Below are 54,747 nucleotides of genomic sequence, written 5' to 3' on the forward strand. Positions count from 1 at the left end.
CGCTTTTTGCGCAAGCCCGATGAGCACGCCCATGTTGTCGAAAAGATCCACCATGGTGAGCGTGAAAATGATGGAAAAGAGCCCGTGGGAGAGGGCGCCCGGAAGATCCATCTGCATGAAAAGGCCGGAGGGAAAGAGCGCGCCCGTGCCCTGCGAAAACGTGGCGGCCGAGGGCGCGGGCGTCACCCCGAGCACCATGCCCGCGACGGTCACGGCGAGGATGCCGATGATCATGGCGCCGGTGACGCGCAGGGCCATGAGCGCCCCGATGAGGAAGATGCCGGCCACGGCCAGCAGGGTGGCGGGCTGCCCGAGGTCGCCCAGGGTCACGAAGGTGGAGGGCGAGGCCACCACCATGCCGCAATTCTTCATGCCGATGAAGGCGATGAAGGCGCCGATGCCCACCACGATGGCGTATTTCAGATCCATGGGCACGGCGTCGATGATCATCTGCCGAAGCCGTGTTACCGTGAGCAACAGGAAGATGACGCCCGAGATGAACACCGCGCCGAGGCCCGTCTGCCAGGTGTAGCCAGCGGGGCCGCACACATAGTAGGCGAAGAAGGCCGAGATGCCGAGGCCCGGCGCCACGGCCACGGGAAAACCGGCCCACAGCCCCATGGCGAGCGTGGCGAGCACCGTCACCCAGACCACGGCCGGCGCGGTCTCGGCCACGGGCATGCCGGCGTCGGCCAGCATGCCGGGCACCACGAAGAGTATGTAGCACATGGCCATGTAGGTGGTGAGCCCGGCCAGGCATTCCGTTTTCACGGTGGTGCCGTTTTCGCTGAGGTGGAACAGGCGTTCGAGCAGCTGCATGAGGGGCCTCCGTCAGTCCTGGCGCCGCGCCTGGCGCTCGGGGGTGTCGCCCGCGGGCTCGCGCAGGCGCTGGGAGCGGGCGGACTGGGCCGCCCGGGCGCTCATGGCATCAAAAAAGGCGCAGCCCCGCCGGCCGCTCTCCTTGACGTGATAGAGGGCGCTGTCCGCGTCGCCGTAGAGGCTGTCGGGAAAGCCCTGGCGGGAGAAGGCCACGCCCACGCTGATGGAGAGCGCGGGCACCCTGTCCTCGGGCCGGCCCAGGGTCTCGTTGATGGCCGCGATCTTGTCGGCGATGACGCGCTCGATGCCCGGGGCGCGGTCCGGGATGATGACCGCGAATTCGTCGCCGCCCAGCCGGATGCAGAAGTCATCGGCGCGGAAGGCCGTGCGCAAAAGCCCTGCCACCCGCCTGAGGGCCGCGTCGCCCGTTTCGTGGCCGTGGAGGTCGTTGACTTCCTTGAAGCGGTCCACGTCGATGAGGATCAGGCCCACCGGATGGTCCTCGCCGTTGAACAGGCCGCGCAGGCCGTCGAAGGCGCTCCTGTTGAGCAGGTCGGTGAGCGGGTCGTGCTCGGCCTTGTGGCGCAGCATCCTGTCCTGCTGCTGCTGGAGGGCGAACATCTCGTTATAGGTGCCGGCCAGCTCGCGGAACTCGCGCGCCCCGGCTGGCGCCAGCGGCCGGCCCTCCCTGATGCAGCGGTCAAAGAGCCGGAGCGGCCGGATGACGAGCAGGATGACCATGGCGAACGTGAGCACCCCGAGCAGCCCGAGCCCCACGAGGGAGAGGCGCTGGCGCGCCAGCACCATGCCGAGCTCGGCGGTGCTCTTCTCCTGCGCCTCATGGGCCCTGGCGAGCACCTCCTCCTGGAAGTGCGTGACCGCGTTGAAGATCTCCTGCTTGGCCTCGCGGTAGTTGCGGTCATAGACCAGTTCGCGCGCGTGGCGCACCTTGTCCGCCGGGGAGAGGTGGCGGTCGTTGGCGTTCAGGCGCGCCTCGCGCACCTTGGCCGGAAATTCGGAGAGGTCGAGGTGCGCGCCTTCGGCGGCGAGGCGGATGGCGTAGATCTCGCGGAAGGTGAGGGCGTTGGAGAGGTCGACGCCGGTGTGGATGCAGTTGTGGTCGCCCGCGCGCACATGCTCGCCGGCGAGCTTTTCCAGCGCCTTTTCGCGGCTCTGGGTGGAATCGAGCTCTTCAAAATAGCGGTCGGCATAGTCCTTGTCGAGGGTCTGGACGAAGAGGCGCACCTGCTCGGTGAGGTAGTCCGAGCCGCGGCGCACGCGCTGGCCCGCGTTTTCCCAGGAGATGTAGTTCTCCATGGCGTCGGTGCTCGCCCGGTACTCCTCGGCCACGTGCATGGTGGTGTGGATGAGGAAGACGAAGAACAGCAGCGTCAGGACAAGGATGACGCTGCTGACGAACACGAGCCTGAGGCCGCTGTCGTGCGCGTTGCCCCCCGCCGGGGCATGGGTGTCGGTGCCTTGGCTCATGTGGGCTCCTTATCCGAGAAAGCCGCGCACTCCCGTAAAGATGACCTGGGCCGCGATGGCCGCGAGCAAAAGCCCGGTGAGCTTGGCGAGCACCGCGATGCCCGTGGCGCGGAGCACCCGGCCCAGCAATGTCGCCATGCGCAAGAGCAGGAACATGCCGAACGCGGCCAGCAGCAGCGAAAACACGCCGAGGGTGAGCTCGTGCGAGCTTCTGGCCGAGGCGCCCATGACCATGACCGCGCCGATGGAGGCGGGCCCCATGCCCAGCGGGATGGCGAGCGGCACCACGCTGATGTCGCCCTCGGTGTGCACGTGGTCGGTCTCGCCGTCGTCGCGCATGAGGGCGATGGCCGTGAGCATGAGCAACACGCCCGAGCCGATGCGGAAGGCGTCCAGCGTGAAGCCGAAGAGCTCGAACAGGCTGGAGCCGAAGAGGTAGAGCACCACGCCGATGACGAAGATGGCCGTGGAGGTCTTGAGGGCGGTCACGTGCTTCTTGCGCGCGTCGTAGTCGCGCGTGTGGCCGAGAAAGGCGCTGAGCACCGCTGGCGGCGTCATGAGCGCGTAGAGCTTGATGCTGGTTCCCACCACATCGCTGATAAGGCCGTCCATGCCGTGTGTGTCCTTTGTGCTTGGGCTTCGTTCTGCTTTTGCGGTGGCGGTGCGCCTGTGCTGCACGGGAACGCCGAAATCATCCGTCAAAAACAGCCTTTTAGGTTCCGGCTACGTCAGAAAATAATTTCCTCGGTCGAGTACTTGAGTACACTCCCTTCGGAAATTATTTTCTTCCTTGCCGGAACCTAAAAATCTTATTTTTTAGGATCCTTCCGGCAACAGCACCCGTCTTCCGCTTCGCTCCAGACGGATTTGAGGAAGACCTGCCCTGCTTTCTATATCATAACCTTGCGCTTTTCCAGAATGGAGCCTCTTTACTGCCGAAGAAAGCCCTGGATGCCCGTGAAGATCACCTGCGCCGCGATGGCCGAGAGCAACAGCGCGGTCAGTTTCGCCATGACCGCGATGCCCGTGCGGCCGATGAGCCGCTGCACCGGGTCGGCGAGGCAGAGCAGCGCCGCCATCCAGATCGAGGCCAAGAGCAGGCAGAAGGTATCGACGAGCAAATCATGCGGCCCAGTGGCCTGGGCGCCCAGCACCATGACCGTGCCGATGGCCGAGGGTCCCATGCCCAGCGGGATGGCCAGGGGCACCACGCTGATGTCCGCGCCGCGCTGCACGGGCGGGGCGGTGTCGTCGTCGTTCATCAGGGAAATGGCCGTGAGAAAGAGCAAAAGCCCCACGCCGATGCGGAAGGCGTCCAGCGTGAAGCCGAACAGCCCGAACAGGTTGGAGCCGAAGACCAGCAGCACCTCGCCCACTATGAAGATGGCGAGCGAGGCCTTGCAGGCCGTGAGGTATTTCTCGCGCTTGGTGTGGCCGCGCATGTGCGAAATGAAGGCGCTGAGCACGGCGGGCGGCGTCATGAGCGCATAGAGCTTGATGGCGAGGCCCACGAGCCGGCCGACGGTGAGTTCTTCCATCATTTCTCCCTGCCGGGCGCGGCGGCGATGCGTTCGGTCCAGCCCGGCGCGCCTGCGGTGTGCAGGCCGTATTTTTTCGCCTTGCGCACCACCGAGGACTGGCTGATGCCCAGGCGCCGCGCGGCCTTGTAGGTGCTCCCCGTCTCGGCGAGCGCGGAGGAGAGCATGTCCCGCTCGAGGCGCTCCACCGCGGAAGTCATGGATTCGCGGGGCGCCGCCGGCTCGGGCAGTTCCTCGGCGGCCTCGCGCATGTAGGAGGGCAGGTCGCCGGGCAAAATGTTCTGCCGCTCGCAGAGCGTGAGCAGGGACTGGATGACGCTCTGGAGCTCGCGCACATTGCCGGGCCAGCCATAGGCGAGGAAGATCTGCTCCGTGCGCGGGTCAAGCCTCTTGGTGGTGCCGGTCTCCTGGCCGATCTTGCGCAAAAAGTGCCAGGCGAGCAGGAGGATGTCGTCCCGCCGTTCGCGCAGGGGCGGCATCTCCACGCAGAGCACGCGCAGCCGGTAGAAAAGATCCTCGCGGAAGCGCCCTTCGGCCACCATGCGGTCCAGCGGCTTGTTGGTGGCCGCGATGAGGCGCGCGTCGGCCGTGATGGGCTGGGTGCCGCCCACGCGGTAGATGGGCTGGCCGTCCAGCACATGCAGGAGCTTGGCCTGCATGGGCAGCGAGAGCTCGCCGATCTCGTCGAGGAGCAGGGTGCCCCCCTGGGCCAGCTCCAGCATGCCGCGCTTGCCGCCGCGCGCCGCGCCCGTGAAGGCGCCCCCTTCGTAGCCGAATATCTCCGATTCCATGAGCGCCGGCGGGATGGCGCCGCAGTTGACGGCCACGAAGGGCTTGTCCGCGCGGGCGCTCATGTCGTGGATGAGCTTCGCCGCCAAGGACTTGCCCGTGCCCGTCTCGCCGAGGATGAGCGTCACGGCCTCGGCCTGCGCGGCCTTGGCGATGTCCTGCCGCACGCGCTGGACGAGCAGGCTCTGGCCGAGCAGCCCGTTCGCGGTCTCGCCCTCGAGCCCCTGGGCGCGCAGGCGATAGGCCAGCGCCTCGACCTCAAGGTTGGAGAGCTTGGTCTGGAGGTTTTCGAGCTCCGTGATGTCGCGGATGGCCGCGATGACCCGCCAGACCTTGCCGTCCGCGTCAAAGATGGGCGTGCTCGTGTTGAGGCAGCGCTTGCCGTTGGAATAGTCGTCGAAGAGCGTCACCGTATGCCGCGTTTCCAGCGCGCGCAGGGTGACGCAGGTCTTGAAGCGGCCCTCGCGCAGGGGTTCGCTCACATGGCGTCCCACCACCTCGCAGGCCCGGATGCCGGCGATGCGCTCCATGGCGCGGTTGATGCGCCGGGTCACGCCCTGGCCGTCGATGACCCAGATGCCGTCATGGATGGATTCCAGCACATTGTCGAGCTCGCGCAAGGAGTGGCTGGCCGCCTGCTCGAGGCCCCCGGGGGGCAGCTCCTGCACGGTGAAGCAGCGCAAGGGCGCATAGGTGACCGCCCCCCCGTCCCCGGCGTCCGCATGGGCGCCCTCTGCGCCGGCCCCCTCGCTGCCCGCTTCGTCCGCCGCGCTCGCCTCCCACCAGTGGAGAAGGTAGGTGGAGCCGCCGCCGTGCCGGAACAGGAGGCGCCCGCGCTCTTTTGCGTCCGCGCGGGCATCGCCATGGCCGTCGAAGCCCTCGAGGGCGCCCTGGCCGAGCCAGGTGGCGAGGGCTTCGGCCGGCGGCGCGCCTGCCGCTTCCGTCGCGCCCGTGAGCTTCGCGCCGCCGATGCCCAAAAGCGCGCGCAGGCCGGCATTGGCGTAGAGCAGGCGCCAGCCCGGGGCGCAGACCCCCCCCGGCAACTGGTCCAGAACGGCGTGGAGGCGGGCCTCAAGAGCGGCGTTGGCTGTCATGGCAGGTTCAGGCGCGGGGGCGCGGGGCCGTCCCCTCTGGCGGGCTCAGCGGCCAAGGGCCGCGGCCTCGTCCACGATCCAGATCAGGTCGCCGATGCGCGGGCGCACGCGCTGGGCGGGCAGCACCGGCTCGGTGAGCAGGTTGAGCGCGTCCGCGAGGGCCGCGTGCTTTTCCGCGCCGGCCACGAGGAACATGCAGAGCCGCGCGTTGTTGATGACCGGCAGCGTCAGGGTGATGCGGTCGGCCTTGCGCTCCGGCACGTACACATCGGCCACGAGGCGCCGCTTTTCCTCCGGCTTTTTCACGCCCAGAAGCGGCGAGCCGGGGAAGATGGAGGCCGTGTGCCCGTCCGCGCCCATGCCGAGCAGGATGAAGTCAAAGCGCGGCAGCTGCCCCTCCGCAAGGCCGAAATCCTCGCGGATCTGCGCCTCGTAGCGGCTCGCCGCCTCCACCGGGTCGGCCTCTCCGCGCATGCGGTAGAAGTGGGTCGCCGGCACGTGGCCCAGAAGCTCGCGCCGGGCCATGCCGTAATTGCTTTCGGGGTGGTCGGGGCCCACGCAACGCTCGTCCACCCAGAAAAAGACCATCTTGTCCCAGGGCAGGCGGTCGGCCCAGTCGCTCTTGGCGAGCAGCTGGAAGAGCGCAACCGGCGTCTGGCCGCCGGAAAGGGCGATGCGAAAGACGCCGCGCTCGCTCACGGCCTCCTCGCAGGCCGCGGCGAAGATGTGGGCGGCGCGCTCCGCCATGGCTTCGGGCGTTTTGTGGATATGGAGCGAAAGATGGATGGAACGGCTGCGGCCCGGCATTGGCGGCTCCTTGCGTTTGGCCGCCCCGAAAAGGGGGCGGCGCAGGGAGTATGCCACAGACCACGCCGGGAGAAAAGCCATTTTTGCCCGGGCCGCGGGGCCGCGCCCGCTCGACATTTTTGCCGAAGCGCCTACCATGAGGTCATCCGAAGCCATCTTTCGGAAGAGTTCCTGCCGACCCTGGAGCTCGATTGTATTGGCGATGTTCCGGCCACGCCGGCCCCGCATGCGGTGATATTTCGCCCGCGCGGGTTCGTCGCTTCTCAACTGTCACGGCAGGAACGGAAAATGCTCCCTCCTCCACTCCTTCTCCCACTCCCGAGTCAAGGCGTCCGTGCGGCATGGGCGCGGCGTTTCGCGTGCCCGGCTGAGGGCAACGCCGAGGCGTCCCAGGAGAAGACCGCAGACCTCTTCAACGGCCCGCGGGCGGTGAAGAATGTGGTCTTTGCGACCGAGCAGAACATCACGGTTGACGGAGCAGCCAATAACCACTTCACATGGACGGGGCAGGGCTCGAGTACGCTGGTCGGCACCAATGGCGACGGTGTGACCGTGACGGTGACCATTGGCGAGGTCAAGGCCGGCGGCACGGTATCCATGAAGGCGACCAGAACCATCTATGATGCGGCTGACGCCTACATTGACGGCGGCCGGGGCTTTGACATCCTCCTTGCCAACAAGGGCACAGGGAGCCTGGGCATCCTTCCTGTGGACAAGGTACAGCGGGTGGAAATGCTCATCCGCTCCGAACGCGAGGACGATGTCAAGAACCTGGGCATCAACCAGCTGGCTTCGCTGGAGATGTACGGCATTATCCTCGGGGGAACCGAAGGGGCGTGGACGGTAGGGCTGAACGGCAACTGGGCGTGGAGTGAGGCCAAGGGCGCCTGGGTCTACAGTAACGACGAGGGTTCGCTCCTGAGCCTGGAAGTGGCGGGGGGCGTTAAGGTGGCTCTCGTGACCCCCGCGTCCCAGATGGAAGTGGAAACCGTTGCCCTTGCCGATGACGCTTCCACCCAGGCCTACCTTGGGGAAGAGGCAATCAACGACAGTCCCCTTGATGCGGACGGTTCCGGCGCCTCAAAAAAAAAACGGCGGCTCCCTTCGGGGCGCCGTCCGCATATCCCCATGCGCATCCTCTTCATCAGCAACTATTTCCCCGGCGATCTCGGGCCGCTGGCGCGCGAGCTTGCGGCCGCGCCGGAAAACAAGGTGCTCTTCGCCTCCACCGGCAGCGCAAGGATTTCGCGCTCCCGGGCGTCAGGCGCGTGCGCCTGAAAAACGCCCCACTTTTCGGCGACGCGGCCCCGGAAGTGCCCGGCCTGTGGGAGGAGACCGTCAGGCGCGGTTCCTGGGGGCTGCGCTCCCTCACCTCCCTGCGCGATTCCTGGGGCGTGCCGGACATCATCTTCGCCACGCTGGCCGGGGGCGCGGCCCTGTTCGCGCCGCAGGCCTTTCCCGGCGCCTTTCTCGCGGGCTATGCGGAAACCGGGCTCAAAAATTTCGCACTCCTGCCCGTGAAGCGCGCCAGGCCTGGGCCATCCTGCAAAGCACGCTCCTTTTGCAGGCCGACCTCTGCTTCGCCATGGGCGAGCGGCAGCGGCGCCTCTTCCCGGGCCCCCTGCGGGAGTCCCTGCGGCTCACCGAGCCCTGTGTGGATACGGAGCTTTTTTCACGCGCGGCCGCGCGGCCGTGGTTTGAAGGTGATTCGACCGATGCCCCCCTGCTCACCCTCGACGCCACCGGCCTCGACGGCGCGGCGCTGGCCGTCTTGCTGCGCCTCGCGCACGCCGTGCTGCGGGCGCTCCCCGCGTGCCATGCGGTCATGCTGACGGAAAACAGCCGCCTTCGGAAGGCGCTGGAAGCCGCGGCCAACACCTGGGCGGACGGCTGCCGCCCGCGCTTTGCGGCGCACGCTTCGCTGCCCTTTGGGCGCTATCGGGATCTTCTGGCAGCGTCCTCGCTCGTGGTCTGCCCGGGGCAGGGCGACGCGGCCGAGCGGGCCATGCTGGAGGCCCTGAGCTGCGAGGCCCTGCTCATGGCGCGGCCGGAAGCGGCAAATTTTTTGCGCCCCGGCGTCAACATGCTGGAATTTCCGGCCAACGATGCCCCGGCCGCCGTGCTGGCGGCGCTCGAGGCGCGCCCGCGCGACGGCGAGCCCGCGCCGCAGGCCCGCATGGCGCGGCGCAATGTGCTCGCGCACTTCAGCGAGGCCGTGGTGGTGCCCCGGCATCTCGCCGGGGTCATGCGGGCCTATGCCGTGTGGAAGAAAGAGCGCGGCGCCTGACGGGCACTTCAGCGCGCCGCGTCGGCTCCTCTCCCGTTATTCCTGAAAAATCGGCAGTTTGCAGAAGCCCACGGGGTGATCGTGCCCCGGGATCTCGCATTTTTGCGTCAAATCGGCCGCGTCGGCCACATGCAGCACTTCCGCGCTCGAAAGCCCCATGGTGCGCCACACCGGCCGGCAGGTGAGGGGGATGCCGGCAAGCACGGCCTGCCCCTCCGGGCTTTGCGCGTCGAGCTCGATGCTCCAGCGGTGGCTGAAGGCCGCGCCGGGATAGACCGGCTCCGCCGCGTTGAGGTGCCGCGTGAGCACGGGCTCGCCGTGGGCGCCGTAGATGGTGGTGTCGAGGTCCATGTTGTTCACTTGGATGCCGCCCTGGTTCTGCCCGCGCATGAGCACCATGAGCAGCAGGGTCTCCCCGTCGGAGAGCAGGCCGGCCTCGGCCTCGCAGCCCTGGATGGGCAGGATGCTCTCCATGCGCTTCAGCGTGGCCTCGTTCTTGGCAAGGACGATATCCGCTGTGGCCTTTTGCCGCGTGACGAGGGCCGCGCGCAGGGTGGCGGCCACCTCGGCCGCATTCACGAGGTGGCGCACCCTCCAGCCGTCCGGCCCGCGCCGAAGCTCGAATTCCAGCGGAAAGGCCACTTCGAGCTGGGGGTGCGTGATCTCCGTCCTGATGCGCGCGGTGTCGCCCTTCGTCTCCGTAAGCGTGAGCCCGGCCGGGAGCTGCGCGAGAAAATCCGGCGGGAAGAGCGCCAGCGGCTGCCGCAGCTTCGCCGCGGCGTCCGGCTCCTCCCCCTTGGCGGGGCCGGCGTCCTTCTCGCGCAGGCGGCGCAAGAGGGCGGTCTGCAACTGCTGGCTCAGCACATGTTCCTGGTCCGGGCCGGCCTTGTAAAAGGGAAAGGCCCCGGCCACGGCGCGCGAAAGCTCGGCGAACAGCGTGCGAAAGTCCACCCGCTTGGCGAGCTCTTCCGTATTGGGAGGCGTGAGCGCCGCCTTGAGCTGTTCCACGGCGTATTCGCTGGTCTGCCGGTATTGCCAGGTGCGCCAGCCGAAATAGCCGCCCGCGCCAAGGGCGCCGGCAAGCAGCAGCACGGCGAGCAGGGTGACGAGCTTGTGCGCGCGGGCCTTGGCCGCAAGGCCTGAGAGGAATGCGGGCATCATGCCCCTCCTTCGTCCCTCCCGCCCGGGGCGCAGGAGGTGAGCGGTTTGCGCCCGCACTCCAGCACCGGCTCCGGCGCGGAAAGGCGCTCATCCATGCCGCGCCCGAAACGGGCGCCGAGGCGCAGGGCCAGCGGGGTGACGCCGCCCGCGGGCCCGAGCGTACAGCGGAACACCGTCCACGCCCCCACCGGGAGCGCCGTGACGAGGCGGCTGCCGGAGGCGAGGGGGCTTGCCGCGCGCCACGTGTTCAGCGGCCCGGCGAGCGTGCCCAGGCTCGCCGTATTGGCGGGCGCGGGCGCGCCCTCCATGCGTCGCAGGGCCCCACGCACCTCCCACCATGTGGTGACATGGCCGGGGAGGCGCGTGTGGGCCACGCGCGCGCAGAGGCCGGCGAGGGAGTGGCGGTTCCAGAAAGTGACGGCAAAGCCGCGCCGGGCCACCCGCCGCGCCTCGGCAAGGGCGGCGGCGAGGCGCCGGGGCTCCCGCAGGTGGAGGAGCACCCAGTCGTACGCGTCGTCCTCCACGGGCAGGCCGTCGTCCCTGCCGGCCATGACCGTGGCCGCCGGGCAGCGTGTTTGCGCGCGCGCCCGGGAGGCCGGGTCGGCCTCCACCGCGTCCACCTCGAAGCCGCAGCCCCAGAGAAAGGGCAGCACCGCGCCCGTGCCGCAATTCACGTCCAGCAGGGCCGCGTCCCGGCGCGGCCACGCGGCGAGGGCGCGCTCCAGGAGGCGCAACTGCGCCGCCAGCACGAAGCGGGCCGTCGCCACGTCGCCGGGGCGGGGCGGGGCTGCGCCGGGAGAGCCTGAAGATCGGGCCATGTGGGGCGCGTGAGGGTCGTCCATGTCCTTCCCCGCTTGCGGCTGCGGAGCTCTTCCGCCCCGCGGGTCAATCATACATGGGCAGGAGCTGAAACACAAAGAGCGTATGGCACACGGCCACGAGGATGCCGTAACAGAGCAGCAGCGGCGTGAGCAGCGGGCCGCCCGGCGCCGTGTACCCGCCCGGGCTGAAGCGGCGCCGGCACGCGCGCAGCAGGAGCGCCGGCACGATGACCGACCACACCGAGGCCGCGAGCCCGGCCCAGCCGATGGCCGCGAGAAAGCCGTCCGGCCACAGGAGGCCGCAGGCCATGGGCGGCACGAAGGTCACGAGCAGGGTCTTGGTGCGGCCGAGGCGGCTGTCGTCAAAATTGCAGAGGTCTGCCATGTAGTCGAAGAGCCCAAGGCCCGCGCCGAGGAAGGATGTCGCCACGGCGAGCAGCGAAAAGGCCTCCAGGAGGCTGAGCACGAGGCCGCTTTTGAGGTTGTGGCCGGCGGCGGCGAGCAGGTCGCCCACATTGCCGCCCTGCATGATGACCGCCTTGAAGCCCTCGCGCGGGATGATGCCGTCCGACGCGGTGATCCACGCGAAATAACAGGCGAGCGCGATGATGGTGCCGTAGCGGAGGCAGGCGTTGATGCCGCGCCCGTCCTTGCCGAGATATTTGACGAGGCTCGGCACCGAGGCGTGGAAGCAGAAGGAGGTGAGATAGGTGGAGAGCGCGCCCCAGATGAAGATGGCCTCCCCGCCCGCGCCCCCGGCGTCCAGCAGCACGTCGAGCCTGAGGTGCCGGAACATGCCGCTCATGGAAAAAAGCAGCGCGAAGACCATGCCGCCCATGAGCACGATGGAGAAGCGGTCCACCGCGCGGGAGCTCCACCAGATGCAGGCCGCCAGCAGGAGCGAGAAAATGAGGCTCGTGAGCAGGCGCGGGGGCTCGCTCCCCAGCACGGGCGTGAGCGCGTGCTGCACCACCGAGCCGCCGCCGCTCACATAGGCGTAGACGAGGATATAGAGCACAAAGGCCACGGAAAGCCCGTTGACCGCGCTCCACGCGGGGCCCAGCAGCTCGCGCACGAGGGTGTGGAAGCTGTCGCCCGGCTGGAAGTGCAGGTTGACCTCAAGCAGGGCCTGGCTCGAGCGGAACATGAAAAACCAGGAGCCGAAAAGCACCACCATGGACCACGAGTACCACATGCCCGCGGAGATCATGGGCAGCCCGAGCATGCCCGCGCCGATGGCCGTGCCGGCGACCACCATGGTGCCGCCGAAAAGGGGGGAGAGTCGCAACGCCATGCCCGCTCCGTTCAGCAAGGGGGAGAGCACGTGGACGCCTGCCGGGCTCTCTCCAATGCCCGCATAGTGGCAGAGTGGGGCGGTGTTGGCAAGCCGGGCGCGCGCAAGGCGAGGGGCCGGAGTGGCCCCGCGGGCACGGCCGGGGGAAGCGTCAGTCGTTGCGCGCCGCGGGCTCTCCGGCCAGTTCCAGCACGAGCGCCAGGGCCTCCTCAAGGCTTTCGCCGCCCGTGAGGCGCAGGTGCGGGGCCAGCGGCAGCTCGGCCTTGACCTCGCCTCCGGCCATATGGCGCACATTGCCGGCGTAGAGGCCCTTGGGGTCGCGCCCGCGGCGCACAGCCTCCGGCACGTCCAGGAATATCTCCACATAGCCGGGCAGGTTGGCGCGGTTCCAGGCGTGGAGCTCGTGGAAGAGCGAGATGGTGGCCACGATGACAGTCGCCCCCTGTCGCGCCAGCAGGCCGGCCAGCCGCGCATAGCTCAGGGCCAGGCGCCGGCGGCTCTCCGCGTCGAAGCCCTGGCGGCTGGCGCCCAGGGCTTCGCGCAGTTCGTCGCCGTCCAGCAGGAGCGATCCCGGGAGCGCCTGCTGGAGCGCCCGGGCCAGGGTGGTCTTGCCGGCGCCGGAAAGGCCGGTAATCCAGAACACGCGGCCATTTTTCCGGGAAGTTTGCATTTCAGTCCTTGCGGCGCGCGATCCAGGCGCGCGTGGTGTAAGGAATGTGGAGGGTATCGGTGCCCAGCGAGCGCAGATGGGCGGCCAGCTTGTCCACGATGGGGCCGAACGCTTCGCCCGCCTGGCGCTGGAGCGTGGCGTGCGAGCGCCAGGCCTCGATGGCATCGTCGACGCTCTGCGTCCGCACGGTGGCGCCTTCCACCCTCACCAGGTCCTCAAAAAGCCCGGAGGCGGTGATGACCGCCGACTGGTCCTCGCGCCGGGTGCCGTAGCCATAGCCCGGGATGCTCTCACGGATGATGGCCTCGATGGCTTTTTGCACCGGGTCGTCGAGGTCCCTGTGGTTCCAGAGGCAGGCGAAATACCCGCCCGGCTTGAGCAGGCGGTGGCTTTCGCTAAGCGCGGCCTGCCGGTCGCAGACATTGAACGAGGAGCCGAAGGTCACGAAATCATAAACGCCGCCCGGGCGCCCCGTGGCCTCGCCGGTGCCCTTGCTCCAGTGGACGGCGGCGAGGCCGGCCGTGCGTTTCATGCCGTTGGCGCGCATGGCGTCATTGGGCTCCACCGCGTCCACCTCGCAGCCAAAGGCCGCCAGCGGCAGGGTGAGGTGGGCCACGCCGGCGCCGATGTCGCACACCCTGTCGCCCGGCTTGAGGCAGGCGATGCGGAACAGCGCCGTGAGCGCGGCAGGGGAATAATCGGGGCGTTTCAGGTACGCATCCGCCAGTGCCGTGTAATCCCATTCAACCGTCATGGCTTCTCCCGTGTTCCGGCGCCTCCGCCGAAACAGGGAGAACGCCGCTAGTGTTGCGGTTTTCTTGCGATCCAGGCGCGGGTCAGGTATTCGGCCCTGATGACAGGCACATTTGCCGTCCGCTCCCGGATGTGGTCAATAAATTGCCCGAAGCGTTCCTCGCCCGCCTGCACGCGCACGTCATTGACGGATTCCCACAGGCCGATATAGCGCTCCGGGCTCTGGTCCTCCGTGTGCCGCCCTTCGAGATAGAGAACGTCCTCAAACTCGCTGCGTTCCTTGAGGCGTTCCGTCAGCGTGGCGCAGAATTCCGAGCGTCCGGAAGAGACGCGCCTGAGCCCGGGCACAAGGGTGTGGAGGTAGTCTTCTATCTCCACGAGCAGCGGGTTGGATTCATAGCGGCGCGTGTTCCACAGGGCCATGAACAGGCCGCCGGGCTTCAGGATGCGGTGAAACTCCCTGACGGCGAGGTCAAAATCCGGCCAGTGGAAGGACGAGGCCATGCAGGCCATGTCCGCCGATGCCGCTTCAAGGCCCGTATGTTCCGCGCTGCCCTTGCGCCATGTGATGTCGAGGTTCCCGTTGGCCTTCTCCCCCTGTTCGCGCATGGCGTCATTGGGCTCGACCGCTATGACAGTGAGCCCCCGCTCCGCCAGATGACGCGAGCAAATGCCCGTGCCGGCGCCTGCATCAACGCAAACGCTCTCTCTCTCTCTCTCTCTCTCTCTCTCTCTCTCTCTCTGGCCAAGCCCGACAAAGGCATCCAGCACAAAGGGCGAATAGCCCGGCCGGTACAGGGCGTAATTGGCAGCGAGGCTGGTAAAGTCACCGTGTTTCATGGCTGTCTCTTTCCTTCTCTTCAGGCGTGTTGAACTTCGTCCCGCCAGTCATGCGACCAGGCGCCCCGTGCGAGCGCCTCTTCATAGGTCTTGAGGTCGGTGCCGCTGTCGGCCTCGCACCAGCGGCCCGCCACGGGCACGGCCTCGATGGCGATATTTTGCGCGAGCAGAAGGCGCAGCAGGCCCGTCATGTCCAGCTTGTCCACCGCTTCGGCGCCAAGGGCGGCGCAGGCTGCCTCCAGGCGCTCCCAGCCGGCGCGCGAGAAGGAGAGCAGGCCCATGTACTGGCCGTGGATCTCGTCGAGGCAGGCCGCCCTGCCGCCGATCTCGCGCAAGATGCCCCCCTCCTGCCGGAAGGTCTCGGCATCCGAGAGCACGTCTTCAAAGCGCAGCTTCCAGAGGGCCTCCCATTCCGTATCGTAGGTGATGGCCATGTCTTCCGTTGCGGTGAGCAGCCGCCGCACATGGTCGGGGTGGTAGACGATGTCGGAATAGGAGACGACGAGCCGCTTGCCGCCCTTGGCAAAGAATCCGCGCGCGAAGGGTGCCGCGCACAGCAGGGAGGCGACCATGTTGGTCTTGGCCCAGCGCGGATTCTCCGCCGTGGCGAAGTCGCCCGCAAGGCACTGGGCGGCATAGCCGCGCACCACGAGGATGCGCCGGATGCCGGCGCCGCGCAGGGCATCGAGCTGCCAGTGGAGGAGGGGGCGGCCGGCGAGCTCCACAAGGCACTTGGGCCGCTCGGCCGTGAGCTCCAGCATCCGCGAGCCGCGGCCCGCGGCGAGGATGACAGCCGCCGTGTCGTCGTTCATGGTTCTCGTTCTCCCGCTGTCTTGCCGGAGCCTTGGCCCAGGCATGCGCGTAGAAGCGCCGTGTCCAGGGGCGCGGGCTGCGCTTCGCGTTCGGGGTGCCACATGACGGCAGCGACGCGGCCGTCCGCGCTGGTGAAGGCCTCCACCGTGCCGTCCGGGGCCAGCGCGAGAGCCTCGAGGCCCGGGGCCAGCCCCTCCGGGGAGATGGCCCGGGCATGGAAGGAATTGACCTCATGGCGCGGGCTCCCGGCCACGGGGCGCGAGAGCTCCACCGCATGGCGCACCGCCACATGCCCGTCGCACGATGTGAGGCGGCCGCCCATGAGCAGGTTGATGACCTGCGCGCCCCGGCACACGCCGAAAACCGGCAGCCCGGCCTCTTGCGACCAGGCGAAGAGCGCGGCCTCCGTGGCGTCGCGCTCCGGCACGAGGCCCCAGTCCTCCCCGCCCGAAAAGAGGAGCCCGGTGAGGCCGGCGCCCGCGGCAAAGCCCGTGATTTCCGAGCCCACATTGGGCAGATAGAAGACCGGCTCCTGCGGAAACACCTGGCGGAGAAAGCGGGGCCAGTCCCGCGCAAGGGCGTCGCGTTCCTCCACGGCGCCCCCGGAATAGGTGTGGCGCATGACGCGCATGGTGATGCCGAGCATCAGCGCGCCTCCAGAATGGCCGCCGCCGGCTTGATATAGAGCGTCTCCGCCGCCTGCGCCATGTCGAACAGCCTTTCGCCCGTGCCGATGGCCGCCGGCAGGCCGTATTCCGCGCAGCGGATGGCCATATGCGAATTGGCGCCGCCGAAGCGCGTCACGAGGCCCGCGATATTGCGGGTGAAGATCCAGTCAAAGCCCGGGTCGGCATTTTCGATGCAGACGATCTTGCCCGTGAGGTCCACATCGCAGGGGCTGCCGGCAAAAAGGCGTGCCACCGGGGCGAGCGCTTCGCCCGTGCCCACGAAGTTGGGCGCGGCGCGGTGCTGCGGCGCCACATACACATCACGCACCGAGCGGATGAGGTAGCCAAGCTTGAGCCCGGAGGCGCGGGCCAGGAGTTCCCGGTTGGCCGCGACGAGGCGGCCAAAATGCTCCTGGGGCGTCTCGGGCTGCGCGCTGACCGTCCAGTCCAGCAGGGGCTGGATCTCGAAAAAGGAGGCCGCTTCGCGGTCAAAACCGGCGCGCTCGCCGAAAAAGGCGATGATCTCCAGCGCGTCCGAAAGATTGCGGCTGAAGATGAACTTGGCGTGCTCGCGGCCGGCGATGGCCCGGCGCGCATATTCCAGCAGTTCTTCGGGGCTGGCGCCGAGGCCGGCCCCGCGAAGCAGGGTCTCGAGGCTCGCGCGTTCGGCCGGGGTGAGCGCAAAGGGCGCGCCCGGTTCCGGGCGTTGTGGGCGGGCGCCCTCCCCGAAGATCTGCGGCCGGTCGAGGTAGCGGGGCGAAAGGATGTCATAGCTGCCGGGCCGCAGGTGCCCGTATTTGCGCATGAAGGACGCGGCGTCGCGCCGGCCTTCGCAGACATCCTGAAATTCGCGCGAGAGCTCGCCGGAGATGGTGCGCACCGTGGCCTTGAAGGCCTGCACGCGCTCAGGCGCAAGCGCGCCGGCCGTCACGGCCGAGCGCAACAGGCTCTCGGCGATGAAGGCATGCCGCGCCAGGATGGAGAAGGGGAGGGTGCCGTACTTGCGGCACTCAGCCAGCAGGGGCGGCAGGTCTTCGAGGCGCCCGGGCTCCGCGGCGCTGGCGAAGGGCCGCGCCGCCTGGCGGCCGCGCAGTTCGGCCACGGCGTCCAGCGCGCCGGCCAGGGTGCCTTGCGGGGAAAGATCGAGGCAGCCCACCGTCAGGCGGGTGAGGGCGGCGCGAAACTCCTCCCGGCGGCGCGCCGAGAGCAGCCCGGGATAGCGCGCGTCCAGCGCGGCGTCGAAGTTGAAGTCGAGAGCGGTCTGGGCGATCTCGAACTCGATCTTGTCATGAAACTGCGGGTTGGCCTCCAGCCGCTCCAGCCAGGCGTTGACGAGAATTTCGCACGTGCCGGCGTCGAGCCCCGCCGGCAGGAAGGAATTGAAGCTCGCCCGCACGTCGATGTAGGGGCGCCCGAAGATGAGCGGCATGAGCTCGGTGGGCGGCAGTGCGCGGTAGCCCATGCGCTCCCGCGCCTTGGCCCAGACGCGGCTCGTGATGAGGTTGCGGTAGAGGGAGGCGGCCAGCGGACGGGGGAGGATGCCAATCATTTCCGCCGGGTTCCAGTCCGGCATCACGCCAAGGATGGAGCGCTGCCCGAATAGCCCGGGGCACGGGCCGGTGCGGTCGGCCACGAATTCGGCCACGCGCCCGATGCGCGCGGCGGGGATGGAATCGGGCCACTGGCTCCCGGCGCAGATGGGGCGCACCTGGAGGAGATGGAGAATCCCCTCCGCATCGAGGCAAAACTCGATATCCAGTGCGTCCGTGCCGCACAGGGTTTCGAGCCGGCGCGCCAGCCCCACGAAGGCGGCGAGTCGCGGGGAGTCGAAATCCCCCTCCCGTGCCTCGCGGTAGACATAGACCGTCTTGCCCACATGGGTGCCGCCGGTGACGGTGTCGGTCTTGCCGGATTCATCGTCATAGTTGATGACATACCAGGGCGCGCCGTCGGCGAGGGCGCGGGTCATGATGACCCCGGTGACGGCCGGCTCGCGGATCATGGGCTGCACGAGCACCTGGTCTTCCGGGGCTGCCTCGCCATAGGAGGCAATGACCTGTTCGACCGCATCGGCAAAGGCCGCGGCGTCGGCGAGGGGCACATCAAGGAGGGAAAGGAAGGCCCCGGCGCCGGAACAGGCCGCCGAATCCTCCCGACGGCACGAGGAGCGCACGGCCACGCGCATGCACTCCGCAAGGGCTGCCCGCGCGCGCGCATGCACCGCCTTCGCATCGGCGCGCCACTCCGCCACGGTGAAGGCGAACACCGTGGGGATGTTGAGTTCCGGCCAGCGGGAGAGCGCCGCGAGGGTGTCGGCCTTGGTGGAAAAGGTGAAAGGGGTCGCGCTCATCTCGGGCGGGGGCTTCCTTTACAGGGCGTTTTTCTGCAAAAGGGAATACGCCTGTTTTCAGAGGGCAGTTCCAGCCATCCATGCGGGGAGAGGCAGCACTCGGCGCGGTGGGGCCTGGGCATTATGGCACTCAAGGCGTTTTTTTAACATTGTGCTGAAAATTTTGCAAATCATCAGCGTATCATTGGAGCAGCTGGCACAAAAGCAAGTGCAGTTTGCCAAAAAATTAGGGTGTACATTCTTGCAAATACCATGAAGTTTTTATACATTACCAAGAGATAAGTATCTAAAAAATAGGTAGATTCAAAGGGGTGCCAGAGTGCCCAGCATCAGGGCGATCTGGAGAATACTGTCACAGCATGAGGAGCACCCATGACTGCACTCCACGAATTCCCGCGGCTTGATACCCCCACAAAATGCGCGGCCCTCTGGCCGAAATATCCCCGAAAGGTCGTGGGCATGTGGGCCACAGGCATGCCGCGCCAAAATGTGGATGTGCTTTGGCGCCTGCGCGAAGAGCTTATAAAGCTCGGCGTGCCCGTTGTCTTCTTTTTCACAGAGAGTGCGCTGCCCATGTTGCAACAGGTGATGTCGTCAAAATCTCTCTCTCTCTCTCTCTCTCTCTCTCTCTCTCTCCAGATATCAATGATGTTTACCAACTGGATGAGGTCAAATTTTTCCGATTGCTAAACTTCGTTGAAGTCCTTGTGACGAACGACTACTGCCTCGGTTATCCCGATTCTCGTCATATTGGAGCAAAGATTGTGGGTATGCCACACCATGCGGGAGTAGCAAACCCCACATGCTGGAACTTCTCTTATGACTACTTTGTTAGTGATAAAGCATATTTAAGCTCCTTTGATTACAGCCTCTTTCCCAATGTGAGCAAAATCCACCGCCGCTCCTTTTTTACACAGCTGGTAGCCGGTCATCCCAAAATTGACCTGATTCTTGAAGAGCGGCAGAAGAGCACTGTGAGAACTGCTGCTCCGATTCTGTTAATTTACCTGACGTATGTGGATTTCTCAATTTCCCTGCAAAAAATCGATCCCGACACCTATGTAGAAATGTGGGAAAGGATAATTTCAAATTATTTTGTCTGGTCACCGAATGGCATTGCTGTTTTTCGGCCAATGGCAAGCGAAAGGCATCATCCCGCAGTCGAGCGGCTGAAAGCCAAATTTGCGCCATGCGGACGTTTTTTTGTGGATGAAGAGGACGACAACAAATTTTGGCTTGCTCGCGCAAATTATTTTGTTACCGATTATTCGATGGGTTTTATTAACTTCTGCATGACGGCAAAAAAGCCTGCCGTTCGCCTGATTTATGCTCCAGAGGATACCGGGCCTGTGCGCGATGAATGGGGTTGGGTCCTCAGCAGGCCCCCAGCGTTCATTCCCCTCCTCGAGGAAATGGACAGCGATGCCAAAGACTGGGCGCGGAGCCTGGCTTCGAAGCAGGCCAGCGAGATGCCAACTCTTGGGCGGAATTTCGCGCTGCTGGCCGGCATGATTAAGCGCATTCTTGACGATGACGATGACCCCGCGTGGCCCAGGCTGGAAAAAGGAGATACGCCGTCATCGACCTTGGCGGATAAGTTGAGGCTTGTGGGCAAGCTGACAAAAAGAAGCCCATATCACCTGAACTATATTGACTATTGGCTGAATTCCGTCATGCAGATCCAGCCGGGGGAGTCGCCCAAAATATGGCTATTGTTCCTCAGGCGCGCTCTATTGCCCTCCCATGTGGCGGACACCCCGGAGCGCGTGGCACGCTGCGCGGACATGTGGCTCGCCAACGCTCTTCAGGGTCAACCGCTTACGCATGGTGTTGGCCTGATCCGGCACCTCTTGCGCAAGCATCCGCAACAGAGCGCGGTCGCGTTGCTCTTGATGGCAACTTCCTTCCATCTTCCCGGCTCACGGAAAAAACTCGCCGTTTTCCTTCTCCTGGTGGAGTGGGCGCAGTATGATCCGGCCGTATTGCAGGAGGTCAATGACCTGGCGGAAAAGATGCCACAGCATTTCTCCGGTCCCGTGCTGGACAAGCTCAATCGCCTCCTGCCGCGCCTCATGAAAATCCCGCTGCCTTTGCGCAGGCTGGCGGCGTGGGCGCTTGGGCTGAAAAAGCCCCTGGCAAAGAAGTACTGGCAGGCGCATCGCGCGCTTTCATAGGCCTTAACTTTTGGGGCGGCGGGTTTGACGCCTTTCGCCGATTTTAGCATTGGTAGCGGCGGGCAGCAACTGTGAACGGATATAACTTGCGGGCGCATGCGCCGAGGCAACGCGGTGTCTCCTCTGACTTGCGCTTGCGGATTGCTTTAATATAGGAAAGAGACAGGCGTTTCTTTAAGAACGGGCCTGGCGACACAAGTACCATGCTCGCCGGAAATCCCGGCACCCGCGATAGCCGCGGCAACGGTTTGGCTTGGGACTTCAAGCTCTCTACGCAGGACACTGGCGTGCTGGTCATCGGTGAGCATTGTTACAATACTTTCCGGAAGTGCATCCAAGTGGGAGTAAGCAAAGTGTATCGCACAACCATTACAAAGTATTTTGATTCTTGCGTTGAATCATTTCCAGACCGAATCGCCATCTATGACGGAGATCGGACGGTAACTTTTAAAGATCTCCAGACGATGGCGCTTAATCTGGCCATGGAGATACAAGAAAGACTCTCTTTCGCCACGCGCAAGGTCATAGGTGTCTACCTGCCCAAAAGCATTGAGGCCATTGTTGCAGACTTGGCGATCCTTTACAGCGCAAATGCCTATATGAACATGGATATCAAGTCGCCATGGACCCGCACTGGCCGAATACTGGAGACGATTCAGCCGGATTTGGTGATTTGCGATGGCAGGCCAACCGAAACCCAAGGCCTACCGCTCCTGCAGATTTCCTGTTCTCCAGACAGGCATGCTGCCTATACCGAACTTCTCAAGCAGCGTGACCGTTGCATCGATGCAGACCTCGCGTGCGTGATCAATACTTCTGGTTCTACAGGAACACCTAAAGGCGTCGCGCTTACGCACAGGGGTTTTCTCGACTATGTCGCTTCCGTGAGTGCCGAGGGGCTGGTGGACGACGGTGAAGTGGTTGCCAGCCTGGCCCCCATCATTTTTGACCATTTCAGCTTTGAAGTATGCCTGCTTGCCATTAAAGGCTGCTCCCTGCTCCTCATCCCTGACCAGCTTGCCGCTTTTCCGCTGCGAATGCTGGAGCTGATGGCCGCGCGCAAGGCGACATTCCTGTTCTGGGTGCCGACCATCATGGTGAACATCGCCAATATGGACCTGCTGGGTGCCGCCAGGCTGCCTGACTTGAAAAAGATCTGGTTCGCCGGGGAGGTTTTCCCCACGGCAAAGTTCAACTATTGGCGAAAGCATTTTCCTGACGCTCTCTTTGTCAATCTGTACGGGCCCACAGAAATCACTGTGGACTGCCTGTATTACAAGGTGGACAGGGTCCTGGTGGATGAGGAGCCGATCCCGGTCGGGAGGCCCTTGCCCAATACAGCGGTGCTGCTGCTGGATGAAAATGACAGGCCGATCGGCCCGGGCAGCCCCGATGTGCAGGGAGAGCTCTGCGTGCGCGGCTCGTGCCTTGCCATGGGCTATTACAACAATCCTGACAAGACGCAAGAGGCTTTTACCCAAAATCCGCTCAACAGCCATTATCCCGAATACATCTACCGCACCGGCGATATAATGGTCTGGAACAAAAAGGGTGAGCTGGTCTTTAAAGGCCGCAGGGACGGCATGATCAAGCATTCCGGCTACAGGATAGAACTGGGGGAGATCGAGCATACGGCCATAAATGTTCTCAAGCTTTTTGATAACTGTTGCGCGGTATATGACCCGGGCAAGAAGAAAATCATCCTGATTTATGAGGCGTCACAAGCATTGGAAGAAAAGGAATTACGCCGCAAAGTTTCAGCGGCTCTCCCGAGATACATGGTTCCTGCGGTCTTTGTCCATATTCCAGAGCTGCCCAGGAATGCGAATGGGAAAATCGACAGGCTGAAACTGGCGCAACAGATGATACAGCCCGCATAGGCGCCGCACGGGCCTCACCGGCAAGAGCCCGAACCATCCTTTTGCCGTGCGCCGGGCGGCGCGATGCTGCCTATGCAGCCGTGGAGTATACCTCCGCTATGAGATGTGGGCTCCTGGGTTATGCCGCTGCACGGGCACGCTGCCCCCGGCAGCACATACTCGGGCCGTCTCCCTACCGCCACCTCATGCCTTCCCCACTATTCTTGCCGCATGAGATCGCTATATCGCTTGTAGATGGGCAGGATCGTGTCCCGAAAGTCATAAAAATTCTTCATGCTTGGGAGATATGGCTGGTTGGGTCTGGCCTGCTTGGCGGCCGGCAGCCAGGAATAGATGAGCTCCCGGGAAGCGTCGGAGAGATTTTCGAGGATATGGTACTGTATTTCCGGCGGCAGGTCCCGATACGGGATTTTTGCCAATTCTTGGGCGCGCGCCACATTCTTGTCGTACCAGTCGGGATCATTGAGCAGCACGCCCTGATACTTGAGGCCATATTCCGCGTATTCATCGAGAGTATAGATATTGGGAGGCAAGGTGTTGGAGTGAAAATCTTTAAATTGATGCAAATCCATCTCCCGGACTTCCTTAAACAGGCTACCGAACTCTCGCCTTCCAAACGGGGCGAAGCTGCACTGGTAAAAGAACATCAGGTGCGCATCGTTGGGAGTCGTGTTTTCATCGGGAACCACAGAAAAACCAGAAAGCGCGTGGGCACCCACATCCACAGCATCGAGGAAACTTTCAAGCAGGCCGTTCTTCCTTTTTTTGACCTTATCAAAATCGATGAAGATGCAATTGTCCCTGCCCAGCACGCGCAGATGATGGCGCAGGCAGCCCATGATGGCGTAATTTCTTTCGCGGTCAAAAACGAAAACTGAAGGCGGCAGGAAATATTTTATGTATTCCTTCTGTTGGCTGACCAGCCAATCAAAAAAATTCCTGAAATAATAAATGCCTTTTACTGAATAGTCCTTTTTCCAAAACTCAATGTTATCGGAATGTTCAAAATTGAAAAGTTCCGCGCTGAGGATATTGTTAGAACAATTTGCATCACGCATTTCATTCAGGATATGGTCCCGATACCATGTCCAGTCATGGAGTTTCTGAAATTTGTTCCAGTTGCCATGAAAGCATTGGGCAGCAAAAATATGGTTTTCATATTTATAGTTGAAGACAGATTCATCAATGACATGACCTATAGGATAACAATAGTCCTTCTCAAGAAGCAAATCATGATTTTTATACAAAAAATGCTGAATCGTCGTTGTGCCGGTTTTTGACCAGCCCATGTGCATATAGAGCGTGTTCTTCATGGTTTTTCCCGTGGCTGCCAAGGATTATTCAGGAAGCGCCAAAACGGTCCGCACATACAAAAACAAGGCGGCGCAAGAAGCCTCTTCGGGCGCATGCGCCGTATCCAGGATGAGGTCAGGGGTTTCAGGCGCCTCATACGGGCTCGAAATGCCCGTATAGAAGGGGCGCCGGCCCTGAAGAGCGGAAGCATAGAAACCCTTGGGGTCGCGTTGCTCACAGACGGAAAGCGGGCACGAAACAAAAATTTCGTGATAGTCGGTAATCATCTGGCGGGCCACTGCCCGGTGTTCCCGCAGTGGCGCAATGCAGGCAACGCAGGTGATGAGGCCGGAATTTTCAGCGAGGGCGGCGCATGCGGCGATACGACGTACATTTTCCAGCCTGTCCTCAAGGCTGAAGCCCAAATCCTTGCAGAGGCCCTTGCGCGCAAGGTCGCCATCCAGAAAGAGCACGGCTTTTCCCCGCTCACGCAAAAAGCCGGCGAGCGCTTTGCACAGCGTTGTCTTGCCCGCTCCCGAGAGGCCAGTGAACCAGAAAACCATGTACGCCCTGCTCAGATACTGTTAAAATATTTCCACTTGCTAACGATACCGGGATAGTTCACCGAAAATTCTTTCAGCTCGTTGTCCATAAAACGGAGGTACCTTGAACGGAACCGTGGGTTTTTCCGTATCGCCTCCACGGCATCTTCGGGTGTGATGGAGTAGCGCTTGTAGAGCTTGCGCGTGAGCGCGCAATGTTCCTCCCACACATCAATATAGGTTTTTGTGGCTTCGATTTTTTCTTCATTGAAGAAATTCCCGGGGATTGACGGAAGCACCTTTTCATACCGCTCCTGCGGCATGCCTGCGGTAAATTGGCGCCCCTTGTATGTGAAGCGGAAAAGTGTGTGTGCCGGGCGCCATTGATTAAACCAGAAATCAAAAAGTTTATCGGGCGCCACATAGAGAGGTGAGACATAATAAAATGCCGAGATGGGATAGCTTTTTGCCGGCTGCCGCGACCACAGCCTGTTGTCATAGGTATTGAAGGGGATGGAGGCTATCTCAGCCACACTTTCTGTATAGGGGATGTCCAAATACGCGGCGATTTTCTTGAGCGTGCCGGCGCAGGCGTCCGGGAGCAGCTCGGGCGTTTCAATCACGAGGGGGGTAGCCGTTGTATTGATTGACCTCTTCAATGTATCAAAGAGGTTGCAAACGCTGATATGTTTTGAAAGGAAGGGGAGGATGGGTTCCTTGCCCAGGGTCAGGGCATTCCCCCTGCCGAAGACGGCATCCCCAAGAAAATAGTTGAAAAGGGAAACCATGATCTGGATCGGGTCGCGGACAAGCCAGAGGGCCCGCGTCGTGACGGGCTCAGTATTGATTGGGCCAAAATGGCCGGAAATTTGGTCAATGGTCAGGCCAAAGGCGTAGGTGACAGGATTTTTCAAGACCGGGATGCTGATGTTCTCAAGGGTGGGGAAAAGGTTGCCCTCGGGGAAAACAGGGGCACCCATCCAGTTCAAATAGTAGCTGAACGATAGCCTCCCACAGCCGTGGCCGCCAATAACATAGAAATCAGGGATGAATCGGCGCGTTGTGATGTCAAATTTCAGTTCCATGACGGTTCCCGCTTTGCTAGAGAGGTGAAAATAATTTCTTCATCAATGCCAGACAGACCATCGAAGGCGCGCATGGGATGTTCGAGTTGGTGTGTCATCCCCGGAAGCCAGGACAACAGTGAGGGAGTTTTTTCGCGGCATGAAGGTTCTCTGCCCGGTTCATTATCAAGGCTCCCTGCCCAAAAGCTCAGGTCTTAAAAATATGTGCAAATTCTGCGGCTCTCTCAATTTTTTCTGCCAGGCGTTGCAAACCTTCCATCCGTGGCGCATAGTCGTGAACAAAGATCAAAAAATCCTTCTCTTCGCCCTGATACTTGCCCCCATATTTTTTGCAAAAATTGATCCCACGCAAATTTTTTTTACGAATGCGGCTGATAAGCATTGTTATGCCAAGCCGCTGCATGATAATCTCTCTGCACAGGGCAATACTGTAGGCGAGACCACTGCCAAAATATTTTTCACCAAAAAGAAAAATTCCCCCTTCGCATGACCGCCTTTCCCAGTCAATTTTTTTAAGCTCAGTAAATCCGACGGCTATCTCTGCTTTGCAACACATATACGCCAGTGAGGTGTTGGAGGCTCGTTGTTTGTTGAGCCAGACGGTCATAACTTGCGGGGTCACCATGCGACAGTCGTCCATGAAGGGGCGGATCGCCTCATGATTGCGCCACTTGCAGAGTAATGGCAGGTCTTGGGCGTTCACAAGGCGCATGTCTATCCCGAATGCCGATACTTGCCTGACGCCAGGCCTGGCGCAAAGAATATCAGCGCGCCTGTTTAGTGGCTGTGCTGCGGGCATAAGTTTTTTGTTCACTATGGGCGTCGGGAATATTTCCATGGTGGAGCTTGAGCTATGCCAGCGCTGTTGCTTTCTTCCTGAATGCGGCCCCTGCACACACAATACACAATTGGCTGCCTCGGCAGCCTCGCCGTCAGTGTGCTGCTGCCATGCCGATTTCCCGAGCCGGATTCCCCAAGACCTTCACACCCGGGGAGACATCCTTCAGCACCACACTGCCCATGCAGAGATACGATTGGCTGCCTATGCTCGTGCGCGGCGCCACGGCCACATTGCCGCCCATGAAGACTTCATCGCCGATGGCGACATTGCCTGATATATTACAGTGGGAGGAGATGGTCGTATAGTCGCCGATGGAAACATCGTGTCCCACACAGGCGCTCAAAAGCGTCACAAAGGAACCGACGTTCACATTGACTGTCATGCCAAAGCCGGCCTGGACCAGAATCCCTTCGCCGATGGTGCAGTGCTGGCCCATGTTGGCATACGGATGGATGGCGGACACAAAGTGCGCACCCCGCCCCTTGAGCATTTGCGCCAGCATTTTTTTGTCTGCCGGGTTGGCCACAGCCATGACGAGCACATCATTGGGGCGCGGGGAATAGTCCTGTATGGAGCCGGCCACCCCCACGTCACATGCCTTGCCATGCAAGGGATCTTCCGTATCGTCCAGAAAACCGCGGATACTCCATTGCGGCCCCTGGATACGGTTTATATCCTGGAGCAGGACGAGGGTTTCACGGCCGCAGCCTCCGGCTCCTACGATGTACAGGTCCTTCATGACTTCTCCAGTGCAAGAGTCTTTTGCACCGTGCGGGGCGCGTTTTTCGGAGAGTGACCCCGTCTTTCAATGGCCGGCAGTGAACAGATGGGAAACCGCCGTCGGGAGAATGCTCCGCCAATACTCAGGATCATGGCCTCCCGGACTGATATCCAGGCTTGCCGGACAGTCATGGCGGTGGCAGAGCTCCGCCATGGCGCGCGTTTGCGGCAGGCTCAGCCAATCTTCCTCGCCGCAGAACAGGTGGACTTTTGGCAGCTCCCCCTGCCCCTGCGCAAAAAGAGAAGCGAAATCCGCATCATTTTTTGTCGCGCCCGCCGCATCAAGAAGCATCTTCCGCATGGTCTTGTTCAGGGCGCAATGCAGTGCGCGCTGCTGGCGATTGGTGAAAAGCCGGTCATCCGGGGGGATGTGGCAGTCAAAAACGCCGGAAATGGCCGTTGCACTGCCGAAGGCGCGGCTTTGCAATGCCCAGCGCAAGGCCCCGAAGCCGCCCATGGAAATGCCCAATACAGCGTTTTCAGCCCGCTCGCGTGAAAGCGCCACTGCCTCCGGCAGGGAGAGCAGGAGCTCCTGCAGGAAGTCGGCCTGCTGCTCATACGCTGAATTGATGAAATAGCCATTGCCGAGGCTCGGGGCAACCACAGCAAAACCCTCCCTGGCCGCCCATTCGCCCAGGCCAAGGGTGTCCAGAAAAAAACTGCCGTTCTCCATGGCGCAATGGAGTGCCCAGAGACATTTAAAGGGTGGCCGGACGCTGGTGAAGCCGCCCGGCAGGGCGATATCGACTTCCACGGGACGAAGCAGCGTTGTGGATGGAAAGGTAAGGCGCAAGCGTATCATGGGGGCAGCCTACACAGAATCTTTACCCTGTTCGTCACCCCAAAGCAGGTTATGAATGGCGATGCCGTCATGCACTGCCTTGGTTTTGCTGGAACTTTTGATAAGCCTCGTTTTAGAGGCGTCACGCCATCCGTAGTAGCGGTTGATTTTTATTCCTTCCCGCTTAAAATAGTCGAGCTCAAATATATTCAACGCAAACATCAGGCCGTTACCACCCCGAAAACTTTTGCGCGTTATATCAAAATAGCCGTGCAAGATCCCGTTTTCCAGATGAAAATAATGCATAGCTGCGATTACACCGTCCATGCGAATAATCGTTACATTATTTTTGTTAATAGTTTCCTTGATTTCATCAAGCTCGGGTATATTGTTTTTGACGATATCAAACTCTTCATGGATAAGGTCACGGACCGCCTCTGCGTCCTGCTCCCGTGCGAATGTGGCCATCTCAAGATAATCCGCAGCAAGAAGCCGCATGCCTTCCAGGATTTTTCCAGTGGGCCAGGGGATTAGCATGCGCAACAATGTATTTCTCGTCGTAAAGCCGTTCTTCTCCAGTGCAGCGACGACGGGACGGCACCTTTCTTCCCGGCCGATGACGGAGGTGCGGATGGGACAGCCCGGGTTTCGGCCGGCGAGGAGTGCCGGCAGGTCTGCTGTGAGGGCCTCCGGGCTTGCGGAGAGAAAATACAAGGTGTGCATCACCCCATGAGAGGGCGTGAGAAGAAACAGCGATTGCCCGGACTGGAGAAAAAAGCACTCGCTGTTCTCAATTTTTTTGCAGACCTGGCGATTATCCAAAAAAAGATTGCTGACACGGAAGGGTGTCTTTTGTTTTAGCGCATCGCAGGCTGCAAAAAAGTTTTTATCGTTGGCGCGTTCCACAGTCATTCCTTTTAGCAGGCCGCTCCGCCGTTGACAGCCCAGCTGACCCCGTTGATGTGCTGCGCGGCATCCCCCAGCAGGAAGAGAACCACCTTTGCCACCTCTTCAGGGGTGACGAGCCCGAGCGGCTGGTACCCGCTGCTTTTCAGGGATTCCTCAACGCTTCCGGTGATCTCGTTGAGGCCAGCAAGGCGCGGTGTATCCACGAATGCCGGCCTGACGGCGTTGACCCTGACATTGCGGGGCCCGAGCTCCGCGGCAAGGCAGCGCACGGAAGCCTCAAGGGCGGCTTTGGAAGCGGCGTAAAGCGTCAGGTATTTTTGGAATTCCGTACTCGCCAGGGAAGAAATGGCCACAATGCGCAAGGGCTGCTGCTTGGGCTTGCCCTTCATCAGGGCCTTGACCATCTCCAGAAATGCGAAGCAACTGCCGTTCATCGCCTGGAACATGTCGGCGATCTCGAGATCGCGCAGGCGCCCCGTCCTGCCAAGGCCCACGCACCATACCAGCCCGTCAATGACACCCAGCCGTTGTTTCAGCTCTTCAACAAGGGGCCCCACGGTTTCCAGTTGGGTCGCGTCAAAGGGCACAGCCTCGTGCGTGGCCGGGGCCAGTGTGGCTTTTACATCCTGAAGAGCCTGCTCCGTGCGGGCCATGAGGACGACATGGGCGCCGGCGTCTGCCAGCAGCTGCGCGACGCTCTTGCCTATGCCCGATGTGGCGCCCGCCACGAGGAAGGTCTTGCCGGCCAGTTCGCCATTGCAATGGGAGGAGGTGGGCATCTGTCAGTCCCTTGTGATATAGCCTTCGTCAAAACGGCGGTCCGTCCTGAAGATAGGCTGGATGACCGAGGCGTCAATGTCGAAACTCGCAATGCCCCAGGAGAGGCCGATGCCATAGGCGCATGCCAGCAGCGAGAGCATCCCCGCGCTCCGGCCGCCGTAGGCATCGGCAATGGTGAGGGGCACCGATGCGCCGCTGGTATTGGCATAACGGTCCAGCGAAAGGGGCACCTGCGCTTCATCCGCGCCCACCCTTTTGGCTATCGTCCTGACGATCTGCCTGTTGGCCTGGTGCAGGACAAGTCCGTCATAGCTGCTGATGGGCCTGCCGGTGCGCTCGAGAAACTCCTTGATGGCATCCACCACAGTGGTGGTAGAAAAAGCCGTGATCTCAGGGCCATCCATATACTGGTTTCCCTTGGGTGGCGGAACGGTGATCTGCTGCCCGTTGGAAAGGCGCAGGGTTTTGCCCTTGCGCCAGTTGTTCCTGGAGCCGGCCGAGGGGTTGAACAGATATTCATAGCCTGAGCCGTCGCTCAAAAGGGACAGGTCTATGGGGGAATTGTCCCGGTTTTCCAGCAGCAGCGCTGTTGTGCCCTCTCCAAAAAGGAAGACGCTCTCCTCGAGTAGCACCTCTTTGTACGGCACGCAGGACCAGACATTGTCCCCGGAAATCATGGCGACCCTGTTGATATGCGCCTGCTGCAAAAGCGACGCGCACACCGCGAGCCCGTAGGGGAAGCTGGAGCAACCCAGCGTGATGTCAAACGCCATGCAGGCAGCAGGCAGCCCGAGGCGCTTGTGCATCACGAAGGCATTGCCCGTTCCGGGATTGAAATCCGGCATCTGTGAAAGATAGATCAGGGCATCCAGGCTGTTGGCTTCCCATCCCGCAATAGCAAGAGCCCTTTCCACTGCGGCATGGCCAAGATCGGTGGTCGTTTGTTCGATGAGCGAGACCTGCCGTTGCCGGATGCCGATTTTTTTGACAAAGCTTCTGACATAGGCGGCATGCTCGAGGCCCGGGTCTTCATTCACACACTGTGTAAACTCCGGGACTGCGCATGTAAGCGCGGCGATGCCCACATTGTCAAAATGCAGGATGGCCATCTATGCCTCTGGTGCCATGACGGCGAGCATGTCCTGGATGCGTTCAAAAGCCCGGACTTCCTGCCCACTGATCTTGCGGTTGAATTCGTCGCCCAGCATGACCACGAAGGACAGCGCCGAGAGCGAATCCCATTCGTCCAGATCGTCAAGCCTGGTTTCAGGGGTGAGGGTGCCTTCGTCAAGCTCCATGATGTCTTCGAGCAGGGCCAGCTTTTCCTTGGTGTCCATAGAGAATCCCTCGTTCAGATGTTCGTTGCGGCAGGAGTGATGCAGCCGTTGCCGGGATGTTCGATCAATTCGCAGAAGTCCATTCCGCCCAGGCGACAGATGGCGGCAGCCAGGGACAGTCCGGCCCCGAATGCCGAAAAGCAGACAAGGAACTTTTCGGTCAACAGGCGTGAGCCGAGGTTGAACGCCACGTTGACAGGAATGGTCGAGCAGGAGGAATTGCCAAAATTCTCCACGATGTTGTTGAAAAGAATTTCGCGCGGCACGTTCATGAGATCCGCAAGTTTCTGGAGCATGAAACGGTTGGGCTGGTGGGTGAGATGGTATTGAAGCGCCTTCTTTTCCACGCCCGCATAGGCGCACACCTCTTCCACCAGCGGGGGCACGCTTTCCATGACGAACTGGAACACGGCGGTGCCGTCCATGTGCATGTCGTTGAGGGAGCGGAAATTCCCCATCTCGTCACGGGCCGGCACGGCCGTTTCTGCGGTGGCCGGCATGCGGCAGCCCCCGGCGGGCACAATGAGCGCATCGCGGCGGCTGCCGTCATTGCGAAACACGAAATGGATGGTGTCCTCCGGGTCGTCGCTTTTGCAGATGACCGCGACGCCCGCGGCATCGCCGCAAAGAGGGTAGGTGTTCCTGTCCTGCTTGTTGGCGCGGCATGAGCCGCCGTCCGTGACGATGAGCACAACCTCGTCCATGGCGCCCGAGGCCACCTGGCAGCACGCGGCGTACAGGCCTGAAATAAAGCCGATGCAGTTTTCATACATATCGGCGCAATAGACATCCTGTGGCAAGCCAAGCTGGCCATGGATGACCTTGCTGTTGCCCGGGAGGGGGTGGTCCCCCATTTGCGCGACAACGATGATGCCCTGCACCTTGTCCTTGTGCAGCCAGCCCCTCTCGAAAAGATGGTTCATGGTGAAGGACGCGAGGTCGCACGGCGTCGTTGCCGCGTCGGCAATACGGTGCTCCTTGAAGCCCATCACGCGGCCGAGGCGCTGGGAACTTTTTTCCGGAAAGGGAAACTCCTTGAGCTCGTCCTCAAACTTGTAGACCTGCCGGGGCACAATGGCACAGATGCCGCGGAGCCTGACACCATGGATGGTTGCCTTCATTCCCGTTCCGCCCTCTTGCTGCTTTTGGGGCTGCGCCGGACAAGGGCAGAGATATTTTTCACCGAGCTGAAATTTTCCGGCACGATCTCGAGGGCGGAAATGACCACGGAAAAAGTGCTCTCCAGTTCCGCCACAAGCGTGACCACGTCAAAACTGTCAAGGTAGCCGTTTTCCACAAAATCGACATCTTCCTCAAAGTCAAAACCCGGCTGGATGTCTTTCAGTATTTTCAATATCTGTTCTTCCATCACGCCGTCCTCTTATGTTTGCGTCCCCGCCGGGGCGAGATTCCTAAGTTTATTGGTGTTCCGAAAAAATTCCAGCGCGAATTGCGGATATGCTTCGCTTGCCTGGTCCAGAAATGAAGAATCCCCTTCCTCGGCAGCGATTTTGAGGTAGGCGACAAAGATATGTTCCGCAAGCGAGGAAAAATTGCGAAAATATCTGTTATTGAAATGGTCGTTATAGGCCTTCAATGCATGGAGCTCCCCCATGCCGTGGATGCGCCAGTGCGCGAGCGGATCCACGAAGGATTTTGCATACATGGCGTTCCCATGCCTGCGGTACACGCCCATCACTTCCGGCAGGAAGCCGATACGCCCTTTTTCGGCATGGAGCATATGCCAATACCAGTCCGCCGGGCAGATATCATACCTGAACCAGGATGGCAGCCCCTCGGTAAATCGCCATCGGTACATGACGGAATTCGTCTGGATAAAGTTCCCCTTGGTGAGGTCCGCAAGATAAAATTCTGCATTGCTGCGGCGCGGAAGCTGGGAAAGCGGGGGAAAGATGAAAGGCTGATGCCCGTCTTCAAAGAGGACATACACCGGGTGAAAGCAGAGCGCGCAATTTTCGTGGGTCTCCAGATACTCGACCTGCTTCTGGAGCTTGCGCATATCGGAAAAGAAGTCATCCCCGTCGCAGAGCGCGGCATACTTCGTTCTGCACCGCATGAACAGGCCGCGCACATTCTCCTGGGGCTCGCGCCGGGACAACAGCACCGGCTGTATGGAAGGATGCTTCTTCGCATATTCACTTAGAATTGACGGCGTCGCGTCGCTTGAACAATGGTCAAGCACGATATGGCGGACGGGAAACTCCGTCTGCTGGGCCAATACACTTTTCAGGCAATCTTCAATGTACTCCTCATGATTATAGGTCATGGTGAGCACTGTCAGCTCAACGGGCTGCTGGGGTTCTCCTATATGCCCTATGCCGCCCGCTTCCCCTTCACCCAGCCCTGCAAGCAATTGCCGCTGGACTTGGGTGAGGATGGGCGCATCATTCGTATACCGGGTGCGCAAGGCGCTGGCCACAGCAGCGGGCAGCTGGGCGATGAAGCTCTCCAGCCGTTCCGGGGCAAGGGGCGTATCGGGCTCTGCCTGCAGGCCTTCCCGGAGCCATTGGGGGGCATCCAGTGCCCCAGCTGCCAGCCCCAGTTCCTTTTCCAGCAGAGCGCGGTCCCCGGAACTTTCCTGCTGGAATTTTTTGCGCAACGCCAAGGGACTTGCAACATCTGTGCCCCATATCGTGTCCTGCTGGAGCAATGTTTTGCCGAAGGTCCCCTCGTCCAGGGGAGGCCAGGAATTTCTGCGCACTTCCGCCGCCCCGCACAGCACCCGGGCCGCCTGTGAGCTGAAGCAGAGCGGATGGAGCATGGGCCAATCCCGTGTGTCGCCGGGCTCACGCCGGAGGAAGGCATAGACCTGCCCGGCAAGTTCCGGCACAGCAATGGTTTGCGGGTCCTCCTGCAGGTTTGCAAGGAGCTGGACATTGTCTGCGCCATATGCCGCGCGCGCATGAAGCAGGACGCCATGCAGGCTGCCATAGGCCGCCATGAATCTCTCGCCGCGCCCGGGCTCGAGAACGAGTGATTCCCGGTAGCGCTGTTCCAGGGAGAGCAGGGGGCGCCCGAGGATGAGCAGTGTCTTGATGGCGTACGTACCGATATCGGTATATTCGTGCAGGATGCGATGGAAGCCATCATGGCGCTCAAGGAAGGGGCTCGCGCCAAAAAGGAGGACATCCTTGCCGCCGGCTAGCTGGCCGTCTATCTGCGCCAGCCGCTTCCTCATCGTTGGCGAGAGCGAGGCAGCCTTTTCATGGGGGCGCCAGATAAAATCATGGGTCGGCACAAGCCGACATGTCCAGGGATTAAAAGGGCCGAGTTCAAGCCCCTGGGCTGCCAGGCGTTCTTTGTTGGCGTGAAACGTGGCGTGGAGCCACAGGGCGGAGGAGCTGAGGTCCTGGACGAGGTAGAGCGTGCTCATTTCACTGTACACCAATGCCTGGGTGTGGAGCGCCCCATGTCCGCACTGCCGCCGGGGCGCAGAAAGGTGAAGGGATTTGGCAAGGCAGGTTTGGAAGAAGTGCTCCCAGCGGGATGATTTGTTTCTGGCACCGGCACAAGAGATCCGCATCCACGGCTGAAGGCACACGGCAGAAAATTTTTAAAAAAATACTAGAAAATTTCCAAAGCGTCAATGTATCTGGGGAAAGCCGCGCTCTCCCAGGAGATGCCCCGTGTGAGCGGGCAGTGCGAAGCCTCTTTGCGGGCAAGCCCGGTTTTGGGGCAGGGCACGCTTTCGGCAGCCCCGGCGCACGGGGCCTGCACGCGGCGTAAAGGCCCCTGCGCAGGCAGGCGTGAGGCAGTGTGCGCCCGGCCATTGCGGAAAGCCTGCGCCCCATTGCCATGGTCGCCGCGGGCGCCGCATGGCGCACGCCTGTGGTGAGAAAGGGCGGAGCCCCACCACCGTTTCGCGGGACGGCGGCGGCCCGCGCATGCCGCCGCCCCGTGGCGGGCTTGCGCTCGGGGCGCGCTTTGATATAGTGGCCCTCGCGCATTCCGCAAAAACGTACGGCAGGGGCTGGCCCATGCCGGGGAGTGCTGCGGCCGCGCCCGGGACTGTCCCGGGGGCGGGCAGCCGCACAATCTTTGCCAAGGGCAGCCATGCGACGGATCTCCCAGCTTCCTGTCATCATGCAGCGTGCCGGCCTGCCGGTGCGCTCGGTGGTGCTCGCCCTGTCAGACCTGGTGGCCTTTCTGGGCACCATGCTCGCCCTGCTGCTGGGGCGCGCGGCCTTTGGAGGGCTGGACCCGGCCCTCTACCACTGGGTCTTCCCCTTGCTTTTGGTGGCGCCCTTCCTCGGGAGCTCCCTCGGCCTTTACCGGAGCATCAGCCTGCCCCCGCACCGGGAGATGAAGGCCGTCTTCCTCTTTGTCACCCTGGTCTACGCCCTCATCCTGCTGGTGCTCTTTCTTTCCAAGACAGGCGACCTGTACTCGCGGCTCGTCATTTTCGGCGGCTGGGGCGTCACCCTGGTGACGCTGCCCTTGCTGCGGGCGGTGTGCATCCGTATTTTTTCGCGCCTGCCGTGGTGGAGCAGTCCGCTCCTCATCCTTGGCAGCGGCGCCCCCGCCAAGCGCCTCTGGCACTATTTGCGGCGCCACCCGCAACATGGCCTGCGCCCGGTCGCCATGCTCGACCTGCACGGGGACCCGGGGCAGGTGGATGCGCTGCTTGCCGCCGCGGCCCGGAGCTGGCCGGGCGGCGTCGCCCTGCTCATGCACGGGGCCGGGGAACGGCCCTCGGCGGACTATGTCACGGCGGCGAGCCGCCATTTTGCCAAGGTCCTCGTGGTGCCGGATCTCTCGGCGGGCTTTCGCCGCTATTGGCTCACCCCCTGCGAGCTGAGCGGCGTGACCATGCTCCTCCTCACCCAGAACCTGCATGACTGGCGCCGTCTCGCCGTCAAGCGGGCCATCGACATCCTGTTCTGCATCCTGCTCGCGCCGCTGGTGGTGCCGCTGGGCCTGGTGCTCGCGCTCCTCATCCGGCTGGACAGCCCAGGCTCCCCGCTCTACAGCCAGACGCGCCTCGGCAGGGACGGGCGGCTCATGCATGTCTATAAATTCCGCACCATGGTGGCGGATGCGGACGCGAAGCTCAAGGAATGGCTCGCACGAGACCCGGAACTCAAGGCCGAATGGGAGCGCGACCACAAGCTGAAGCATGACCCGCGCATCACCCGCATGGGCCGCTTCCTGCGCAAGACCAGCCTCGACGAGCTGCCCCAGCTGCTCAATGTGGCCATGGGCGACATGAGCCTGGTGGGCCCGCGGCCCATCGTGGGCGCCGAGGTGAAAAAGTACGGCCCGGTCTATGACGAATACCGCAGGGTGCGCCCGGGTGTGACAGGCCTGTGGCAGATCTCGGGCCGCAACAACACGACGTATGCCGAGCGCGTGGCCTTTGACCACTACTACATCAATAACTGGTCGGTCTGGATGGATCTCTGGATACTGGCGAAAACTGTCCCGGTGGTCCTCACGGGCTACGGTGCCTATTGATGGCGGGCGAGCGCGGCAACAGGTTCCTGCGCCAGCTGGACTGGTATGCCGGCATCCCCCTGGCGGCGGTGACGGCGGCGGCGCGCGCGGCGGGGCGCCCCCGCTCCTGCGCGGCCTCCGATGCCAGGCGCGTGGGCATCATCTGCCTCGGCGCCATCGGCGACCTGCTCCTGCTTTCCGGGCTGCTTCGCGGCCTCAGGCGCCAACTGCCCGGCGCGGAGCTCGAGCTCATCGTTTCCACCGGCAACGCCGAAACCGTGCCGCTCATCGGCGATACCGACGCCGTGGCCGTGTTCAACGTGCGCCACGTGGGCGCCATTGTGCGCCACCTGCGCGGGCGCCGCTATGACCTCCTTTTCGACAGCACCCAGTGGGCGCGGCTTGGCGCCATTGTCTCCAACCTGTCGGGGGCCCGCCTCACCGTGGGTTTTTCCACGGCCGGGCAATGGCGGGGCCTGGGCTATGACCATGTGGCCACGCACAGCGGCGAGCAGCATGAAAAGGAGAATTTTCTCGCGCTCGGCAGGGCCCTCTGGCCGGAATTTTCCGCCGAGCCCGTCCTCTGCCTGCCCGACACTGTGCCGGCGCTGGCGGCGGAGATGGCCGACGGGCGGCGCCACGCCTTCCTGCACATGTGGCCGGCCGGCTACAAGTGCTATCTCAAGGAGTGGCCCGCGGCGCACTGGGCGCGCCTCGCGCGCGAGCTCACGGCGCGGGGCTTCAGCGTCTGGCTCACCGGGAGCGCGGCCGACATCGGGCGCAACGCCGCCTTTCTCCGCGAGGAACTGGCCGGGGAGGAGCATGTCCACTCCCTCGCCGGCCGCACCACCCTGCCGGACCTCGCGTGGCTCTTGGCGCGGGCCGACGCCGCGGTTTCGGTGAACACCGGCATCATGCACCTCGCCGCCCTCACGGGAGCGCCCACCGTGGGGCTGCACGGCGCCACCAATCCGCGCCGCTGGGGGCCCGTGGGGCCGCGCTGCGTGAGCCTTTTGCCGTCAAGGGGGCAGCGGGCCTATCTCGACCTGGGATTCGAGTATCCGCCGGGGGCGGAGCCGGCCCTTGTGCACCTCTCGGTGGAAGAGGTGCTCGCGGCGCTCGCTTCACTGGACGCGCTTTGAGAAAGCAGGAACGGCGCCCCACCACACGATGCGGGCGCCGTTCTTCATGATTTCGCAGAATGTTCGCCGCCGGCTCAGTCGAGGCCCATGGCCTTGCCGATCTTCCTGGCCGCGTTCTTGACCTTGGCGAAGGGCGTTTCCTCGCCGGCACGTTCAAATTCGCGCAAAAGCTCCTCCTGTCGGGCGCTCAGGCGCGTGGGCGTAACCACCTTGACGGACACGAGCAGGTCGCCGCGCTGCTTGCGGCCGGGCCATGGCATGCCCTGGCCCGCGAGGCGCAAAAGCGCGCCGGACTGCACGCCCTTGGGGATGTCCATGCCCAGGGGGCCATCAATGCCCGGCACCTCCACCCGGCAGCCGAGGGCGGCCTGCACGAAGCTGAGCTCCTGCGTGAAGATGAGGTCCTGCCCGCGGCGTTCCCAGCGGGCGTCCTGCTCGACGGTGAGCACCACATAGAGGTCGCCGGGGGGGCCTCCATGCACGCCGGCCTCGCCCTCGCCGCGCACCCGAAGGCGCGTGCCGTTGTCCACGCCGGCGGGGATGCGCACCCGGATCTCGTGCTCGTCCTCCACGCGGCCTTCGCCCTTGCAGCGGGGGCAGGGCTTCTTGATGATGCGCCCGGTGCCGCCGCAGGCGGTGCAGGGCATGGCGAGCTGGAAAAAGCCCTGGTTGCGGCGCACCTGGCCCGTGCCGTGGCACTGGGGGCAGGTTTCCGGCCTGGTGCCCGGGGCCGCGCCGCTGCCCTTGCAGTCGGGGCATTCCACATGGTGCGGCACGGAAAGGCTGATCTCGTCGCCGTGTGCGGCCTGGGCGAAGCTGATGGTCAGGTTGTAGCGCAGGTCGGCGCCGGCCTGTGCGCGGGAGCCGCGGGCGCCCCCCGCGAAACCGAACAGGTCGCCAAAGATGTCGCTGAAATGGGCGAAGATGTCTTCGGCATTGCCGAAGCCGCCGGCGCCGCTGCCCTGGACGCCGGCATGGCCGAAGCGGTCATAGCGGGCGCGTTTTTCCGGGTCGCGGAGCACCTCATACGCCTCGGCCGCTTCGCGGAACTTCACCTCTGCGTCGGCGTCGCCCGGGTTCCTGTCCGGGTGGTAGCGCATGGCGAGCTTGCGGTAGGCGTGGCGGATCTCCTCGGTGCCGGCGTCACGCGAGACGCTGAGCACTTCGTAATAATCGCGTACTGTCATGATCTGGCGTACAGTCCTTGCGGGCGGCGCGACACCGGCGCGCCGTCATCCGGGCTGTCAGTTCCCGGAAGTTGCCTCGTCGCCGTGAGTGGCGGCGGGCGCTTCCCCCTCGGCCGGAAGCGGCGTATAGAGCGACTTGTCGTCGGGAAGGATCTTGCCGGCCGCTATCTCGCGCAGCGCGGTGACGACTTCCTTGTTGCGCGAGTCCAGCAGGGGCTCGTAGCCTTCGCGGTACTGGCGCACGCGCTTGATGGCCATCTGCACGAGCAGGAAACGGTTGTCCACGCGCTCCTGACAATCTTCCACGGTGATGCGGGCCATGCTGCCTCCGTTTGCGGCGGGATCGCGCCGGAAAAATAATGCCGCCCACGGCGTTGTAAAGGGGCGGCCCAAGGCCGCGCATGGTGCGGCGGCCGAAACACGCTACTTTAGACGAGGGCGGCGCGCCCGTCAAGCGCCGCGGCGCAGGTCAAAGCCCCCGGGAGAGCCCCCACAGGAGCCCCATGGCACGCGAAAAACGAACCTATGCCCAGGAGGTCTGCGTCAAGGCAACAGGCCTTGCCATGCAGAAGGCCGGCATGCTGCGCCCCGGCTGCCGCATCGGCGTGGCCGTTTCCGGCGGGGTGGACAGCTTCGTGCTCTTGAAGACCCTGAAAATCCGCCAGGGCATCGTGCCCTTCCGTTTCGAGATCATGGCGCTCCACTGCAACCCGGGCTTCGAGCCCGCGGCCCATGCGGCGCTTTTGCCGTGGCTCGCCGCCGAGGGCATCCCCGGGCACCTCGAACTGACGGACCACGGCCCCGAGGCGCATTCCGAACGCAACCGCAAGCGTTCGGCCTGCTTCCGTTGCGCGTGGCTCAGGCGCAAGCGGCTCTTCGACCTCTGCCGCGACTATCGGCTGACCCATCTCGCCCTCGGCCACACGGCAGACGACCTCGTGACCACCTTCTTTCTCAACCTCTGCCGCAACGGCCGCGTGGACGGCCTCGCCATGCGCGAGAGCTTTTTCGGGGGCGGGCTCACGCTCGTGCGGCCGCTCCTGCTCGTGGAAAAGAAATACGTCAGCGCCGCGGCAAGGCAGTGGGGGCTGCCTGTCTGGCGCAATGCCTGCCCCTCGGCCGGGCATACGGCCCGAAGCGCCATGGAGGCCTCCCTGCGCGCGCTCGCCGCAGACATCCCGGACGCGCGCCGATCCATCCTGCGCGGGCTCACCCGCTGGCAGCTCACGCGCGACGCCGCAGGGGAGGAGGCCGGAACTAGCCGTACAGGTGGCGCGGCAGCGTCTGGTTGAAAAAGTTTTCCACCGAGTCCGCGAGCTTGGTGATGGCGCCGTTGCGCTGCTCAAGATAATAGACGGTCTCGTCATTGGGGAGCATGAGCAGCCGGTCGCCGGGATTGTGGAGGTAGAGCTCGCCAATGACGAGCGCCTCGGAGCTCGGCATGACGATGGGCCCGAAGTGCGCCGCGCGCACCGAGAGGCCGTTCATGGAGATGGCAGCGCATTGCCGGACGAGCCGCTTGAGGCCCTCGGGCAGGCGGAAGTCCAGCCTTTGCTCCAGGGCGGCGATGTCGTCGTCCGAAAGGCCCGGCTCGGCCTTGAGGTCGGGGAATTCGCCGACGGCGGCATAAAATTCCGGGAGATAGGCGGCGAGCGCCTCCTTGCCGGCCTCTTCAGCGCTGCCCGGTTTCGGGGTTTCCTGTGCCATGATGTCCCTCCTGTGGGGGGGGTGAGAACTGCCCCGCCAGCATACACGCTGGCGGGCATCCTGTCAGCATCTGCGGGACGGCCGGGGCGTGATTGACAGGGCGCCGGGCGCCTTCTAGACTGGCCCTCCCATGCTTTTCGGCAAGTACCATATCGTCATCTTCAAGGAAGGCCGCAGCGGCAGCCGCAACCTCTATTTGCGCGGCTGGCTCGGCATCCTCGCCTGCCTTTTGGTCGCCGCGGTGGCGGGCTGCAACATCTGGCTGTGGAAGGAATGGCTCGACGCGCGCCACCTTGAGGAAGACCTGGCCGCCGCCCAGCGCGTTGCCGAGGAGCAGCGGCGCCAGACCGTGAACCTCGCCGAGCGCATCACCGAGGTGAGCCGCGACCTTTTGCGCATCCAGCGCTTTGACTCCAAGCTCAGGCTCATGATGAACATGGAGAAGGAGCCCGCCGAAGTGGGCGACGGCCCCGGCGATTTCTCGCGCACCTATCTTCCCCTGCACCGGCAGGAGCTCGCCGCGCGCAAGATGCAGGACTTTCTGGGCCAGCTCTCCGAGGCCACGCGCCTCGAGGAGGTGCGCCAGCAGGACCTTTTGCGCGCGCTGCGCGAAAACCGCACCATCCTCGCGTCCATGCCCTCCATCTGGCCGGTGACGGGCTTCGTGTCCTCCAGTTTCGGGGGGCGCACCTCGCCCTTCGGCAGGGGCGGGCAGTTCCACAAAGGGCTCGACATCAGCAACCGCATGGGCACGCCCGTTGTGGCCCCGGCCGAGGGCACGGTCATCATGGCCGGGCGCGACGGCGCCTACGGCAACAGCGTGGAGATCGACCACGGCGGCGGCATCGTCACCAAGTACGCCCACCTGCAAAGGGCCACGGTCAAGCCGGGGCAATGGGTACGCCGCGGCGAGGTGCTCGGGCATATCGGCATGACAGGGCGCACCACCGGCCCCCACCTGCATTACGAGGTGCGGCTCAACGGCGTGCCCGTCAATCCCATGCGCTATATCCTCGAATAAGCCCCCGTTGGAAAATCCCGGCCGCGCCTCCTTGCGCGCAAGCCCGCTCGCGCCTATAGTGGCGGGGCGTCCCGGTGCGCCGCGGGGGCACAGGCGCCGGGCAAGAGCCAGCCATGAGGAGGTTGACCATGGCAAAGATCGGAGACCTTTCGCTCATCATCAAGCTGATCGCGGGCCTTGTCATCGGCGCCCTGCTCGGCTTTGTGGTCAACGAGCCCATCATGGACGTGGTGGTCTCGGTGCGCCACATCCTCGGGCAGATCATCTTCTTCCTCGTGCCGCTCGTCATCGTGGGCTTCATCACCCCGGCCATCGTGCGCCTCGGCAGCAACGCGAGCAAGATCCTCGTGGCGGCCGTGGCGCTGGCCTACGCCTCCTCGGTGTGCGCGGCGCTCTTCTCCATGGTTTCTGGCTATCTCGTCATCCCGCACCTTTCCATCGCCACCGAGGCGGAATCGCTGCGCAAGCTGCCGGAAATGGTCTTCCGGCTCGACATCCCGCCGCTCTTCAGCGTCATGAGCGCGCTCATCACCGCGCTCTTTCTCGGCCTCGGCATCGCCTGGACGCGCGCCAAGACCCTGACCGCGCTCTTTGATGAATTTGAAAAGGTCATCAGCTGGCTCGTGCTGCATGTGCTCATCCCCATCCTGCCCTTCTTCGTGGGCCTCTCCTTCATGGGGCTCGCCTATGAGGGCTCCCTCTCGCGGCACCTGCCCATCTTCGTGACCATGGTGGTGCTCGTCATCATCGGGCAGTTCATCTGGCTCGGCGTGCTCTACGGCATCGGCGGCATCGTCTCCGGGCGCAACCCGGCCCAGGTGTTCCGCTACTATGCGCCGGCCTACCTCACGGCCGTGGGCACCATGTCCAGCGCGGCCACGCTGCCCGTGGCGCTCGAATGCGCGCACCGCTCGCCCGTGCTGAGCCGCACCATGGTGGAATTCATGGTGCCGCTGGGCGCCACGGTGCATCTCTGCGGCTCGGTGCTCACCGAGACCTTTTTCGTGATGACCATCAGCCTTATCCTGTACGGCACCTTGCCCTCCGTGGGCACCATGGTGCTCTTCTGCATCCTGCTCGGCATCTTCGCCGTGGGCGCGCCCGGCGTGCCCGGCGGCACCGTGGTGGCCTCGCTCGGCATCGTCACCGGCATCCTCGGCTTTGACCAGACGGGCGTCGCGCTGCTCATCGCCATCTTCGCCCTGCAGGACAGCTTCGGGACGGCCTGCAACGTCACGGGCGACGGCGCGCTGACCCTTATCCTTGACGGCACCTTCAACCGCCACGGGCAACTCGGGCCGCTGCAGCACAGCGGCGGGGCGGACGCATGAGCGATCGCGCGGCCTTCCTCGACCTGCTCCACCGCGAGGTGGTGCCGGCGCTCGGCTGCACCGAGCCCATCGCCGTGGCCCTGACGGCGGCGCGCGCCGCCGAGGCCCTGGGCACGACGCCCGAGCGGCTCGATGTGGCCGTGAGCGCCAACCTGCTCAAGAACGGCATGGGCGTCATGGTGCCGGGCACCGGCGAAATGGGCCTCGGCATCGCGGCCGCGGCCGGCGCCCTCGGCGGCAGGAGCGAATTCGGGCTGGAGTGCCTGCGCGACCTCTCCCCGGAGCAGGCGCGGCGGGCCAAGACCCTCTTGGCGGACGGCAAGGTGGAGCTGCACCTGCCGGCCGACAACGAGCTTTTGCTCTACTGCAAGGTGGTCGCCCACGGCGGCGGCCATACCGGCACGGCGGAACTCAGGGATTCGCACGCCAATATTACCAATGTCTGGCGCGATGACGAGCTCGTCTTCTCGGCCGGCCGGGCGGAGACGGCGGAAGGGGAGAGTGCGGCGGAAGAGTGGCCGCTCAGCCTCGCGGCCATCCATGACTTCGCCACCACCACGCCGCTCCCCGAGATCGCCTTCATCCTCGAGGCCGCGCACATGAACCGCACCGTGGCGGAGGAGGGGCTTTCGCGCCAGTACGGGCTCGCCGTGGGCAAGAACATGGACGCGCAGGTGCGCCGCCACATCTTGGCCGACGACATGCCCACCTTCGCGGTGAAGCTCACGGCGGCCGCGGCGGACGCGCGCATGGCCGGCGTCATGATGCCTGTCATGAGCAATTCGGGCAGCGGCAACCAGGGCATCACCTGCACCATGCCCGTGGTGGCCTGCGCCATCAGGATGGAAAAGAGCGACGAGGAGCTGGCGCGCGCCCTCATCATGAGCCACCTGACGGCCATCCACATCAAGCACCACCTGGGGCGTCTCTCGGCGCATTGCGGGGCCATGGTGGCCGGCACGGCCGCGGCCTGCGGCATCACACTCCTCATGGGAGGCGGCTTGCGCGAAATGGAAATGACCGTGCGCAACATGGTGGGCAATGTGGCGGGCATGATCTGCGACGGCGCCAAGAGCTCCTGCGCGCTCAAGGTGGCCTCGGCCGTGGGCGCGGGCATCCAGGCGGCCATGCTGGCCCTGGAGGGCTCGGCCGTGCCCGGCAACGAGGGCATCGTCTCCGAAGACATCGAGGCCTGCATCGCCAACCTCGGGCGCCTCGGTTCCACGGGCATGCGCGAGACGGACAAGGTCATCCTCGACATCATGCTGCACAAGCAATGACGCGGCCGACATGATGCCCTGAAACAGGAAAGGCCCCGCTTCGGGGCCTTTTTGGAGAAGCGCGGAGACTTTTCGGCGTCCGCTGCCCCGGAGGCCACCCATCATGCGCCGCAAGGCGTGAGGGCAGGCAGCCCTTACCTCTGGGTGGGCCGCATGGCCCGGGCATGGCGCAACGCTGCAGCGGGCTCGCCCCGGCGCTCTTGCCAAAATACACCAATCGACTACACTCTCTGGCAAAAGTGCGGGAAACCGTCGTTACGCCCGCAACTTTCGGGGCTTAAGCCTGCCCGCTTTCCTTGGAGGCACAACATGGCAAGACACGTCGCCGGGGCCAAGCGCATCGCGCTCATCGCCCATGACAACATGAAGGCCGGGCTCATCGACTGGTGCCGGGAGCACAAGGCCGCGCTCGAAGGCCACGAGCTCTGTGGCACGGGCACGACCTCGCGGCTCATCAGGGAGGCCACGGGGCTGCACGTCAAGTCCTTCCTGAGCGGCCCCCTTGGGGGCGACCAGCAGGTCGGCGCGACGCTCGCCGAGGGGCGCCTCGACATGGTCATCTTCTTTTCTGACCCGCTCACCGCGCAGCCCCATGACCCCGACGTGAAGGCACTTTTGCGCATCGCGCAGGTGTATGACGTGCCCATCGCGCTCAACCGCTCCAGCGCGGATTTTTTCGTGACATCGCCGTTTTTCGCCAAGGAATACAGCTACGAGCCGCATATTGTGGACGGCCGGCGCCCCTAGGCCCGCGCCCTTTCGCATGAAGACGCCCCCCGGGGCGCGAGGCTGCACAGATGAGAAAATTCGCCGCTTGCGCGTTGCTGGCGCTGCTGCTCGCCGCCTGTGCGGAAACGCCGGACGGCACCATCGTGCTCAACGAGGAGACGGTGGAAAATTTCTTTGAAGGCGGGGCGCTCAAGGCATGGGCCCCCCCGTCGGACCTCAACCTCGTCATGGACCAGCCGGTGACGCGGGCCGACATCCCGCCGGTGCCCGCGGGCGAGGTGCGCCTCTGCGGCACGCTGGACTCCGCAGGCCGCTACACCACCACGGCGCCCCCCCAGGCCGACTTTCCCGGGGCTTCGCAGCGGGGCTCGACCTTCAGCAACAGCGTCTACGGGATGCTCGGCGATGCCGGTACCGGCGGCAATGCTTGGTTTTATGCGGATATCGACCCCGCCAGCGGGCAGGTAACCGACGCCCGGGCCTACCTGTACGGCTTCAATGGCGGCGTCTGCGACCTGCGCGAGAGCGCCGGCGGTTCCTGGGGCGAGGTGGGGCAGGAGGGCTTTCTGCTCACCATTGACGGCTATTGCTCCTTCCCGGCCGAATCGGGCTCCACGGCGGCGTATGCGCTGGTCATCAAGGGGCACGGCAATGTGCTCACCAAGCCAGCGCCGGCCACCCTGCCTGTCAACTATATCGTTGACAATAACGGCAAATTTCAGGCTATCCCGGCCGACCCGCGTAACTATTGGGAAATTTATGACTATGGTACGGGGCGCGCCCGCGTGGAGCGCTGAGGGAGCGGCGCAGGGGCGAATGGCGCGACGCCAGCGCGCGGAATACACGCCGGTCGCGAGAGGAAAGACATTTTTGGCCGCGCCCTGAGGGGCGCCTGGCCGGCAAGAGCCGCTGAAACAGGCCGAAATCACGGGGAAGCGTGGTTTCGGCCTGTTTTTTGCGTGCACAATCGGCATGCCGGGCACAAAGGCGCATGCGCCGGGGCAGCCTTTTCGCGGCGCGTGTGCCCCGACGCTGCCGAGATTTCTTCCTCTCGCCGCAGGGAGTTTTTTCCGCTCCCCGCACCGCTGGATGCAGCGGCATCAGCCCTCCATGGGGCTCACGATACCGGCCTGCATGGGGAGGTCGGTAAAGTTCGGGATGTCGTCCAGCAGCGCCTTTGTGCCGGGGGCGGCAAAGGCCGCCTCCATCGCCGCCTTGTCCCGAAACACGCACTGGCTGATGCAGACCGTGCCCGTGGCCCCGCTTTCGACGCCCGGGAAAAAGGGCCTGATGTCGAGCAGGCCGAAGGGCTCCCACACCTTGCGCACATGCGGGATATGGTTGTTGCAATAATAGTCGCGGTCAAAACGGTCTTTTGCTGTGCCGTCATACGAGATAATCACCTTGAAGACCATGCCGTCCTCCTTTGCGTTGTTTATCTTCTGCGCAACGAGCAGCCGTTGTGGCGGGAGCAAAAGGCCGATTCCTCCAGCGGCACGCCGAGGTCGCGCATGGCATCGGCGAGGCGCGCGGCAACGGTCTCATAATGCACGAAGCCGCGGGAAACGGCGTCATACCTGTCGCCGCGCACGAGCAACACACTGGGGTAGGAGGTGATCTCGCCCATGAGCTCCGCCGCCATTTCAAGGTTTCTTTCCGTGGCGGCGAGGGCCGCCGGCTGGTCGAGGGCCGAGGCGAAGTGGGCCGGGTCGATGCCCCAATGCCCGGCTATCTCGGCAAGTGCCGCCTCCGTGAACATGTCGCGGCCCTGGCCGTAGAAGAGTTCCTCCAGCTCAAAGAGCTGCTCGAGCTCATGGCCCGGCGCCATTTTTTTCAGCACGGCAAGTATCTCATCCGCGCCCGGGGAATACAGGCGAACCACCCGGGCGGTCTCCACGGCGCTGATGGCGCCCGCCAGGGAACGCCCCGAGGCATGCTCGACCTCATGCCAGAAGTCCACGAGTCCCGGGGACTGGGCGGCGTCTTCCGCCAGTGTCATGGGGCGCGAGATGAGGTTGCCGCCGAGCACGCGCACCGGGATGTCGGGATTCTCCCCGGCAAGGTTCTTCATCACCGGCGCAAAGGCATAGCACCAGGGGCAAAATACATCGGCGATATAGATGAAATACGTTCCTTCCGTCTCTTTCACGGCATGCTCCTTCTCCCTGTCACAGGCTTTTTGCGAACTCATATATCTGGTGGGGATAGTCCGTCTCCTCCACCTCGCCTTCCGCATTCACGCCGCCGGCCAGCAGGATGCCCCTGTCCGCCCAGCGGAGATAGGCGAGCATGTTCTTGTAACTTTCAACGATGCCGGACGCCTTGCGAAGGTCGGTGGTCCAGAAAGTGGCGATGAGGGCCGCCTGCTTGCCGCCCATGATCCGCTGGTCGATGGCGTAGAAGCGGTCGATGACGGCCCGAAGCTGCGACGACATGCCGAAATAGTACATGGGGGTGGAAAAGAGCACCATGTCCGCTTCGATGAGCGGTTGGCGCAAGGGAGTAAAATCATCATCGAAGATACAGGGGCCGTTCATGCCGCACTGGTCGCAGCCGATACAGCCATGGACCTTTCTGTGGCCCGCATCGAACCTGAAAATGGTGTGCCCTGCTTCTTCCACGCCTTTCTGGAAATGGTCCGCAAGAATGCCGGAATTGCTCTTCGGCCTGTGGCTTCCTGTCAGGATAACGATATTCACGAACACCCCCCTTGCAGCGGCTTCACGCTTTTACCTTATCCATCGCTTCCCGCAAAAAATCAACCAGTTACTTTTTTGTAAGCAGTTGGCGCGCGCATTGACACCAAGGCCCCGGGTGGCTAGAAAATAAAAACTGTATACGCAAAAAAGGAGTTTTGTTTATGGCCACTACAGCGGGCAGGTTTGCGGAGCTTGCTTCCAGCGGCATCACTGCGGAATGCCTCGTTGAGACTGAAAGCGCATGGAACGGCTCCCCACTGCCGGGCTATCCCGTCGGAAAGCCCCTGCTCTCTATCTACAAGTATGTGTTCCCGCCGCATACGGTGACGGCGGATCACTATCATAAAATCATCAATTGCGGCGTCGTCACGAGCGGAGAGCTCACCCTCGTCTGCAAAGACGGCAGGGAAAAGACCGTACATGCCGGCGAGGCGGTGGTGGAGATAGGCGGCGAAGTCCATCACGGAGAAAACCGCGGCGACGTACCTTGTGAAGTGATCATGTTCTATGCCGGGGACGGAAAAACGCCCTTTTCCTTCCCGGCATGACACAAGCTGCGTTCAAAACGGGGAAGAGACAGATGAAAGCAAAGAAAGAATTGCCGGAATGCCCGGTGGCGACCACGGTGAGCCTCATCGGCAATAAATGGAAACTTTTGATTTTGCGCAACATCCTCACCGGGCCCCAAAGGTTCGGGGAACTCCTGAAAGGCCTTGAAGGCATCAATCCCAAGGTCCTGACGGAAAACCTGAAGCAGATGGAGGCCGACGGCCTGGTGCTGCGCACCATCTATGAGGAGACGCCGCCCAAGGTCGAGTACCGCCTGAGCGAACTCGGCGAGAGCATGCGCCCCATCATCGCCGAACTGGAGCAATGGGGGCGGCACTACAAGGCCATGATGGGCTGAGGGCGCCCTCCACGATACCGTCGCGGTGAGCTGGAGTTTTCAGGACCACATGAGTGTCTCTCTGAAAGCGAAAAGAAACGGCCTGCATCGGAATTTTTAAAAACACCATGCCGAGGGGCAGTTGCAGCACAGCGGCTGCCGTGGACAGCCTTAATGAGGAAGGAGGTCACAGGATGGATATGCTTGCATTGATCAGGAGGCGCCGGTCCATACGGAAGTACACGCCAGAGCAGATTTCCGGGGCTGACCTTGAAAAAATCATTGAAGCCGGGCTTTTCGCGCCCAATGCCGGCGGGCGGCAAAGCCCGTACATCGTCGCCATCCATGACGCTGAGCTGGCAGCGCGCGTCGGCAGGCTGAACATGGCGACCTTTGACCGGAAAAACCTGGCCGGCATGCATGTGTCCAGCGAACAGCCGAGCGTCATTGACGACCCGGCCATCAAGAATGCGTTTTACGGCGCTCCAACGGTCTGCGCCATCTTCGCGCCCGAAGATTTCCCCTATGGCATCCCGGACGCCTATTGCTGCGCCGAAAACATGGTGCTCATGGCGTCTTCGCTCGGCATCGCCTCCTGCCTCGTGGCGCGCGGGCAGGAGACTTTCGCCATGCCCGAAGGCCGGGAGCTTGCAAAGGCGTGGGGCGTGCCCGAGGGCTATGCGGGCTGCTGCTTCGTGCTGCTCGGCTCTTGCCGGGGCGACTATCCCCATGAAAAACCCAGGAAGCCGGGCAGATACACCATCATCGGCTGAGCGCGCCCATCTGCCTCGCGGGGAAACGGCGCCGGGTGGGTTGCGGCCGGCCGGGACCTCTCCCGGCGAGGCACGTGCGCTGTGGTGAAGCGCTGGGGTGGGGCACCCCAGCCGCCTGCATGGGCGCCGTTTTCACGCGCCCACCGGTCGCCCGGCTGTGCGCAAGGCAAGCCAGATGCCCGCGAGGATCATCAGGCCGCAGACCACGAGGCGAGGCGAAATGGCCTCCCCCAGGAGTACAAGGCCTAGGACAGCGGTTATGGGTGGCACGGCGAGCTGGCTTGCGGATGACCCCATCACGCTGAGCCTGGGCTGCACCACATACCACACCGTATAGCCAAGGGCCGAAGTACCCGCGCCGGAGGCGATGGCGTAGAGCAGGGCGCGTTCTTCGAGGCCCGTGCGGGAGCCTGCCTCGTTCATCAGCGAAAGCAGCAGCACGCCCGCGGCCGGCAGGGAGGCGCGGAGAAAGTTCCCCGCCGTGGCCAGCCCCGGGTCGGCAACGGCCCTGCCGGCCATGGTGTAGGCGCCCCACGAGAGCCCCGCCAGGGCGATGAGCAGGGCATTGATAAATGGCGGCGAGCTGAGACCGGGCGCGAGCAGCAGGGCAAGCCCCGCAAAAGCGAGCGCAAGCCCCGCAAGTTGCCGCCTGCCCGGCCTGAGCCCGCAATAAACGCCCCAACCGATCATGCTGACCTGGATGGCGGAATTTTGGATCAGCGTGCCCGTTGCCGAGGGCATGGCCACATAGCCGCAGGCGAAACAGAGCATATAGCAGAACAGAAAGATGGCGCATGGCCATGAGCTTTGGGCCATGAGCTCCCGCCAGAGCCCCACGGCCCCCCCGGGCCGGGCAAAAGCCCAGATGGCGAAAAGCATGGCCGCCCCCGAGAAGCAGCGCACCGCCACAAAGCGCAGCGGGTCCATGCCGCAGGCCGCAAGGGCGGAGCGGCAGAGGATGGCATTGAGGGAGAAGCAAAAAAAACAGAACAGCGTCAGGAGCGCGATGAGGATACCGCCTCCCGGGCGTGCAAAATACCGCGTCAGCATGGGCAAAGCATCCTCGTGGAATTTTCGCGCAACTCTCGGCAAGGATACCGTACGCGACGGCTGCAACGCAAGACGGACGAGGTGCCGGGACAACGCCATGTTTTCCGCTTCCCCAGCCCCTAACAGGCACTCCAGCGGCCCCAGAATCCCCCCGGGAAGCAGGGAAGGGAGGAGGTGCGGCCCAAGCGGTCGATGGGCCCTCCACAATTCGAGGCGGCGGCCCGTGTGCTCCTGCACCTTTTTGGCGGCGCGAGTACCGTGCGGGCCGTTGGGACGCAAGGCTGCGGCAATGTGCCCGGGCATGGCGCCTCGATGTTATCGGGGCATCGGGGCCGCATCCCGCCGTGCGCGCAGGAGCGCCCAAAACCTTTGGGCGCGGGGTTTCACCGCGTATTAAACTCACCGTTTCTGCCAAAAAGCTCCTTGCCCCTTATCCTCCCGAAAGTTCCGGCCGATACGGTGTTTGCCCCTCCACCCGGCGCCGCTCCGGGGGGCCTGCGTCTCCTTTGACGGGGGGCGGCGCGCAGGATATAAAGGCCAAGAACCGCCATGGCGTATTGGGGCAGGGAGAGCATGGAAAGCGTTTGGGGCAAATGCGGGCGCAGAAACGGAAAAAGCCCCCGCGGGGCTTCCCGCAAGGGCTTGAAAAGCTGGTGGGCCATCAGGGACTCGAACCCCGAACCAACTGATTAAGAGTCAGCTGCTCTACCAATTGAGCTAATGACCCGAACAAAAAGCAGCTTATTCAGCTGTCGCGGACTTGTCAAATGTTTTTTTCGCCATTCTGAAAAAAGCAGTCTCCGCCGGCAGCAGACGATTTTTTGGGCTATGCCGCACTCAGTTTTCCTTTGGCTGCTCCTCTCCTGCTGGAGCATTCTCGCGTGGGCCCCGCCCGCGCGCGCTACGGACGTGACCCCTGCGCTTGAGTTTGCGAGCAAGGGCGACGGAGTGGTGGCGGCCATGCGCTACCGCATCCCCGAGGGTTACCACGCCTACGCGCACGAGGCCGCGGAGACCGGGCGCCCCACGAACCTGGCACTGACACTGGAAGGCAAGGGCGCCATGCCGGTGCTCTACCCGTCGGGCTCGCTCCAGCGCGACCAGTTCGACCCGGACAGCACGGTCTCCACCTATGAGGGCGACGTAGTCCTGGCGGCGCTCCTGCCGGAGGAGGCCCGTGGGCGCATGTATGCGGCCGAGCTCACCATGCTCCTCTGTTCCGACAGGCATTGCCTGCCCGTAAGCCAGAGCCTCAGCGGCACGGTGCCGGAGCTTTTGCCCGACTTTTCCGGGCGCGACTGGCGCGGGCCCGTGGTGGCCCTGCTGGAGAAAGCCGGGCTCCCGCAGGCCTCGCGCCGCGGCGTGCCCGTTGACGTGCTGGTGGAGGAAGAGGGTACCGCGCCGCCTCCGCGCGCGTCCACGCCAGCCGCTGATTCTGGGCCGCAGGAAGCTGCCGCCGGGGAGGAGGCTTCGCTCCCGCCCACTGACGGCGCCGCGCTCCCGCCACCCGAGGATTTCGACCTCAAGCTCACCCCGCGCTACTCCGACGCCGCGCTCGAGATCTTCGGCCTCGGCAAGGCGCTCTTCCTCGGGCTGCTCGCCGGCCTCATCCTGAACGCCATGCCCTGCGTGCTGCCCGTCCTGACCTTCAAGGTCAGCGGGCTTTTGCTCCTGGGGGGCGGCAGCGGGGCCAACCTGCGCCAGTTCCGCGAGCATAATCTCTGCTTCGCCGCGGGCATCCTCACGCTCTTCACTGGCCTGGCCCTGCTGCTCGGCCTCGCCGACCTCATGTGGGGCCAGCTCTACCAGAACCAGGCCATCCTTTTGGTCATGCTGCTCCTCGTGTTTCTCATGGGGCTCTCCATGCTCGGCGTGTTCACGCTGCCGAGCTTTGACCTCAAGCCCGGTGCCGCTGTGCGCAATCCGCGGCTGCAGGCCTACCTCACGGGGCTCGTCTCCACCTTTCTCGCCACCCCGTGCAGCGGGCCGCTGCTCGGCGGCGTGCTCGGCTGGGCCTTCACGCAGCCGCTCTTCGTGCTGGTGGTGGTGTTCTGGTCCGTGGGGCTCGGCATGGCGCTGCCGTACCTCGTGTTCAGCATCTGGCCGGCCCTCGCGCGCATCCTGCCCCGGCCCGGGCCGTGGATGCACGTTTTCGAGCACCTTGTGGGCTTCCTGCTGCTGGGCACGGCCCTCTACCTGCTCTCCATCCTGCCTGTGGAAAAACACATGCAGGTGCTGAGCGTCCTTTTGGTGGTGGCCCTCTGCGCGTGGCTGTGGGGACGCTATTGCTCGCTCTCGGCGCCGCCCCTGCGCCGCCGCATTCTGGGCGTGGCGGGCTGCCTGCTGCTTGCCCTCGCTGTCGCCTGGGTGCTTCGGCCGGTGACGCCGCTGCCGCAGTGGCGCGACTTTTCGCCGGAATATTTCACGGCCAATCTCGGCAAGAAGCCCCTCCTTCTGGAATTCACCGCCGACTGGTGCCCGAACTGCAAATTCCTCGAGGCCACCGTGCTCACCGGCGAGCGCCTGCGCGAGTGGCAGGCCAGGCACGGCATGGAGCTCGTGCGGGTTGACCTGACCCGCCCCAACGCCTATGCCGTGCGCCTTTTGGAAATGCTCGGCAGCAAGAGCATCCCGCTCACGGCGCTCTTCCCGGCAGGCGACATGGCGGAAAAGCCGCTGGTATTGCGCGACCTGTATACCGCGGAAGACCTGGGGCGCGCGCTTCACCAGACCTTCCCCGAGCGCCTTCCCGCGCCCGGCGAACCCCTGTTCTGAAGCGTTTTTTTCATAAGGCCCCTAGGGAACTTTACGCTTGGGACGATAAGGCTTAGTGTGACCAAGCATGTGCGGCGCGGCCGGCGGCAGCATCCTGCCGCGCAGGACACCAGTGAGACGAGGGAGCGGATATGGATCCAACTCTGAAAAAGCAGGATGACGAACTCCTGCAACTGGTGACGTTCAGCATCGGCGACGAGGAATTCGGCGTGAACATCCTCAAGGTGCAGGAGATCATCCGCACCATGGAGATCACCAAGGTTCCCCGTGCGCCGGAATTTGTGGAAGGCGTCATCAACCTGCGGGGGAAGGTGATCCCGATCATCGACCTGAGGCGCCGCTTCGGTCTTGCGCCCAAGGCGCATGACAAGAACACGCGCATCATCGTGATCGAGATCAACAATATCATTGTGGGCTTCGTGGTGGACGCCGTGTCGGAGGTGCTCCGCATCCCGGCGAGCACGGTGGAGCCGCCGCCGCCCGTGGTTGCCGGCGTCGAGTCCGACTATATCAGCGGCGTGGGCCAGCTTCAGGACAGGCTGCTCATCATGCTCGACCTCGACAAGCTGCTCTCCAGCGAAGATGTGGAAATGCTGAGCGCCATGTAGCGCCGGCGCGCACTCCGCAACAGTTCCTCCCGTCCGCTCCCGGGGCGCCGTTCTGGCTCCCCGGGAGCGGGCGGGAAATCCTCCTTTTCAAGACCGGGCGCATGTTGCCCCTCCCACCGGCGTCACGGCCCGCGCGGGTTTTCGTTGCTGTTGCCCGGCGCTTGCGGTGCCGGCGTGCCCGGGCTATGCTTCGGGCGCCGGAGGGCGGCGTGCGTCCGGTTTCCGGCCAGTTTGTCCCCAAGCGGAGGTCCTGCGCGCGCATGCCTGCCCCAAGCCTGCCCGGTGTGCTGCTCCTGTGCGAGAGCGAGGCTCTCGGCGCGCTGGACAAGCGCGCCCTCAGGGAGGCCGGGGCCGCCGAGGTGCGGGTCATGACTTCCGGGGTGGCGGCGGCGCGCATGCTGGCGGGCATCACGCCCGACAAGTCCGGCTTTTCCCCCGAGATCATCGTCTGCACGCAAAAGCTGGAAGACATGGATGGCGAACAGTTCTGCGCCATCCTGCGCCTGCATCCGCGCCTTCTGGCCACGCCCGTCCTGCTCATCCTGCCCAATGACAGCGAGGCCGAGCAGCTCAAGACCCTGGGCAGCGGCGCAAGCGCCCTGCTCGGGCGCCCCTATTCGGTGCCCGCGCTCCAGCAAAAGCTCGCCGCGCTCCTCGCCGAGCGCCCGAGGCTCGACCAACTGCGCCTCGCGGCGCAGCATACGGATACCAGCGCCTTTGACGCGGCGCTCGCCACCTACGGCGTCCTGCTCAGGCCCGAGCGCCAGCCCGAGGATTATTTTCGCGTAGGCATGCGCTGCCTCGGCGAGAACCGCTGGAACCACGCCATCAGCGCCTTCCAGCGCGCCCTGCGCAGCGCGCAGATCAAGGGCGAGGCTGAGCTCGGCATGGCGGCCGCCTGGAAGGGCAAGGGCGACATGCCGCGCTTCCACGCGTGGCTCGCGCGGGCCGCTGAGACCTTCGTGCGCGCGCGCCGCTGGCACCGCGCCCGTACCGCCTATGCGCGCCTGTTGCAGGACGACCCCGCCGCGAGGAGCCCCTTCCTTGCTGAGGCGCATCGCCTCATCCGCGAAAACGCCTATGACGAAGCGGCCGAAGCCCTGGCCCAGAGCCTCGAGGTGACGCCGCAGGCGCAGGACAGGTTCGCCCGCATCTGCCTGACCGCGCAAAGCCCCGAAGCCATGCTGGCCGCGCTGGAGGCCGGGCTTGGCAAGGCCATGGGCGAGAGCGCGGGCGACGCCCTGAGCCAGGACATCCGCGAAAGCCTCAACGCCTTCGCAAAAGAACGCGAGGAGCGCCAGCGCCAGGTGGCGGCGGAACGCCAAAGGCAGCTCAGCAGGGTCATGGCCGCCCGGCGCGGCGCCAGTGCGGAAGGGGATGGCGGAGCGGTGGAAGGCGCGGAAGCTGAAGCGGCGCTCGGGCAGGATGCCGGCGCCGAAGCCGCAACGCAGGCGGCAGCCTCACGCCGGGAGCGGCCGGCCGCAAGCGCAACGCCCGGAAAGGCCGCGCCC

At 63.8% G+C, this 54,747-nt stretch carries 54 protein-coding genes and 1 tRNA gene (2 of these 55 running past the window's edge); 19 read left to right on the top strand and 36 right to left on the bottom strand.

The window, feature by feature from the left end; all coding sequences use genetic code 11:
• From G7Y54_RS01755 to pgl, 6 genes are all read right to left on the bottom strand, one after another.
• Positions 1-819: the 5' portion of an NCS2 family permease gene (locus G7Y54_RS01755; RefSeq protein ID WP_165076445.1), read on the bottom strand. The gene continues 498 nt to the left of window position 1, outside the view; only the first 819 of its 1,317 coding nucleotides appear in the window; the start codon lies at positions 817-819; its stop codon lies beyond the left edge, outside the window.
• A gap of 12 nt (positions 820-831) precedes the next feature.
• The gene (locus tag G7Y54_RS01760; protein WP_165076448.1) at positions 832-2,307 is read right to left on the bottom strand and encodes a GGDEF domain-containing protein; all 1,476 of its coding nucleotides are present in this window, start codon (positions 2,305-2,307) and stop codon (positions 832-834) included.
• 9 nt (positions 2,308-2,316) lie between these two features.
• On the bottom strand, positions 2,317-2,919 hold the full coding sequence (locus G7Y54_RS01765) for a MarC family protein (RefSeq protein WP_165076451.1): 603 nt from the start codon (positions 2,917-2,919) through the stop codon (positions 2,317-2,319).
• A gap of 317 nt (positions 2,920-3,236) precedes the next feature.
• The gene (locus G7Y54_RS01770; protein ID WP_165076454.1) at positions 3,237-3,845 is read right to left on the bottom strand and encodes a MarC family protein; all 609 of its coding nucleotides are present in this window, start codon (positions 3,843-3,845) and stop codon (positions 3,237-3,239) included.
• Positions 3,845-5,728 carry a sigma 54-interacting transcriptional regulator gene (locus tag G7Y54_RS01775; protein ID WP_165076464.1) on the bottom strand — a complete coding sequence of 628 codons (1,884 nt, stop codon included), beginning with the start codon at positions 5,726-5,728 and terminating at the stop codon, positions 3,845-3,847. The genes G7Y54_RS01770 and G7Y54_RS01775 overlap by 1 nt, the downstream gene beginning before the upstream one ends.
• 45 nt (positions 5,729-5,773) lie before the next feature.
• Positions 5,774-6,535, bottom strand: a complete 762-nt coding sequence (gene pgl, locus G7Y54_RS01780) for a 6-phosphogluconolactonase (RefSeq protein ID WP_165076474.1) — start codon at positions 6,533-6,535, stop codon at positions 5,774-5,776.
• Between the two features lie 438 nt (positions 6,536-6,973).
• Between pgl and G7Y54_RS01785 the strand changes: the two genes are divergently transcribed.
• Positions 6,974-7,813, top strand: a complete 840-nt coding sequence (locus G7Y54_RS01785) for a hypothetical protein (RefSeq protein WP_165076476.1) — start codon at positions 6,974-6,976, stop codon at positions 7,811-7,813.
• Between the two features lie 283 nt (positions 7,814-8,096).
• Complete coding sequence (locus G7Y54_RS12525) at positions 8,097-8,822, top strand: hypothetical protein (RefSeq protein WP_241159324.1); 726 nt, start codon at positions 8,097-8,099, stop codon at positions 8,820-8,822.
• A gap of 36 nt (positions 8,823-8,858) precedes the next feature.
• Here G7Y54_RS12525 and G7Y54_RS01795 read toward each other — a convergent pair whose 3' ends face one another.
• The 9 genes from G7Y54_RS01795 to G7Y54_RS01835 all read right to left on the bottom strand — a co-directional run bounded on the left by G7Y54_RS01795 (position 8,859) and on the right by G7Y54_RS01835 (position 18,192).
• Positions 8,859-9,983 carry a translation initiation factor IF-2 gene (locus G7Y54_RS01795; protein ID WP_165076480.1) on the bottom strand — a complete coding sequence of 375 codons (1,125 nt, stop codon included), beginning with the start codon at positions 9,981-9,983 and terminating at the stop codon, positions 8,859-8,861.
• The gene (locus tag G7Y54_RS01800; RefSeq protein WP_241159325.1) at positions 9,980-10,825 is read right to left on the bottom strand and encodes a methyltransferase domain-containing protein; all 846 of its coding nucleotides are present in this window, start codon (positions 10,823-10,825) and stop codon (positions 9,980-9,982) included. The genes G7Y54_RS01795 and G7Y54_RS01800 overlap by 4 nt, the downstream gene beginning before the upstream one ends.
• A gap of 43 nt (positions 10,826-10,868) precedes the next feature.
• Complete coding sequence (locus G7Y54_RS01805; protein ID WP_165076482.1) at positions 10,869-12,098, bottom strand: aromatic amino acid transporter; 1,230 nt, start codon at positions 12,096-12,098, stop codon at positions 10,869-10,871.
• Between the two features lie 151 nt (positions 12,099-12,249).
• On the bottom strand, positions 12,250-12,768 hold the full coding sequence (locus G7Y54_RS01810; RefSeq protein ID WP_277424338.1) for an adenylyl-sulfate kinase: 519 nt from the start codon (positions 12,766-12,768) through the stop codon (positions 12,250-12,252).
• Position 12,769: 1 nt separating this feature from the next.
• On the bottom strand, positions 12,770-13,522 hold the full coding sequence (locus G7Y54_RS01815; RefSeq protein ID WP_165076486.1) for a class I SAM-dependent methyltransferase: 753 nt from the start codon (positions 13,520-13,522) through the stop codon (positions 12,770-12,772).
• A gap of 47 nt (positions 13,523-13,569) precedes the next feature.
• Positions 13,570-14,361, bottom strand: coding sequence for a class I SAM-dependent methyltransferase (locus G7Y54_RS01820; protein WP_165076488.1), 792 nt, complete (start codon positions 14,359-14,361; stop codon positions 13,570-13,572).
• Positions 14,362-14,381: 20 nt separating this feature from the next.
• Positions 14,382-15,173, bottom strand: a complete 792-nt coding sequence (locus G7Y54_RS01825; RefSeq protein WP_165076490.1) for a phosphocholine cytidylyltransferase family protein — start codon at positions 15,171-15,173, stop codon at positions 14,382-14,384.
• Positions 15,170-15,820, bottom strand: a complete 651-nt coding sequence (locus tag G7Y54_RS01830; RefSeq protein ID WP_165076492.1) for a gamma-glutamyl-gamma-aminobutyrate hydrolase family protein — start codon at positions 15,818-15,820, stop codon at positions 15,170-15,172. The genes G7Y54_RS01825 and G7Y54_RS01830 overlap by 4 nt, the downstream gene beginning before the upstream one ends.
• Complete coding sequence (locus G7Y54_RS01835) at positions 15,820-18,192, bottom strand: PEP-utilizing enzyme (protein WP_165076494.1); 2,373 nt, start codon at positions 18,190-18,192, stop codon at positions 15,820-15,822. Before G7Y54_RS01835 ends, G7Y54_RS01830 begins: the two co-directional genes overlap by 1 nt.
• Positions 18,193-18,564: 372 nt before the next feature.
• Here G7Y54_RS01835 and G7Y54_RS01840 point away from each other — a divergent pair, with 372 nt between their 5' ends.
• The 3 genes from G7Y54_RS01840 to G7Y54_RS01850 all read left to right on the top strand — a co-directional run bounded on the left by G7Y54_RS01840 (position 18,565) and on the right by G7Y54_RS01850 (position 22,246).
• Complete coding sequence (locus G7Y54_RS01840; protein ID WP_165076496.1) at positions 18,565-18,882, top strand: hypothetical protein; 318 nt, start codon at positions 18,565-18,567, stop codon at positions 18,880-18,882.
• A 17-nt stretch (positions 18,883-18,899) separates the two neighbouring features.
• Positions 18,900-20,366: a hypothetical protein gene (locus tag G7Y54_RS01845; RefSeq protein WP_165076499.1), complete on the top strand. Its 1,467-nt coding sequence runs from the start codon at positions 18,900-18,902 to the stop codon at positions 20,364-20,366.
• Positions 20,367-20,569: 203 nt separating this feature from the next.
• On the top strand, positions 20,570-22,246 hold the full coding sequence (locus tag G7Y54_RS01850) for an amino acid adenylation domain-containing protein (RefSeq protein ID WP_165076501.1): 1,677 nt from the start codon (positions 20,570-20,572) through the stop codon (positions 22,244-22,246).
• Between the two features lie 197 nt (positions 22,247-22,443).
• Here G7Y54_RS01850 and G7Y54_RS01855 read toward each other — a convergent pair whose 3' ends face one another.
• The 13 genes from G7Y54_RS01855 to G7Y54_RS01915 all read right to left on the bottom strand — a co-directional run bounded on the left by G7Y54_RS01855 (position 22,444) and on the right by G7Y54_RS01915 (position 34,138).
• On the bottom strand, positions 22,444-23,559 hold the full coding sequence (locus G7Y54_RS01855; RefSeq protein ID WP_165076503.1) for a hypothetical protein: 1,116 nt from the start codon (positions 23,557-23,559) through the stop codon (positions 22,444-22,446).
• Positions 23,560-23,583: 24 nt separating this feature from the next.
• Positions 23,584-24,102, bottom strand: coding sequence for an adenylyl-sulfate kinase (gene cysC, locus G7Y54_RS01860; RefSeq protein WP_165076505.1), 519 nt, complete (start codon positions 24,100-24,102; stop codon positions 23,584-23,586).
• An 11-nt stretch (positions 24,103-24,113) separates the two neighbouring features.
• Entirely contained in the window at positions 24,114-25,166 is a 1,053-nt protein-coding gene (locus G7Y54_RS01865) for a hypothetical protein (RefSeq protein WP_165076507.1), read from the bottom strand.
• Between the two features lie 187 nt (positions 25,167-25,353).
• Complete coding sequence (locus tag G7Y54_RS01870; RefSeq protein ID WP_165076509.1) at positions 25,354-25,878, bottom strand: GNAT family N-acetyltransferase; 525 nt, start codon at positions 25,876-25,878, stop codon at positions 25,354-25,356.
• 220 nt (positions 25,879-26,098) lie between these two features.
• Positions 26,099-26,746, bottom strand: coding sequence for a sugar O-acyltransferase (locus G7Y54_RS01875; protein ID WP_165076511.1), 648 nt, complete (start codon positions 26,744-26,746; stop codon positions 26,099-26,101).
• Positions 26,747-26,812: 66 nt separating this feature from the next.
• Positions 26,813-27,589, bottom strand: a complete 777-nt coding sequence (locus G7Y54_RS01880; RefSeq protein ID WP_165076513.1) for an alpha/beta hydrolase-fold protein — start codon at positions 27,587-27,589, stop codon at positions 26,813-26,815.
• Positions 27,590-27,598: 9 nt separating this feature from the next.
• Positions 27,599-28,474 (bottom strand): hypothetical protein, encoded by an 876-nt coding sequence (locus tag G7Y54_RS01885; RefSeq protein ID WP_165076515.1) that lies wholly within the window; start codon positions 28,472-28,474, stop codon positions 27,599-27,601.
• A gap of 11 nt (positions 28,475-28,485) precedes the next feature.
• Entirely contained in the window at positions 28,486-29,256 is a 771-nt protein-coding gene (locus G7Y54_RS01890; RefSeq protein WP_165076518.1) for an SDR family oxidoreductase, read from the bottom strand.
• A gap of 3 nt (positions 29,257-29,259) precedes the next feature.
• The gene (locus G7Y54_RS01895; RefSeq protein WP_165076520.1) at positions 29,260-30,366 is read right to left on the bottom strand and encodes a 3-oxoacyl-[acyl-carrier-protein] synthase III C-terminal domain-containing protein; all 1,107 of its coding nucleotides are present in this window, start codon (positions 30,364-30,366) and stop codon (positions 29,260-29,262) included.
• Positions 30,367-30,594, bottom strand: coding sequence for an acyl carrier protein (locus tag G7Y54_RS01900; protein ID WP_165076523.1), 228 nt, complete (start codon positions 30,592-30,594; stop codon positions 30,367-30,369). It lies immediately after the preceding gene.
• 14 nt (positions 30,595-30,608) lie between these two features.
• The gene (locus G7Y54_RS01905; RefSeq protein WP_165076527.1) at positions 30,609-31,715 is read right to left on the bottom strand and encodes a 3-oxoacyl-[acyl-carrier-protein] synthase III C-terminal domain-containing protein; all 1,107 of its coding nucleotides are present in this window, start codon (positions 31,713-31,715) and stop codon (positions 30,609-30,611) included.
• Entirely contained in the window at positions 31,712-31,963 is a 252-nt protein-coding gene (locus tag G7Y54_RS01910; RefSeq protein ID WP_165076531.1) for an acyl carrier protein, read from the bottom strand. Before G7Y54_RS01910 ends, G7Y54_RS01905 begins: the two co-directional genes overlap by 4 nt.
• 12 nt (positions 31,964-31,975) lie before the next feature.
• Positions 31,976-34,138 (bottom strand): glycosyltransferase, encoded by a 2,163-nt coding sequence (locus G7Y54_RS01915; protein ID WP_165076534.1) that lies wholly within the window; start codon positions 34,136-34,138, stop codon positions 31,976-31,978.
• A gap of 530 nt (positions 34,139-34,668) precedes the next feature.
• On the opposite strand from G7Y54_RS01915, the gene wbaP reads away from it, so the two are divergent.
• Together wbaP and G7Y54_RS01925 are read left to right on the top strand one after the other, a co-directional pair.
• Complete coding sequence (gene wbaP, locus G7Y54_RS01920) at positions 34,669-36,069, top strand: undecaprenyl-phosphate galactose phosphotransferase WbaP (RefSeq protein ID WP_165076537.1); 1,401 nt, start codon at positions 34,669-34,671, stop codon at positions 36,067-36,069.
• Positions 36,069-37,190, top strand: a complete 1,122-nt coding sequence (locus G7Y54_RS01925) for a glycosyltransferase family 9 protein (RefSeq protein WP_165076540.1) — start codon at positions 36,069-36,071, stop codon at positions 37,188-37,190. The genes wbaP and G7Y54_RS01925 overlap by 1 nt, the downstream gene beginning before the upstream one ends.
• 74 nt (positions 37,191-37,264) lie before the next feature.
• Here G7Y54_RS01925 and dnaJ read toward each other — a convergent pair whose 3' ends face one another.
• Positions 37,265-38,377 carry a molecular chaperone DnaJ gene (gene dnaJ, locus G7Y54_RS01930; RefSeq protein WP_165076542.1) on the bottom strand — a complete coding sequence of 371 codons (1,113 nt, stop codon included), beginning with the start codon at positions 38,375-38,377 and terminating at the stop codon, positions 37,265-37,267.
• A gap of 57 nt (positions 38,378-38,434) precedes the next feature.
• Positions 38,435-38,698, bottom strand: coding sequence for a DNA-directed RNA polymerase subunit omega (gene rpoZ, locus G7Y54_RS01935; protein WP_165076545.1), 264 nt, complete (start codon positions 38,696-38,698; stop codon positions 38,435-38,437).
• A gap of 182 nt (positions 38,699-38,880) precedes the next feature.
• Here rpoZ and G7Y54_RS01940 point away from each other — a divergent pair, with 182 nt between their 5' ends.
• On the top strand, positions 38,881-39,669 hold the full coding sequence (locus tag G7Y54_RS01940) for a tRNA 2-thiocytidine biosynthesis TtcA family protein (protein WP_165076548.1): 789 nt from the start codon (positions 38,881-38,883) through the stop codon (positions 39,667-39,669).
• Here G7Y54_RS01940 and G7Y54_RS01945 read toward each other — a convergent pair.
• Positions 39,635-40,084, bottom strand: coding sequence for an SMI1/KNR4 family protein (locus G7Y54_RS01945; RefSeq protein WP_165076550.1), 450 nt, complete (start codon positions 40,082-40,084; stop codon positions 39,635-39,637). The two genes, G7Y54_RS01940 and G7Y54_RS01945, sit on opposite strands and share 35 nt — an antisense overlap.
• Before the next feature lie 130 nt (positions 40,085-40,214).
• On the opposite strand from G7Y54_RS01945, the gene G7Y54_RS01950 reads away from it, so the two are divergent.
• The 5 genes from G7Y54_RS01950 to G7Y54_RS01970 all read left to right on the top strand — a co-directional run bounded on the left by G7Y54_RS01950 (position 40,215) and on the right by G7Y54_RS01970 (position 45,242).
• Positions 40,215-41,105: a M23 family metallopeptidase gene (locus tag G7Y54_RS01950; protein WP_165076553.1), complete on the top strand. Its 891-nt coding sequence runs from the start codon at positions 40,215-40,217 to the stop codon at positions 41,103-41,105.
• Positions 41,106-41,233: 128 nt separating this feature from the next.
• Positions 41,234-42,436: a dicarboxylate/amino acid:cation symporter gene (locus G7Y54_RS01955; RefSeq protein ID WP_165076555.1), complete on the top strand. Its 1,203-nt coding sequence runs from the start codon at positions 41,234-41,236 to the stop codon at positions 42,434-42,436.
• Positions 42,433-43,716, top strand: coding sequence for an L-serine ammonia-lyase, iron-sulfur-dependent, subunit alpha (locus G7Y54_RS01960; protein ID WP_165076557.1), 1,284 nt, complete (start codon positions 42,433-42,435; stop codon positions 43,714-43,716). The genes G7Y54_RS01955 and G7Y54_RS01960 overlap by 4 nt, the downstream gene beginning before the upstream one ends.
• A 309-nt stretch (positions 43,717-44,025) precedes the next feature.
• Positions 44,026-44,463, top strand: a complete 438-nt coding sequence (locus tag G7Y54_RS01965) for a methylglyoxal synthase (protein WP_165076559.1) — start codon at positions 44,026-44,028, stop codon at positions 44,461-44,463.
• A 50-nt stretch (positions 44,464-44,513) separates the two neighbouring features.
• A complete protein-coding gene (locus G7Y54_RS01970; protein ID WP_165076561.1) occupies positions 44,514-45,242 on the top strand; it encodes a hypothetical protein in 729 nt (242 codons plus the stop codon).
• Positions 45,243-45,545: 303 nt separating this feature from the next.
• Here G7Y54_RS01970 and G7Y54_RS01975 read toward each other — a convergent pair whose 3' ends face one another.
• The 3 genes from G7Y54_RS01975 to G7Y54_RS01985 are packed head-to-tail and all read right to left on the bottom strand — an operon-like array spanning position 45,546 to position 47,144.
• Entirely contained in the window at positions 45,546-45,860 is a 315-nt protein-coding gene (locus G7Y54_RS01975; RefSeq protein ID WP_165076563.1) for an EthD family reductase, read from the bottom strand.
• A gap of 20 nt (positions 45,861-45,880) precedes the next feature.
• On the bottom strand, positions 45,881-46,594 hold the full coding sequence (locus tag G7Y54_RS01980; protein ID WP_165076565.1) for a DsbA family protein: 714 nt from the start codon (positions 46,592-46,594) through the stop codon (positions 45,881-45,883).
• Between the two features lie 19 nt (positions 46,595-46,613).
• Positions 46,614-47,144, bottom strand: a complete 531-nt coding sequence (locus tag G7Y54_RS01985) for a flavodoxin family protein (RefSeq protein ID WP_165076567.1) — start codon at positions 47,142-47,144, stop codon at positions 46,614-46,616.
• Between the two features lie 161 nt (positions 47,145-47,305).
• Between G7Y54_RS01985 and G7Y54_RS01990 the strand changes: the two genes are divergently transcribed.
• The 3 genes from G7Y54_RS01990 (at position 47,306) to G7Y54_RS02000 (ending at position 48,803) form a co-directional block, all read left to right on the top strand.
• Positions 47,306-47,692, top strand: a complete 387-nt coding sequence (locus G7Y54_RS01990) for a cupin domain-containing protein (protein WP_165076570.1) — start codon at positions 47,306-47,308, stop codon at positions 47,690-47,692.
• 32 nt (positions 47,693-47,724) lie between these two features.
• Positions 47,725-48,051, top strand: a complete 327-nt coding sequence (locus G7Y54_RS01995) for a helix-turn-helix domain-containing protein (protein ID WP_165076572.1) — start codon at positions 47,725-47,727, stop codon at positions 48,049-48,051.
• Positions 48,052-48,224: 173 nt separating this feature from the next.
• A complete protein-coding gene (locus tag G7Y54_RS02000) occupies positions 48,225-48,803 on the top strand; it encodes a nitroreductase family protein (RefSeq protein WP_165076574.1) in 579 nt (192 codons plus the stop codon).
• A 132-nt stretch (positions 48,804-48,935) separates the two neighbouring features.
• On the opposite strand, the gene G7Y54_RS02005 is transcribed toward G7Y54_RS02000, so the two are convergent.
• Together G7Y54_RS02005 and G7Y54_RS02010 are read right to left on the bottom strand one after the other, a co-directional pair.
• The gene (locus G7Y54_RS02005) at positions 48,936-49,853 is read right to left on the bottom strand and encodes a DMT family transporter (RefSeq protein ID WP_165076576.1); all 918 of its coding nucleotides are present in this window, start codon (positions 49,851-49,853) and stop codon (positions 48,936-48,938) included.
• Between the two features lie 651 nt (positions 49,854-50,504).
• A tRNA-Lys gene (locus G7Y54_RS02010) sits at positions 50,505-50,580 on the bottom strand.
• Positions 50,581-50,681: 101 nt separating this feature from the next.
• Here G7Y54_RS02010 and G7Y54_RS02015 point away from each other — a divergent pair.
• The 3 genes from G7Y54_RS02015 to G7Y54_RS02025 form a co-directional block, all read left to right on the top strand.
• Positions 50,682-52,628, top strand: a complete 1,947-nt coding sequence (locus G7Y54_RS02015; RefSeq protein ID WP_165076578.1) for a cytochrome c biogenesis protein CcdA — start codon at positions 50,682-50,684, stop codon at positions 52,626-52,628.
• A gap of 131 nt (positions 52,629-52,759) precedes the next feature.
• The gene (locus G7Y54_RS02020) at positions 52,760-53,236 is read left to right on the top strand and encodes a chemotaxis protein CheW (protein ID WP_165076580.1); all 477 of its coding nucleotides are present in this window, start codon (positions 52,760-52,762) and stop codon (positions 53,234-53,236) included.
• A 260-nt stretch (positions 53,237-53,496) separates the two neighbouring features.
• Positions 53,497-54,747: the 5' portion of a histidine kinase gene (locus G7Y54_RS02025; protein WP_165076582.1), read on the top strand. It continues 189 nt past the right edge of the window; 1,251 of the gene's 1,440 nt are visible here — the first part of the coding sequence; it begins with the start codon at positions 53,497-53,499; its stop codon lies off the right edge, out of view.

Origin of the sequence: Desulfovibrio sp. ZJ746 (assembly GCF_011039155.1) — a bacterium.
In the GTDB taxonomy this organism is placed as follows: Bacteria; Desulfobacterota; Desulfovibrionia; order Desulfovibrionales; family Desulfovibrionaceae; genus Desulfovibrio.

What these genes read in the sequence shown, in the direction of transcription:
- G7Y54_RS01875 (WP_165076511.1), bottom strand. Translation starts at nt 26,746, where the DNA reads ATGAAGGACCTGTACATCGTAGGAGCCGGAGGCTGCGGCCGTGAAACC.
- G7Y54_RS01970 (WP_165076561.1), top strand. Translation starts at nt 44,514, where the DNA reads ATGAGAAAATTCGCCGCTTGCGCGTTGCTGGCGCTGCTGCTCGCCGCC.
- G7Y54_RS01810 (WP_277424338.1), bottom strand. Translation starts at nt 12,768, where the DNA reads ATGCAAACTTCCCGGAAAAATGGCCGCGTGTTCTGGATTACCGGCCTT.
- rpoZ (WP_165076545.1), bottom strand. Translation starts at nt 38,698, where the DNA reads ATGGCCCGCATCACCGTGGAAGATTGTCAGGAGCGCGTGGACAACCGT.
- G7Y54_RS01890 (WP_165076518.1), bottom strand. Translation starts at nt 29,256, where the DNA reads ATGCCCACCTCCTCCCATTGCAATGGCGAACTGGCCGGCAAGACCTTC.
- G7Y54_RS01900 (WP_165076523.1), bottom strand. Translation starts at nt 30,594, where the DNA reads ATGGACACCAAGGAAAAGCTGGCCCTGCTCGAAGACATCATGGAGCTT.
- G7Y54_RS01960 (WP_165076557.1), top strand. Translation starts at nt 42,433, where the DNA reads ATGAGCGATCGCGCGGCCTTCCTCGACCTGCTCCACCGCGAGGTGGTG.
- G7Y54_RS01840 (WP_165076496.1), top strand. Translation starts at nt 18,565, where the DNA reads ATGACTGCACTCCACGAATTCCCGCGGCTTGATACCCCCACAAAATGC.
- G7Y54_RS01855 (WP_165076503.1), bottom strand. Translation starts at nt 23,559, where the DNA reads ATGAAGAACACGCTCTATATGCACATGGGCTGGTCAAAAACCGGCACA.
- G7Y54_RS01895 (WP_165076520.1), bottom strand. Translation starts at nt 30,366, where the DNA reads ATGGCCATCCTGCATTTTGACAATGTGGGCATCGCCGCGCTTACATGC.
- G7Y54_RS01990 (WP_165076570.1), top strand. Translation starts at nt 47,306, where the DNA reads ATGGCCACTACAGCGGGCAGGTTTGCGGAGCTTGCTTCCAGCGGCATC.
- G7Y54_RS01830 (WP_165076492.1), bottom strand. Translation starts at nt 15,820, where the DNA reads ATGCTCGGCATCACCATGCGCGTCATGCGCCACACCTATTCCGGGGGC.
- cysC (WP_165076505.1), bottom strand. Translation starts at nt 24,102, where the DNA reads ATGGTTTTCTGGTTCACTGGCCTCTCGGGAGCGGGCAAGACAACGCTG.
- G7Y54_RS02020 (WP_165076580.1), top strand. Translation starts at nt 52,760, where the DNA reads ATGGATCCAACTCTGAAAAAGCAGGATGACGAACTCCTGCAACTGGTG.
- pgl (WP_165076474.1), bottom strand. Translation starts at nt 6,535, where the DNA reads ATGCCGGGCCGCAGCCGTTCCATCCATCTTTCGCTCCATATCCACAAA.
- G7Y54_RS01905 (WP_165076527.1), bottom strand. Translation starts at nt 31,715, where the DNA reads ATGAAGGCAACCATCCATGGTGTCAGGCTCCGCGGCATCTGTGCCATT.
- G7Y54_RS01800 (WP_241159325.1), bottom strand. Translation starts at nt 10,825, where the DNA reads ATGGACGACCCTCACGCGCCCCACATGGCCCGATCTTCAGGCTCTCCC.
- G7Y54_RS01950 (WP_165076553.1), top strand. Translation starts at nt 40,215, where the DNA reads ATGCTTTTCGGCAAGTACCATATCGTCATCTTCAAGGAAGGCCGCAGC.
- G7Y54_RS01760 (WP_165076448.1), bottom strand. Translation starts at nt 2,307, where the DNA reads ATGAGCCAAGGCACCGACACCCATGCCCCGGCGGGGGGCAACGCGCAC.
- G7Y54_RS02015 (WP_165076578.1), top strand. Translation starts at nt 50,682, where the DNA reads ATGCCGCACTCAGTTTTCCTTTGGCTGCTCCTCTCCTGCTGGAGCATT.
- G7Y54_RS01850 (WP_165076501.1), top strand. Translation starts at nt 20,570, where the DNA reads ATGCTCGCCGGAAATCCCGGCACCCGCGATAGCCGCGGCAACGGTTTG.
- G7Y54_RS01865 (WP_165076507.1), bottom strand. Translation starts at nt 25,166, where the DNA reads ATGGAACTGAAATTTGACATCACAACGCGCCGATTCATCCCTGATTTC.
- G7Y54_RS01925 (WP_165076540.1), top strand. Translation starts at nt 36,069, where the DNA reads ATGGCGGGCGAGCGCGGCAACAGGTTCCTGCGCCAGCTGGACTGGTAT.
- G7Y54_RS01915 (WP_165076534.1), bottom strand. Translation starts at nt 34,138, where the DNA reads ATGCGGATCTCTTGTGCCGGTGCCAGAAACAAATCATCCCGCTGGGAG.
- G7Y54_RS01940 (WP_165076548.1), top strand. Translation starts at nt 38,881, where the DNA reads ATGGCACGCGAAAAACGAACCTATGCCCAGGAGGTCTGCGTCAAGGCA.
- G7Y54_RS01775 (WP_165076464.1), bottom strand. Translation starts at nt 5,728, where the DNA reads ATGACAGCCAACGCCGCTCTTGAGGCCCGCCTCCACGCCGTTCTGGAC.
- G7Y54_RS01825 (WP_165076490.1), bottom strand. Translation starts at nt 15,173, where the DNA reads ATGAACGACGACACGGCGGCTGTCATCCTCGCCGCGGGCCGCGGCTCG.
- G7Y54_RS01910 (WP_165076531.1), bottom strand. Translation starts at nt 31,963, where the DNA reads ATGGAAGAACAGATATTGAAAATACTGAAAGACATCCAGCCGGGTTTT.
- G7Y54_RS01795 (WP_165076480.1), bottom strand. Translation starts at nt 9,983, where the DNA reads ATGATGCCCGCATTCCTCTCAGGCCTTGCGGCCAAGGCCCGCGCGCAC.
- G7Y54_RS01995 (WP_165076572.1), top strand. Translation starts at nt 47,725, where the DNA reads ATGAAAGCAAAGAAAGAATTGCCGGAATGCCCGGTGGCGACCACGGTG.
- G7Y54_RS01945 (WP_165076550.1), bottom strand. Translation starts at nt 40,084, where the DNA reads ATGGCACAGGAAACCCCGAAACCGGGCAGCGCTGAAGAGGCCGGCAAG.
- wbaP (WP_165076537.1), top strand. Translation starts at nt 34,669, where the DNA reads ATGCGACGGATCTCCCAGCTTCCTGTCATCATGCAGCGTGCCGGCCTG.
- G7Y54_RS01870 (WP_165076509.1), bottom strand. Translation starts at nt 25,878, where the DNA reads ATGCGCCTTGTGAACGCCCAAGACCTGCCATTACTCTGCAAGTGGCGC.
- G7Y54_RS01770 (WP_165076454.1), bottom strand. Translation starts at nt 3,845, where the DNA reads ATGGAAGAACTCACCGTCGGCCGGCTCGTGGGCCTCGCCATCAAGCTC.
- G7Y54_RS01975 (WP_165076563.1), bottom strand. Translation starts at nt 45,860, where the DNA reads ATGGTCTTCAAGGTGATTATCTCGTATGACGGCACAGCAAAAGACCGT.
- G7Y54_RS01880 (WP_165076513.1), bottom strand. Translation starts at nt 27,589, where the DNA reads ATGATACGCTTGCGCCTTACCTTTCCATCCACAACGCTGCTTCGTCCC.
- dnaJ (WP_165076542.1), bottom strand. Translation starts at nt 38,377, where the DNA reads ATGACAGTACGCGATTATTACGAAGTGCTCAGCGTCTCGCGTGACGCC.
- G7Y54_RS02000 (WP_165076574.1), top strand. Translation starts at nt 48,225, where the DNA reads ATGGATATGCTTGCATTGATCAGGAGGCGCCGGTCCATACGGAAGTAC.
- G7Y54_RS01815 (WP_165076486.1), bottom strand. Translation starts at nt 13,522, where the DNA reads ATGACGGTTGAATGGGATTACACGGCACTGGCGGATGCGTACCTGAAA.
- G7Y54_RS01955 (WP_165076555.1), top strand. Translation starts at nt 41,234, where the DNA reads ATGGCAAAGATCGGAGACCTTTCGCTCATCATCAAGCTGATCGCGGGC.
- G7Y54_RS01805 (WP_165076482.1), bottom strand. Translation starts at nt 12,098, where the DNA reads ATGGCGTTGCGACTCTCCCCCCTTTTCGGCGGCACCATGGTGGTCGCC.
- G7Y54_RS01765 (WP_165076451.1), bottom strand. Translation starts at nt 2,919, where the DNA reads ATGGACGGCCTTATCAGCGATGTGGTGGGAACCAGCATCAAGCTCTAC.
- G7Y54_RS02005 (WP_165076576.1), bottom strand. Translation starts at nt 49,853, where the DNA reads ATGCTGACGCGGTATTTTGCACGCCCGGGAGGCGGTATCCTCATCGCG.
- G7Y54_RS01820 (WP_165076488.1), bottom strand. Translation starts at nt 14,361, where the DNA reads ATGAAACACGGTGACTTTACCAGCCTCGCTGCCAATTACGCCCTGTAC.
- G7Y54_RS01965 (WP_165076559.1), top strand. Translation starts at nt 44,026, where the DNA reads ATGGCAAGACACGTCGCCGGGGCCAAGCGCATCGCGCTCATCGCCCAT.
- G7Y54_RS01835 (WP_165076494.1), bottom strand. Translation starts at nt 18,192, where the DNA reads ATGAGCGCGACCCCTTTCACCTTTTCCACCAAGGCCGACACCCTCGCG.